Source organism: Azospirillum sp. TSH100 (assembly GCF_004923295.1).
In the GTDB taxonomy this organism is placed as follows: domain Bacteria; phylum Pseudomonadota; class Alphaproteobacteria; order Azospirillales; family Azospirillaceae; genus Azospirillum.
In genome coordinates this window covers 785,687-843,357 of the sequence record NZ_CP039636.1, presented here as the reverse complement: position 1 = coordinate 843,357, position 57,671 = coordinate 785,687, and the positions used below count along the sequence as shown (strand labels likewise).

The window sequence follows — 57,671 nt, the reverse complement described above, 5'->3', positions numbered from 1 at the left end:
GCCACCCGGTGCGCGGCATGGTCAGTCCGGCGGAGTTCATCCCGCTGGCCGAGGAGACCGGCCTGATCTGGGAAATCGGCGCCTGGACGCTGATCGAATCCTGCCGCCGGCTGGCCGACTGGATCCAGCGTGGCCTGCCGATCCCATCGGTGTCGGTGAACCTGTCGCCGCGCCAGTTCCAGGATGCCCGTCTCGTCGGTTTCGTCCGCAGCGTGGTGGAATCCGCCGGAATTCCGGCCAACCGGCTGGAGTTGGAGCTGACCGAAGGGGCGATGATCGGCGACATCGAAAAGGCGGTGACGATCCTCAACGGGCTGAAGGACATCGGCGTCCGGTTGTCCATCGATGATTTCGGCACCGGCTATTCCTCGCTGGCGTATCTGAAGCGCTTCCCGATCGACACGCTGAAGATTGACCGCAGCTTCGTCCGCGACATCGTCAAATCCACCACCGACCCGGCAATCGTCGGCACCATCGTGAACCTTGCCGAAAGCCTGGGCTTCGACACCATCGCCGAGGGCGTGGAAACGCAGGAGCAGGCCGACATGCTGCGCCAGCAGCGCTGCACCCGCATCCAGGGCTATCTGATCAGTCGGCCGCTGCCGATCGACCAGTTTGAAGCCTTCCTCAGCAACAGTGTCGTGCCGGCCTGAGGGCATAAAAGATCAGAGCGATGCCCGTTGTTGCCTAAGCCCTCGATCGCGCCTGACCTGAGCCGGCTTTGATCCAGGAATGACCGACGGGTCTGATGGCCTGCCGCTCTTCCAATCGGGATTGGCCGCGGCATGGGCAGCGATGCTGTCGGCTTCAGTCCAATGGCCAGCGGAACGGCCCGTCGTCCCTGAGGCGACTTTTTGAAATGGAAGCGATGCAGACCTGCTGAGGTTCACCGCGTTTGGGAGACTGGTTGCCGCCCAGGAGCAGGAAGTGCTCTGCATCGGCCGGACCGACATAGAAACCGACATGTCCGCTGGCGTCTTCTGTGGGCTTCAGCACTACGATCGCACCAAGCTGCGGAGCGGCTAGCGCCTTTCCCCACAAGCGCCAATTCTCCGCCCGTTCCGGCACGTTGTGCGTCGCCTGCCGAAGCGTCTTCAGGCTCTCGGCACCGGATTTGATGAGGCAGTAGGAAACAAAGCTTGCGCACCATGCCTCCTCGTCGCCCGCGTCGATGCCTATGGACTTGAAATACTCAGTGACGGCCGGGTCTGTCGGAATTCCGGGCCTCTCCACCACACCGCGTGCCAGCTCGCGCTCCGCCACGACAAGCCATGGTGGAGAGCCATCCTGGGGCGGCGCGACTTGGGCCACCGCGTTTTGCGTGATCGCGGTCACCTTGCCGATGCGGTCGGCAACCGCAGCCGCCGCGGCGCGCATTTCGGCTGCCACCCGGGTCTCAACCGTCCTCCGCGTCGCCGGCCGGTCATCCTCCGCCAGCAGGCGCCGATTGTTTGCGATGGCCTTTGCGGACACTGCCGGCTTGCCGCCGAGCGATTTGTCGATGAGGTCGTCGAGAGCGAGTTGGAGGAACCGGCCGACGCCCGCGACACCCAGCAGATGACCGATCCGCAATTCCACGCCGGACGGGGCCTTGCCGGTGGTGGCGTACAGCGCGGTTTGGATCTTGTGAGTCTGACAGGCGGCGGCGATACACTGCTCATCAACTTTGGTCCGGTCGTCCTCCGTCATGCCTTCCAGGATACCGGCGTAGCTCTGGTCGTTCAGCAGATCCCGCCATGTTTCGGCGGTGAACTGGAACGGCCCCGTCGCGCTGGTCGCTGGTCGCCCGTCAGGGCCTGTTACCTCGGTCTGGACATTTCGCCAGCCGCTTTCCAGCCAGGCCAGGATCAGCAAATATTCCGCCGACACACCGTGCGGATCGATCCCGAACGCAACATTCACCGTATCGGCGGCGGCTTGAACCGTCTCCACGAAGTCCACCGTGTCCAGAACCTCTCCCATCGCCGTCGCCTCCTCGGGTTTGTTGAGAATTTCCGGCCGCATGACGAAAGGGTATCACTGCGTGCCGGACGGGTTCATGACCAAGGTCCAGAGTTGCGAGTCGATCCCTTCCCCGGGGGGCAGGCCGAGTGCCAGCCGCTTCGTCCGGATCGCCTCGCGATGACTTGCCGTCAGGAAGCCGTTGGCCAGCGTCACGTTCGGGTCACCGGTGATCTCGCGCAGGAAATCCTCCTCCTGGGTCCGGCCGTCACCCGGACGGCCGAAGCGGCCCTGCTCGAACGGAGTCAGGTGTCCGGCAGCAAGACAGGATTTCTGCCGGCTCAGCGCTCTGCCTTCGGAGAAGGTCAGAGGCTTCTTCAGATCATCGGCCTGGGGCGGCACCATCGCGCGCCCGAGCCGGTATTCGGCGATGGCGGCCCGCAGGGGCGCGTCGAAACCGTCCGCTGCCGGCAGGCACAGACCGGTCCTGATCTTCGTCATGTCCTGTAGCGTGATTGCCCGTTCGATATCATTGCGCGCTCCCCCAATGCGGGCGCGGGAGGCGTGACAGGCGGCGGTTTGGTGACATCCTGGCTGCGCAGGCGAGATTCAAGTATGCTCAGCCTGTTCTGCAACTCTGGAGTGATCGACCCGGTGCCAATGGTGGAACCGGAAGGGCCGATCAGCGGGATGGCCGACTTCTTTTCGCTGCTTGTCGGTGTTTCCGCGAAGCTCTGCGTCGACAGCGTCTTGGTAATCTGCTTCTCGATCCCGGCAGGAAGACAGAGCGCGAGATAATTGCGGATGGTTGCGGTCGCCGCCGGCTTGCGGCGTAGCTTGGGAGGGCGGTCATCCTGGGTCAAGGCGGCGCGATAGGCGTTGCGGCTGCCTTCGACGACGCTGCGGACGGATGCCGGATCCATTTTATAGAGCAGCGCCGAACTGGTGTTGGCGACCGTGGTGGTCGCCAGTCCGAAGGATGCCGCCAGCACGCCAAGGCCGACGGTCGACCCGCCGGACAGGCTCAGAATCGTCCCCGTGGTGCTGCCCAGGATCGACAGATCCTTGACGGTCGCGTCGGACGCACGGTTATACCAAAAAATTGCATCTATATATTTTTCGCACTGCTCATCCACATAATCCATGCCGGCAAGAATAACGTCATCCCATTCCGGAGAATTGGCCACCGGCTCCTTCGCTACGCCCGCACGTTTATAGAGATTCTTAAGGACATTTTCCTGGTTATTTGTCGATGCGTCGAGTTCGGTCGACTGAACCACCGGCCCAATACCGTCCAGTATCGGATATTTGTCGGAGAGCGATGTGCATGATGGGAGAGTGGCGAGGGCGACACACGCAATAATGCGATTCATTGCCGAATACCTCCCGTAAAATAAGAAAATCACATCAAGGCAATATCAATGAGTCAATATCTTTATGGATTACAACCCTATTGTGAGCATCGAAATTGGGGATGCTCCTGAAAGGTTGGCCTTTGCACGAATGCGGTTGTATGGAAACACTCAACCGATACCAAAGGACATTGCCGGGAAAGACGATCAGCATTGATGGGACAGGCGCCGTACGCCGCCATGACGGCGCCCGTCCGTTTTCGGGTAAGGCTTCAGGGCGCCGTTCGCTCCAGGAAATATTCCATCTCCTGAATGATGCCGCTCTGGGCAGCCCACAGGGCGGCCTGGGTGCGGTTGCGGACGTTGATGGTCTGCATGATGTGGCGGACATGCAGCTTGACCAGATCCTCGGTCATCGTCATCTCGCGGGCGATCTCCTTGTTGCTGCATCCATCCATGATCAGCTTCAGGATGCGCGCGTGGCGCGGGTAAAGACCGGGATAGCCGAGCAGTTCGGTTTCATGGTGGGGCATTGCCCCGTCCTCGCCACCCCGGCGTAGCGCCGTGGGGGAGAAATAGTCGAAGCACTCCTCCGGCACCACCGGCTCGCCGGCATGGATCAGGCGCAGGGCCAGGACGAAGGCAGGCGGCGCCATCCGGTTCAGCAGATAGCCGCGCACGCCGAACCGCAGCGCCATCCGCATGTGATGGGCGGAAAACTCGTCGGCGATCATTGCCAACCTGGCCTGCTCGCCGTACCAGCTGCGGAAGTTCCAGGCGTCGGTTTTCAGCGAGGCAAGGTCAAACAGCACGATGTCGGCCGTTCGGTCGGCAAAACCGTTTCCGGGCGGAGCGTCCAGCGTGACCACGGCCCCGCCGGCCGAGATGCCGGTGGCATAGTGGTCGGTTCCGCCATTCGCCCGGCCGTTCCAGATCGTCTTGGGAGAAAGACCGGTGGCGAGCCGGCTTTGCGGGTCGATGACCTCGAAGCAATCGTCCAGAATGTTCAGGATGGATTCACGCAACAATCGGCTTTGATTGTGAACAATCACACGTATGCGATCTGACATGTCCGTCTCCCCCAGTATGGACGAAATGGTGGACGGCGTTGCGCGGCCGGAAGGCAGGCTTTTCCCCCCTGGACGCTGTGTTTGGACGTCGGCGGTACCGGTGCATGGCAATGCAGGTCTGCCGGATTCTTTCGTCCGGCGGTCGATCTTCGGCCCCCCGTTCGGACCGTCGCCTCTGCAATCTCCGATAACGTCGCGCCTGGCCGCGAAATGCCGCAGTTCCGATGGACGATGCACGTTGTATCGCTGGTCTCGTGCTCGCCCGATCGAATTTAGATCAAACTATGATCCGGCACTCACGGCATTGTCTGCTGCACTTTTGGAACTGTTCCAGGCTCAGTGGGGGGGAGATTGCCCCTGTCAGGGTCGAACCCTGGTCAGATGGCCGGCAGTAATAAGCCATCCCAGCACTCGAATATGGAGGTGAGTACCCGGTAAAGACGGTGGCGGTTCCAAAGGATATGGCCGATCGTTGTGAGTCCGCAGGAAAAGAGGCCAAACGATATTGCCAAAAACGGAAGAAAAACATCAGAGATTGGCAACTAATGCTAGATTGATTGGTATGTCTTCTGTCTTCTTTGGGTGCTTTCCCGATTGATAATATAGACTCTTAAATAGTTGTTGTCAGGAGAATTTTCGTTGACCACGGAAACGAAAATGGAGACCCGGCTGAAGGGGGCTCCATTTTCGTTCCGGTAAGCTGGACCGCGGCTTAGGCCGCCATGTCGTGGGTGATGGCGTAGACGCCGGTGTCCCAGCGGGCGATGGTGGTGTCGAAGCCGCCGACACCGTTGACCACGTCGAAACCCTGCGTGGTGTTGTGCATCAAGTCCTGGACCGAGTAGTGGCCGTTGGCGAGTTGCAGATCCACATGGGTCGCCACCGCCTTGCGCGACGCGGTGTCGTTGAAATCGACCCGGTCGGAGGCGACGACGATCAGCCGGTCCTTCTGGTCGTAGAAGCCGTAACCGGTGATCTGGGCGTCGGGGTCCTTGTCGGTGAAAGTCAGCGGGTGGTGGTAGTTCAGCGCCTCGTCCCCGATCAGCACCGGGGCCTTTGCCTTCAATGCTGCGATTTCGGCGTCGCTGAACAGGTTGTGTCCCTCATAGGTCGCTTGCGGGATGATGAAGGCGCTGGGCGCGCTGGCCTTGGTCATCGACGGCAGGGCCGCATCGCTCACGTAATAGCCGAAGGGCACGCCGGCATCGTGCAGCTTGGTGATCGGCTCCAGCAATTCGCCGAGATAGGCGTTGCCGATGGAGTTGCCGGCCGGCTCCAACGCGTTCATCGCCTTTTCGGCATTGGCGCTGTAATAGAGCGCCGGGCCGAAGGGGCGGGTCGGCACGATGTCGCGCAGCATATCCAGCCATGGCTGCTTCACCTCGCCCCAATCGTGATAGCTGCGCGACCACTGCTCCGCCGCCCGGCGGACGCCGCCCTGGTCGTCGGCGATCATCGTCCAGCCGCTTTGCAGCCAGGTCTGTTCCAGCCGGCCCCAGCCCAGCTCGTCGCGCACCGTGCCGGTGACACCGGTGTAGAGGCTGTTCACCGCACCCCAGTAATCATCCTCCGACGAGGACATCATATGGCCGAAATGGGCGTCCGGCGCGCGCGCCGCATGGATGCCCAGCATTGCCTGTTCGTAGGAAGCCGGTGCCTGCTTGTGCTGCATCTCGAAGCGTTCGAGGGTCTGCACGTTGAACAGGATGTCCTTCTCGTTCATTTTGTCGGCGATCACGCGGGCGTCGACGCCGGCGAATTCGCGCATCGCCGCCGGAGTGAAGGACACCTGGGTGGTCAGCCAGGCCGCCTTCCCGGTGTTCTTGACGATGGCGTCGTCCAGCGCCTTCCAGCCATAGGCCCAGCCGTCGACGAAATAATCCAGCCACTGGGTCGGATGGTTGTCGACGATGTCCGCCGCCTGCTGGGCCAGCGTGCTGCCGGCCACCTTGATGCCGGTCTTGGCGCTGAATTCCGCGATCATGCGCGAATTGAAGAAGTCCATCACCCCGGAATGCGGGCTGCCGTCGAAGAAGTCGGCAAGCTCATAGCCGCGGGTGCCGGTCAGGGCGGACAGGCGGCCCAGCTTGTCCGCCATCCAGTCGGCGTAATGGGCGGTGCCGCCGGTCCAACCGGCCGGCGCGTCCTTGGCGTCCAGCGGCATCAGCGGACTGACATAGCCCCAGCCATACGGATTGCTGCTGTCGGAATTCAGGACATTGCCGTCGCCGTCGCGCCCGAGATATTGCGGATGGGCCTTCACCCACGACACCCATGCCTTGTGGCCGCCCAGATTGGCGAACTCGCCGCCGTTCTGCGAGGATTCGAAGGTGTCTTCCCACAGCTGCATGCCGATGAGCGGCATCACCCCGTCGGCCAGATGGCCGGCGGCGACGTCGCGCGTCTCCTTCAAATGGGCGGTGTTGGAGTAGTCGGGCACTGACTCCCAGAACAGGTGCTGAGGCGCCAGCCCGCGGTCGGCACCCCAGGAAATGGTCGAAACGTCCGACATCAGCGGCGGCCGGTCGCTGCTCACCCCTGCGCTGGCGCTGTGGTCGTTCTTCGGAAGCGTGGCGGCCGGTGTTGTCGGAGTGGTAGGGGCCGTCATGGTCGTGCCGGCCAGCATGTCCCTGGTGACGGGAATGTTCAGCGTGCCGTTCCACCAGAGCCCCTGCTGGCCGGCGACGACATCCTTGCCGTCCAGCGCGCCGCGGTCATAGGTGACGCCGGCGGCGGTCGAGGCGACGCTGTGCCCGTTCACCACGACCGAGCCGACATAGAGGCTGCGGTCCTGGCCGTTGACGACGGCGTCGTTGTCGTACTGGACCTGGATCTTGTGCGCCATGCTGGGATCGAGGTCGACCGTAAACTTGTAGGCGGTCTGGCTGCTGGCGGCCACCTTGGCGTCCCCCACCGCCTTGCCGTCGACCAGCAGCTTGAAATGCGGCGGCACACCGCCGGCGCTGGCGCCCCAGGCATTGACGACCACGCTGAAGGACTGGGTCGCCGCAGGCGTCGCCACCGGTGCTGAAACAATCGCCTCGGCTGCGGCGGTCGCAGGAGCCGCCGGAAACAGGGAGGCCGGCAGCGGCATGTTCAGCGCGCCGCCCCAGTAAAGGCCCTCCTGCCCCTTCACCACGTCATGACCGTCGACGGCACCCTTGTCATAGGTGACCGACGGGTCGGTGACCGCGATTGACGTGCCGTTTACCGACACGGCACGGACAAAAAGATTGCGGTCCTCTCCGCCGGAAATGCCGTCGTTGTCGTAGACGAGCTGGAGATTATGGGCGTTGTCGGCGGCGACCTTGGCGGAGATGGCGTAACGCCCCGGCATGCTGCTGTTTACTGCCGCCTGACCGATGGTCGTGCCATCGATTTTGAGCGCCAGATGCGGCCAGACGCCCCCCGCAGCCTGTCCCCAGGCATCTATCGCAAAGGTGACATCGATGAGATTGGACCCGGTGGACGACATCGGCACGACTCCTGTTAATCTGATATTAAGATCTTCCTAAACGGGATTACCCGTATCGGTGGGATTACCCTTCTCGTTGGGAGTGGTCGCACGAAAGTTTATGTATTTGAGAGAGTCATTGTTAAGACATGACTTTGACTCATCTTTGACTCTTCCTAAAAAATCGATTTTGAATCCGCGATTGATTTAGACACTGAAAGACTGAATCCGCCATCGGCAGTCTTAAGCCTGTTGTGTGCGGATCGTATCTTTCGTTTGTTTGGTGTCGGCTCCGGCTCCGTGGTCCACTTCGGCACGAAACGTTGCGGATACCGCGGATCAGGCAGGGCAGGAGATCGTTCAATGCGCACCCAATCCCTGCGCATCGCCGTCGTCACGCAGAAGATCGTCCGCCATGACGGGCAGGGGCGTGTGAACGCGGTCGTGGTCGACGAACTGTTGCGCCGCGGGCATGAGGTCGTCGCCATTGCCGCCGAACTGGCGGACGAACTGGCGCGCCATCCGCGGCTGCGCTGGGTTCGGATCGACGGGGGAGGTGTACCGATACAACTGGCGAAGGACCAGTTGTTCGCATGGCGGGCCAGCCGGACTCTGGAGCAGGAAAAACGGGCGGGGATCGACCGCGTGCTGGTGAACGGCTTTGTCAGCTGGGCGCGGTCGGACGTGAATGCAGTGCATTTCGTCCATTCCGCCTGGATGCGGTCTCCCACCCACCCGATCCGCAAGGGCATCTCGCCGCTGTCGCTCTACAGGGCGCTCTACACGCTGCTGAATGTCGGGTTCGAGCGCTGGAGCTTTCGCCGCGCCGGCCGGCTGGTGGCGGTGTCGCGCACCGTTGCCGACGAGCTTTCCCGGGATGGCATCAAACCGGCGCGGCTGAGCGTGATCGACAATGGCGTTGATGTCGGGGAGTTCCGTCCCGGCGCCCCGGACCCGTTGCTGTTCGGCCTGTCACCCGGCCGGCCGGTGGCGCTGTTCGTCGGCGATGCCCGCAGCGACCGTAAGAATCTCGATGGGGTGTTGCGCGCCCTGTCTGACGTTCCCGATCTCGTGCTGGCGGTGGTAGGCGACGAGCGCGGCGGACCATTTCCGGCGATGGCGCAGGCGCTGGGGGTGGAGGAGCGGGTCCGCTTCCTCGGCCACCGGCGCGACGTGGCCGCGTTGATGCGGGCGGCCGACCTGTTCGTCTTCCCGACCCGCTACGAGCCTTTCGGCCTCGTCCTGCTGGAAGCGGCGGCGAGCGGCCTGCCGGTCATCACCACGCGGCTGGCGGGTGCCGGCCGGCTGCTGGAGGAGGGGGCGGCCATTCTGCTGGACCACCCGGACGCCCATGCCGACCTGGTGCGCGCCATGCGCAGCCTTGCCGCCGACCCGGCCCTTCGCCGGCGCATGGGCGACGCCGGCCGCCGCATTGCCGAAGGCCAGGATTGGTCGGTGACAGCTGGGCGCTATGCCGACTTACTGGAGGAGCTGGGGCCTTCGGGACATGTGGTCGAGGAGCGGCGGCAGTTGGTCGGATCGTTTCCCTGACCAGCCGTCAGCGCGACGTCAGCCGCAAGTCCATCAGGACGCTGTCGCTTCCCGCCGGAGCGTCCGTCACGGCGACACCGACCGGTGTCGTCGGCCCGGCGGTGGAATCGACCCGCTGGGAAACACCGCTGGCGGGGCGCAGGAGGCTGCCCATGCGGATTGCGGCGCGGGTCTTGCCGACCGGTGCGGTGCCGCTGGTGGCGACGGGCACGATGCCGCCAGCGGGGGCGGAGGTCAGCGCAACCCCGTCGGCCGGATGATCCGGCTCCAGCCGGCGCACCCGGTCGTAGTCGCGCTGTACCAGATTGCCGACATCGACGCCGCCGGAGCCCACCCTGCGGAACTCGCCGGCGCAGTCCACCGCCTCGAACCGGTTGGCGCGGCAGGCACCGGAGACGCTGAGTGCGGGGGCCAAGCCGTCGCGGCCAAGGCGGATCAGCCGCTCGGCATCCTCGAACCGGTTGCCGATGGCGGACGATGCGACCATGGCCGCGATCTCGATGTCGGCGGCGCGGTCGTTGGTGCCGTCGCCGAAACTGGCGCTGCCGCCGGTGAAGTGATTACGCTCCAGCGACCGCACCACGATCAGGCCGGCGACAGGCCGCTTGGGCAGGCGATAGGCCGGCAGCAGCGAGCCGCTGCAGCCGATCAGCACATTGCCGTACATCTCCGCCATCGGCCCCTGGATCCAGCCGTTGCCACAGGCCTCGAAGGCGCAGTCCAGGAACTTGTTGTTGGACAGGAAGGTCCGCCTCGGCGCCCCGTCCTCCGCCAGGATGGCGTAGGGGGAGAAACCGAAATGGCAGGAGAGGAAGCTGGAATGGTCGATGCCGTTCTCCGGCGCCACGGCGATCGAGGCCAGCGTGTTGCCGGCGAGATCGGTGTCGAGGAACAGGTGATCGCCGAAACTGTCCGTCCCCGCCGACCAGTAGGCGCCGATGTGGTTCTTGGTCAACTGGCAGGAGATCAGCGAGGAATGGTCGCGCCAGACATCCACTCCGGCCCGGAAGCCGAACACCCCGATGCGCTCCAGCAGGAAGCGGGAGGTCATGGCGATCCCGCTCATCCCAGGCGGCGCATCGCCGGGCCGGTTGCCGGGCTTCGGCCCACGCAGGCTGAGATGCGCTATGCGGCTGCGTTGATAGCCCCTGTCGTCGTCAGGGGCACCCTGCCGGCTGCCGGCGCGGATGGCGAAGCGGCCTGGGCCGAGATCTTCCGGCCAGGACAACAGCGAGGCCCGCATGCCGGCGCCGACGATCTCCACCTCGTTGAAGGCGTCGTCATAGCGGTCGAGGTTGGGCAGGACGACTTCGCCATCCAGCCGGTACTGGCCGGGGGGGACCAGCACCGTCCCGCCCCGGCCCCCACGTGAAAGCTCCAGCACAGCGCCTTGCAGAGCCGCCCAGTCGCATTCCTGGTCCAGCGACCGGACGTGGGGATGGATTCGCCGCGCCGCCTCCAGGCTTTTGTAGCGTTCCGACAGGGGATGGCTGCGCCCGTCGCCGATGGCGCCGCGGTCGCGGATCGACAGGGCCGGGCCGGCTCTGGGCGGCGGATCGGGAGGAGGACGCAGGGACTTGTCCTGAGCGGCTTGTGCGGCGGCCGGCAGGGCGAAGGCCACCGCCAGCAGCGCGCGCCTGCCAAGGCTGCCGCCGGCGGCCCCGCTCATGGCGCGCGCACCTGCGCCGGTTGGCTTAGCCCGCTGCTGAGGGCAGTGCGATAGACCTCTTCCACCCGGTCGAGGTGGCGGTCCAGGGTGAAGGGGGCTTGCCAATAGCGATCGTAGGCGCTGCGTCCCATGCGCTCCACCTCCGCATCGTTGGAGAGCAGTTTGAGGCAGCGGGTCAGGTCGGCGGCATCGCCGCTGCGGAACAGAAAGCCATTCTCGCCAGTCTCCACCGTCTCTGCCGCCGCGCAATTGTCGCTGACGACCACGGGGACGCCAGTCGCCAGCGCTTCGTAGGCGGCCAGACCAAAGGTTTCGTACCACAGTGACGGCACCACCAATGCCCGCGCCCTCCGGACTTCCTCGAGGACCGCATCGGGTGGAAGCCAGCCGGCAAGCTGCGCGTCCGGGTTCAGGTGGCGGACTACATCGGCTTCCTCCCCGTCGCCGATGAAGCGTACCGGGCAGCCGGCCTGTGCCGTTGCGTCGGCCAAAAGGGCAGCGCCCTTCTCGCGGGACAGGCGGCCGACGAACAGGACCGGCCGGTTGCCGGCGACCGGAGCGGGGCCGCGGTCTTCCACTTCCACCGGGTTTGGGATCGGCACCGTTACGGTGCCGGGCGCCAGATGAGGGGCGATCACCGCGCGCTGCCGGTCGCTGAGCGTCACCAGCACCATGCCTGCGGTCAGGCCGCCGGACAGGGCTGCCGCCGCATGGCGGGCCGCCCGCCACCATTTATGGTGCCGGGCGCGGGCATCGCAATCGGTGGCGAGGCAGCCGGCGGACAGCGCCCGGTGCGGGCAGTTGGCGCCTTCGGGAAAGATGAAGAAGGCGCCGTTGGGACAGAGCGGGAAATAATCGTGCAGGGTCATCAACACCGGCAGGCCCGACTTGCGGCAGACGGGGAAGACGCTGGGTGACAGCGCCTTGGCCCAGCCATGGATATGGACCACGGTGTCGTTGGCCGGACAGCTGCCGAGCAGACTTTCCAGCGCGCGGGCAGCCTCGCGGTTCCAGATGCCGCGCACGGCAGCCTGGACGCGGTCGGCGTTGCCCTTCAGGTCGGGCTGCTCCAGGCAATGGACGGTGATGCCGTCGGTCAGCAGGGCCGGGTCGATGGGCGGAACGGCGGTGAAGACATGGACCCGGTGGCCGCGGCGTGCCAGCCCGGCCGCCCCGGTGATGGCGACTTTCGCCAGCCCGCCGCTGGGGTGGGCATGGTCGCACAGGATGACGATCGTGCTCATCGGGGGATGCTCATTGCAGGGCGCCCCGGTAAATGGCGGCGGTGCGGGCGGCGATCACCGGCCAGTCGAAGCGGCTGCGGACCAGCGCCCGGCAGACGTCGGCGGTGGGCAGGCGACGGACGCCCGTCAACGCCTCGGCAAGGCCGATGCCGATCGCCTCTGCCTCGGTTCCGGCCAGCACGAGGTCGCCGTCCAAGCCCTCCACGACCTCCGGCAGACCGCCGACCGGGGTGACCATCACCGGCGTGCCGGCAGCCAGCGATTCCAACGCGGTCAGGCCGAATCCCTCCAGTGTCTGCGATGGCATCACGCACAGGTCGGCGCCGCGGTAGGCCAACGGCAGATGGGCGTCGGGAACAAAGCCAAGCAGCCGGACATGCTCGTCCAGCCCCAGCGCATCGATGCGGTCCTGCAGGGCTGCCGCTTCCGGTCCACGGCCGGCGACGACCAGCAGGACGTCGGGTGTCCGGCGGCGCAGGTCCACCATCGCATCGACCAGCGCGGTCAGTCCCATGCGCTTCACCAGCCGGCGCACCGTCAGAACCGTGGGCCGCCCCTGCGGCCAGCCGAGACGGGCACGCGCCTGCTGCCGGCTGTCGGGCAGGTCGTAGCGGTCGGCGTCGACACCGCCCGGCACCCGATGGATACGCTCCGGCGGCACGCCGTAACGCTCGGCCAGGATGGTGGCGAAGGATCGCGACAGCACGACGAAGCGGGTAGCACGGTGATAAACCAGCCGCTCCACCATGAATTTCAACCGCACCGCCAGCGGACTAGCCCCTTCCGCCGCACTTTCCAGGGCCCAGGGACCATGAAAGTGGACGATCAGCGGCCGGTTGCGCAGGGCGGGCAGGGCGCTCACCGTGTTCAGAGCGAAGTGCGAAGCGACGAGGTCGGGTGACTGTCGGCGTAAAGCCTTGGCGATGGCGCTCCGTGCCCCTGCCAGCCGGCGTGGCAGCGAGGCGGTCGGCGATGCGAAGCTGTCGATGCGGGCCCCGTTGTCCAGCGTTTCCGAGACGGTGCCCAGCACCAGCCCCGAAAAGGCGATGCCCTGTTGAGGCAGATGACGGGCGAGGTGGTAGAACATGTTCTCCGCCCCGCCATGGGTTTCCGGGAACCAGCCCAGCCCAAGCTGAAGAACGCTGGTCTCCCGCAATTCCCTTGGCAGCGAGCCGGGCAGGATCAGGCTTCCATCCATGGCTTGTCCTCTTTGAACCGGTGGGCGGGGCCTGCCGGTTGAATGGTGGTCTGCCGACTGGCCAAGCCGTGGTTCTTCGCCGCCATCGCCATGCCCAGGAAGAACCAGAAGCCGACGCCCGTCACCTTCACCAGCGTGTGTTCGAAGACCATGCAGCCCAGGATGGTCAACGCCGCCGTTTCGGCACAGCGGGCGAACGGGTAGGGCGGCGCCCCGCCCCGGCGCAACATGCCGACGGTCAGCGCGATGATGCCGGCGACATAGCCCAGCGTGCCGGGCCAGCCGAGTTCGTAGGGCACGCGCAGGATGCCGCTGTCGAAAAAGGCCATGGCGCCCAGCTGCCCGTCCTCGTTGGTCAGCTTGGTCGCGGTGTCTATGGTGCCGAGCCCGGCGCCGCGCACTTCGGTCAGCGCCTGGATCAGGAAGCGGCCGTAGAACTCCTGCCGCTCCTGATAGCTGCGGTCGTTCTCCATCGAATTCAGCGTGTCGAAGCGGGAGACGATCGCCTGACTGACCATCGGCACGCTGAGGAGCGGCAGGGAGCACAGCACCAGCCCGACACCGACCGCGACCAGCCGCAGCCGGTGCCGGCCCGGCATGGTCAGCAGCAGCCACGCGAAGGAGAACAGCCCGGCCAGCCACGCCGCCCGCACAAGGCTGAGCATCAGGGATCCCAACGCCAGGGCGCCGGCGATGGGAACGAGAATGCCGCGCGCCGCCGGCAGCACCGCCAGCCCGGTCACCAGCAGGAAGGCCAGCGGGCCGGAGGAATTCAGCGTGCTGAACACCCGCACCTGCATCGGCAGCGGCATGCCCTGGTTGGTCATGCCGACATTGATCAGCCAGCGCGCATCCCAGGCAGGCATGACGAAATACTGGATCAGGCCATAGCCACCGACCAGGGCCATCCCCAGCACGAAGGCGCGGAGCACCGCGTCACGCATCTGCGGGTAGAGCGGCCAGTGCAGCGCCACGTAAAGCCCCAGCGTCACCGGCACCAGCCAGTTCAGCAGCGCGAAGGTCGCCGCCGCCATGCCGGCCTGGGTGATGCCGTTGAAATATGCGTAGAAGATGCCGAGCATCACCGGCACGAAGCCGAAATAGGCGCGGTAGCGCAGCATCGGCAGATACTGTCCGATGACCAACCAAGTCATCGCGCCGACGGCGAAGGGCGTCACCATGACCGGGCTGATGACGCTCCATCCCGCCTGATAGTCGACCAGCCGCCGGACCTCCGGCGTCAGGAACCACAACCACCAGCTGAAGGCGGCGAAGCGGGCCGGATCACGCGTCACCAGCAGCGCGCCGACGATCAGCGCGGCGACCGGAAAGATGATCTCCAGAAGTCCGGCCTTGCCGACCAGCACCGGCATCGCCACCAGAAACCAGAAGATCGGTGCCGCCAGCTTGCCAACGGATGGCAGGCCGGCCGTGGCATGATGAGTGTGGTCCGCGCCAGCGGTGGCGACGGTCATGCCGGTGTCTCCCGCCAGTCGCGCATTCCCGCCAACCGGCCGCGCAGCGTGGCGCGCAGCTTCGCCCCGGCATGGCGGTCGCCGCGCAGCCGCAACCGTGCCCATTGCGCCAGTCCGGGAAACTCGCAGGTTCCCACCAGCGTGGCCCACAATGCGAAGACGACGCGGTTGGCCGGGCCGAAATGAGCCATCAGGGCGAGCGTGTCGTTGAAGGTCGCGTTTTCCTGGGCCAGGGGGTGGAAATGATCGGTGCCGCGCTGGTCGATATCAAAACGCACGGCAGGGAAGTGATCGACCGCCACCAGAGGGTCGTAGACCAGCCGCCAACCCCGGCGGGACAGGCGCAGGCAGAAATCCACCTCGTTGCGGACCTGGGCGCCGCTGCCGCGCAGGCGGGTGTTCAGCCGCTGGCCGGCGATGGCCGCGCGGCGGAAGCTCCAGTTGGCGCCTTTCAGCACATCCACGTCCTGGGCCGGGCCGACGCCAAGATGGTGGTTGCCGATCACCCGGCCGAACCATTGCAGCCTGCCGACCACCTCCGCCTCGCCGGATTCCGGCACGTCACCGTGATAGACATGGTCGCGGCCGCCCACGCCGCCGATGCGGGGATCGGTGCGATACCAGGTTTCGATCCGCTCCACCCAGTCGGGATGGGGAACGGCATCGTCGTCGGTGATGGCGACGATGTCGCCGCGGGCATGGTCCATTCCGCGGTTGATGGCGGCGACTTGCCCCGGCACATCGATGCCGACGACCTGAACCGGCAGGGCGGATGCATAGCGCCGGGCGACCTCTGCTGATCCGGGGTCGGTGTCGCGCACGGTGACGACGACCTGGACCGGCGCCAGCGTCTGACGGACCAGCCCATCCAGGCAGCTGGCGAGCTGGTCCGGCCGGCGATAGGTCGGGACGATGACGGTGACGCCCAGCCGTTCGATGGTGTCGGGATCGACCGGGACCAGCGACACCGGGCGGGCCGCGGTCGGCTGGCTCCGGGTTGACGGAGTCATGCTGTCGCTCATGCCGTGGCCAGCTCCCGCCCGCGGCTGCTGGCTGAATCGAACCGTTCCGGCGCCAGGAAGGCTTCCTCGCCGTTAACCCAGCTGTCGATGGTCTCGCGCAGGCGCATCTTGAACACGTCGCGGTCGAAGCGGGCGGCATGGGCGCGGATGGCGACGGGGTTGAAGCGATGCTCCTGCGCCTCGAACCGCTGAACCGCCTCGATCAGCCCCTCGGGCGTCTGTTGGTCGAAGAACAGGCCGGAGAGGCCGTCGCGCACCGTTTCGGTTGCCCCGCCGCGGTTCAGCGCGATCACCGGCCGGCCGGCGGCCATCGCCTCCACCGGGACGATGCCGAAATCCTCGTTGGCAGTGAAGATCAGCGCCCGGCAGGCGGCATAGTGGCGATCGAGTTCGGCCGGGGAGCAGTGGCCGACCAGTTCCACGGTCGGTCCGGCCATCTGCTTCAGCCGCTTGAACTCCTCCCCTTCGCCGACCACGACCAGCTTGCGCCCCATGCGGTTGAAGGCCTCGATGGCGATGTCGGCCCGTTTGTAGGGGACCAGCTGGCTGACGAACAGGTAATGGTCGCTCCGGTCGCCGCCGTCGGTGGCGGTGACGGTGGCGAAGCGCTGGGTTTCCACCGGCGGGTGGATGACGGTGGCGTCGCGGCGATAGACCCGCCAGATGCGCTGGGCCACCGTGTGCGAATTGGCGATGAAGCGGTCGACCCGCGCCGCCGTCGCCAGATCCCATTGGCGCAGCCGGTGGATGGCATAGGGCATCAGCGGGCGCACCATCGGCCCGGCCGAATGCAGGTAATCGTGATAACCGCTCCACACATAGCGCATCGGCGTGTGGCAGTAGCAGACATGCAGTGCGTCGGGCCGCGTCAGCACGCCCTTTGCCGGGCCGGACTCGCTGCTGATGACGAGGTCGTAGGCGCTGAGGTCCAGCTGTTCCAGCGCCAGCGGCATCAGCGGCAGGTATTTCTGGTACATCCGGTGGGCCATCGGCAGCCGGTCGATGAAGGTCGTGGTGACCCGGTGGCTGCGGATGATCGGCGACATGCGCTCCGGCCGATAGACATGGGTGAAGATGTCCGCCTCCGGATACAGCTCGCACAGGGCTTCGATGACCTTCTCGCCCCCGCGCATCCCGACGAGCCAGTAATGGACGATCGCGACTTTCATGGTGGGTTCTCCCGAAAGGGACCGGCGCTCACGTGAGCCGAGGATTCACACTTACGCGATGCGGCGCAGGCGGTAGGAGCGGCCGCTGGGCGGACGGGCGCCATATTCGAGGTTCGCGTGCTCGCGGGCATTCACCATCGACAGCACCGCCCCGCCGATCCGCCCGCCGACCTGCCGCACCTGCTTGATGCCGGCGCCGGCGAGGCTGGAGGCGGTGCGCGCCCAGCGCACGACGTAGAGGACCCGGTCGGCCAGCGGCGCCAGGATCAGCGCATCCGACACCGACAGCACCGGCGGCGTGTCGAGCACCACGACGTCATAGCGTTCGGCAAGCTCGACCAGCAGCGACAGCATGGCCTTCGAGCCCAGCAGGATCTGCGGCCGGTCGACCGGCCGGCCGGCAGCGATCACCGCGACCCGACGGCGGTCGTCGATATGCACCACCTGATCCAGCGTCGCGTCGCCTTCCAGCAGGTCGGTCAACCCCTTGGGCGGGCGGACGCCGCCGAGAAGCCGGTGAACGGCGGGGCGGCGGGTGTCGCAATCGACGATGACGACGCGCCGGCCAATGTCGGCCAGGAAGGCGGACAGGGCGACCGCCAGCGTGGTCTTGCCTTCCCCCGCCACCGAGGAGGTCAGCATCACCACCTCGCCGCCCTTGATGCTGGCCGGCTCGGCCCCGGTGCGGACCAGATGCAGCCGGGCGCAGAGCCGCCAGACGGCCTCGGCGAAGTCGCCGCCGCCGGTGTCGGCATAGGGATCGCGACCGGCTTCGGCACTGGCGGATCGTTTGGTCCGGCCCAGCAGCGGCACTATGCCGACGGCGGGCAGGCCCAGCACGGCCTCCACCTGATGAGAGCTGTAGACCCCGCGCTGCTGCATGGTGCGCACCAGGGCGATGCCGGTGGCGATGGCGCCGCAGACAATGGCGGCCAGTCCCGCCAGCACCGTCTTGCCCGGCCCGACCGGCCCGCCAGGCACGGCGGCGGCCGAGACGATGCGCACGTCCGGTGTCATCTCCAGCGCTTGCAGCACCTGGGTTTCCTTCAGGCGGGTGACGGCACGGCGATAGTTGTCGTCGGACGCATCGGCCTGCCGCTGTAGGTCGCGCAGCCGTACGTCGGCCTGGAGCGTGTCGAAGGATTCGGCGCGCAGAGCCTCTAGCCGGCGGGACAGGTCCTGGATCTTGGCGACCTGCTGTTCCACCTCGCCGCGCAGGCTGCGGACCACGCGGTCGATCTCGGTGGCGAGGGTGGCGCTCAGCTCGCGCAGTTCGGCGGTCGGCCGGTTCAGCGCCGGGTGGCGGTCGCCATACTGGGCCCGAAGTTCGGCAAGCTGGGCGTTCAGCGCCGCCTGACGCTGGCGCAGGGTCGTGATCAGCGGGTCGCCGCCGATGTCGGCGCCGGTCAACGATTCCGGATTGCCGGGCCGCACCGACTGCAATTGCCGCAGCCGGGCCTGGGCGTTGGCCTGGGCGCTGCGCGCCTCCGCCAGCTGGGCGTTCAGGGCCGACATTTCCTCGTTGACCAGCGGAGCGTCACGCCCCTTCACCATGCCGGTTTCCGAGCGCATCGCCTCGACTGCCGCGCGTCCGGTGGTGGTCATGTCCTGGCGCAGCTCGTCCAGCCGGCTTTGCAGCCATTCGCTGGCATTCTGGGTGGCGTTGCGCTTCGCCTCCACCTGGATGGCGATGTAGGCGTCGGCGACGGCGTTGGCGGCACGGGCGGCCAGCTGCGGATCCTTGGCTTCCACCGTGATGCGGATGGCGCGCGACTGCACGCCGGGGCTGATGCGCAGGTTCTTCTGAAAGGCGTCGGTAAGGCGGGCGCTCTCCCGCTCCTGTGCGTTGCCGGTCGACGGGGCCGGACGCGGCGGCGGAGTCACGAGGGTGGCCAACTGCTCAGGCAGCATCGCCGCCACGTCGGTCAGCAGGGCGCGGCCGTCCTCCATCAGCGGGGCGAACAGGCCCGGCTTGTCGGCGGTCGCGGCATATTCCGGTTCCTGCCCCAGGTTCAGCGTCTCCACCACGCGGCGGGCGAGATCGCGGGAGCGGAGGATTTCGACCTCCGTATTGACGGTGTCGAGATAGATCCCCATCGGCTCGGAGACGGAGGGGATGTTGATGACGCGGTTCGGATGTGGGTCAATCACCACGACGGCGGAAGAATTGTACAGCGGGGTCATGACGTTGACCAGCAGCAACGCCGGCAGCCACAGCACCGCGGTCAGCCCGAGGATCAGCCATTTCTGCCGCCACAGCATCTGGGCCAGCCGACCGACATCAATCTTGTCGGCGCCCGTTCCGACCGGCGGTGCGACGAAGCCGGCGGCGAACCCGGCCGTGCCTGACGGCAATCGGTGTTCCGGTGCGTCCATGGGCTTGAACTCCTTCCTCTCGGGCGACCTGTGCGCGGTGGTGCAAGACGGCTGCGGTGGATCAGGCGACCTCTGCCGGATCGCGGCGAGGCTGGCGGGTGCCGGCGGGAGCTTCGGGTGGCAGGTGGGGGAGCGCCCCTTGAGACGCTGAAACGCCCTGTCCGGCCTTCACCTCCGCCAGGATGCGGGCGTAGCGGGCGACGGTGTTGGGAGTGACGTTGATCAGTGTCCCGGTCCCGCCGCCATTGGCGACAAGCTGGGCGACCTGGAACAGAGCGCGTCCCTTTTCCAGAACCTCGCCCGGCAGCATCCACAGGATGGAATCGATGTTGGACGCCAGCCATCCCGGCTGGCCGCTGCGCGTCAGGCGGCGTTCGGCCGTCCGGACCTGGGCGGTGTTGCGGATGGTGTAGAAGGGCGACCAGCCATCCCAATCCCCGGCCGTGAAAGGCAGGGCTACAAAGCCACCGTCGGTCACCGCCGGCTCGGCATCGCCGAAGCCGGCCTTGGTCCACATATAGTCGAACCCGGCGGAACGGACGGCGGCGGCGATCTCCGGCCGCAAAGGGCCGGGCCGGGAGCTGTCATAGGGCCGCCACGCCTCGTAGAAGCGATCAAGCCGGTAGCGGCGCAGCGCATTGCCGATCATGCGCCGGGCGTCAATCGCCGGCCCGCCCGCCTGCGATGCTGTCTCGACGCTGGCCGCAGGGGTCTCGGACGGGCGCGGCCGGGGGGCGATGCGCAGGACCGGGCGTCCCTCCTCCCAATGCAGGCGCGGGGTGTGGCCGGGCACCAGAGGGGAGTCGACCAGCGGCCACCAGCCGCGGGGCATCAGTCCCGGCGGCAACAGGGTGGCGACCTCCGCCCGGGCGTCGGCCAGCAGGCGGGCGAGTTCGCCATCCGGCATCTCCCCCTCGGCGCAGACGCCGCGCCCGGTGCTTCCCAGCAGAAGCTCCACCCGGCCCAGCACGCCGCCGCGGTCCTCCGGGATCGACAGCAGGGCGAGGTCGGCGGGGCTGGACTGGGTCAGGCTGTCGACGGTGACCACCAGACCGCAACGCAGCCCGGTCGCCGCCACCAGATCGAGGATGCGGGGAATGCAGTGCAGCTCGCGGATCATGCCCGACCACAGCACCAGCGTGGTCAGCACCCGTCCTTCCGACGCCCAGCGGAGCAAAGTGGCGTCGTCCGGCTCATAATCGGTGAAGGAACGCGGCGGATCCGGGAGATGCAACGGTACCGCAGCGGCGCTGGCGAAGGGCGGGTCGGGATCGACGATCTGCAAACCGCGGCCCAGCCGGCCCAGTGCGAAAAAGTCATGGTCGTCGAACTGCCGGCCATAGACCGGATCGGCACCGGCCTGGATCAGGTCGGCGGCACGCTCGATCACGTCAGTCTGCGGCCGGCCGTAGAGCGGCAGCAAACGCTTGGTCGCCGCCAGCGGCAACTGCGCCGCGATCAGGTCGGGATCGCCCAGCAGGGTGCCACGGCCCCAGCCGGCGTGCCGGCGTGCCAGCGCGGCGCTGAAGCTGGCATAGCTTTCCCCCGCCACCTTGCCTTCGGCGGCGTCGAGGCCGCCGGGAAAGTCGCGGGCGCGCACCGGGTCGACGCAATGACCGGTGAAACGCCGGGCGCCTAGGTCTTCCAGCCGCTCCCGCAGCCCGGCATCGGCGCTGATGTCGATGCCGAGGCAGGGCTCCGCCATCAGTTGCGGGTAGAGGAAGGGTGCGGCGACGATGCCGAGCGGGGTCTGCGGCGCCATGTCCAGCACCGCGACCTCCTCCGGGATCGGCTGGCCCAACAGATTGAAGGCGGCCTCATAGAGGGCGGCGGGATCGCGGCTGCGCAGGGCGCAGTCGCCCCCCGCTTCAACCACCGGCCAAAGCGGGGAGGCCGGGTCGCCCAGCGCCACGACCCGGTGGCAGGTGGTCAGCCACAGCGCATGGTCCAGATGCCGGCCGCCGGCCATCAGGCTGCCGGTGCCGGTCGCCTCGGTGCGATTGCCGTCCTCCCAGCCGCCGAAATGGCGGCCGCTGCGGCGCCCGTCATAATACAGGTCGAAGACCCAGCCAGCGCGTTCCGCCGCGGCGGCCAAAACCGGTGCCATGGCGACACGGTGCGGGTCGCCGCCATGGGCAAGGAAGAGGAGAAGAGGCGGCTTGGAGGGCGGTTGGGTCACGATGCTTGCCCCTCCGTACCGTTGCCACCGCGTCGGCACCACCACAGGTGCCATTTCGCCACCCCGGGCGGGCCGAAATGATCGGTCTTCTGCAACGTCAGGCCGGTCGCGGCGATGGCCTTGCGCATTTCCGGCGCCCAATGGTGGCGGACAAGCGCCTTCCACTCCGGCAGCACGCCGTGGCAGCGCATGGTCGCCAGCAGCCGGTCGGGCCGCCAGCGGTAATAGCGGGGATAGGCGATCACCCACAGCGGATTCGCGTTGGTGGTGTCGCAGACGATCCGTCCGCCGGGCTTGACCACCCGTTGCAGCTCGCGCACGCCGGCCTCCAGGTCCGGCAGGTGGCAGAGCAAGTCCATGGCGATAACGAGGTCGAAGCTGTCGTCGGCGAAGGGCAGCTTGCGGGCGTCGGCCTGCTGGACGGTCAGGGCGGGGAAGCGTTCCTTCGCCTCGGCCAGCATCTCGTGCGAGATGTCGACCAGCGTCACGTCATGGCGGCCGGCGAAGGGGCCGGTGATGCGGCCGTAGCCGCCGCCGACATCGAGGATGCGCATCCGCGACAGCCGTTCCAGCTCCGCCGCCACCGCGCGCCGCTTCTCGTCATAGATGCGGTAAAAGGGAGTGGTCGGGTGATCGGGACGGAAATGGCGGCGGTAGCCGTTGTTGTAGATGCCGGAGCCGGCGGCCTGCGTGCGTTCCGTCCTGGCGGTCTCCAGCAGGGCGGCGACCTGGGCGGCGACAGTGTCGACATCGAAGCTCTTCACATGTTCCAGACCGGCGGCGGCGACGGCCTTCAGTCCCTCGGGGGCGGCCAGCCGGGCGATCAGCATGTCGCGCAGCGGTTCGGCCTGTCCCGGTGGAACCAGCCATCCGGTGCGGCCATGCTCGATGATCTCCGGGAAGCCGCCGCAATCGCTGGCGACCACCGGCACGCCGAGCGCCATAGCCTCCACCACCACGAAGCCGAAGCTCTCCCACAGGGAGGGGACGACCGCCAGTTCCGCTCGCGCCACCACGGCCAGCGCGTCGTTGCGCGGCAGGGCGCCGGTGAAATGGACGCGGTCGGCGACCGGAGCCACGTTACGGCGAAACTGGTCGATGATGGCGGCGCTCGCCGGGTCCTCGCCACCGATCATCATCAGATGCAGATCGGGGTTGGCGGCCAGGACGCCGGGGATGGCGCGGCCCAACATGGCGATGCCCTTGCGCCCCTCCAGCCGGCCGAAGAAGGCGATGAAGCGCTTCGGCAGCCCGATCGGCGGTTCGGCGCCGCGGGCTGCCGCCACCGAGGCAACATCGATGCTGTTGGGGATGATTTGGACCAGTTCCGGCGGGATGCGCCAGTAGTCTGCCACCCGGCGGGCGATGGCGCGGGTGGAGGCGTAGATCGCGGCGCTGCGACGGGTCTGGTCCCGCTCCAGCGCGTTCAGCAGATGGGTATGCGGCACCCAGGGCTGGGTGTTGGTGTCCATGACCAGCCCTGTTGGTGTCGCCAGCCGCGTGACCACCGGGATGGTGGTGAAACGGGTCAACCACCAGGCGTCGGCATCGAACTCCGCCGCATGCACAACGTCGGGACGGAAGGCGCGAACGGCATCGGCCAGCCGGCGGTTGGTCCGGAAGCGGTCCAACACCGCATGCACGTGCGGTCCGGGATCGACGCGCTGCACCGTCACGCCGTCCTCGATGGTGGTGCCGGCGGGCAGGGCGCCGGCCTTCCAGGGGGTAACCACCTGAACGGTATGGCCGAGCCGTGCCAGCGCGCGGGCCATCGTGTGGGTGTGCGTGGCGATACCGCCGAGCTTTTCGCCGGGTGGGTATTCGGGCGTCAAGAGCGACAATCGCATTGCGGTTTCCTCAATTCCTTTGAAGTCGGTCACTTGCCCACCGGGCCGGCCAAAGTGGAGGCCGGAGTGGCGGCCACCGGTGAGGGCTTGTCGAACAGGCGCCGCGGCAAGGCTGCGAGCATTGCCGGGTCGGGAATAAAGACGCGCCAGGGCAGTCCGGTCGCCCGGCGGTAGAGTGTCGCCGCGGTGGCGAACACCAGTGTGTAGGCGACGGTGGAGACGATGGCCGCCGCCAGGATTCCGCCGCTGCGCAGGAACAGCAGCAGCCCGCCAAGCGTGACCCCCATGCCCAGCAGGTTGGCCAGGGTGGCGGTGAAGGGCCGGTTTTCGGCATAGAGCCCGTTCAGCAGGATCGACGCGGCGGCATAGAGAACCGCACCCGGCAGCAGCAGCCGCAACGGAAGGGCGCTGTCGGCGAAGGGCGGGCCATAGACCAGCCTGATGGCGATGTCGGCGAAGACGAACAGGCCGCCGCCCAGCAGGCCGCCGATGGCGAAGGTCGCCTGAAGGCTGTTCAGCACGAGTTCGCGCCCCGACCGGCCCCGCCGGGCGGCGGCGGGCATGACCACGGTGGCGAGCGCGCCGGACAGGCTGACGATCAGCCAGGACAGGCTGGTCGCCAGGGCATAGAGTCCGACTTGCGCTGCCGGCAGGACGGCCGGGATGATCAGCAGGTCCAGCCGCTGGGTGATGACGCCGCCCACCACGTCGCCGTGGGTGCGCAGCGCATACCAGGCGGTCTGCCGCCCGAGCACGAGGTCCGGCCGGCCGATGCCGTGGCGGCGGACCAGCAGAGTGGCCGCCACCGCCAGCACCAGGGTGCTCATCGTCGCCTGGACGATGACGGCGCTCTCCACCGTGAAACGGCCTGCCGCCCAAAGCAGAGCGTAGAGGATGGCGACACCGGCCGGCTGGATGAAGGTAAGCGCGTTGAAGCTGCGGAAATCCTGGTCGCCCAGGATCAGTCCGAGCATCAGTTCCGACAACAGCGCCATCGCGATCATCGGCAGGTAGAGCCGTGCCAGCGCCAGCGTCTCCGTCGGCTGGGCCGCCAGCAGCGTCGGCAGCAGCAGATAGCCGATGCCGATCGCCAGCACCGCGACCGGAAGCAGGATCAGCGTCCAGGTGCCGAGCAACCGTCCGCCGGCGGCATGATCCCGCGACAGTGCGTAGGTGACCGCCTTGCCGCAGCCCATGCCGAACAGCCAGCCCAGCAACTGCACGGTGGTCAGCACCGCGGCCAGTGCTCCCCGGCCGTCCGGGCCAATGGTGCGGGCGACCAGAATCCCGGTCAGCAACCCCAGCCCCATCGTTGCGGCGGTGACGAGCACCGTCGCAATGCCATCCCGGGCGAAGCCGGTCCGCCATGTCGCCGCTTTTCGGCCGATCAAACCCTTCAGCATCGTGCCGTTACCCCCCCGTTGATGCCTCAGACGTCTGCGCACTGCGCATTCCCCCGATTTGCTGCTTCTTGTTTTGGTTGAAGTCCCGATCCCGATTTGTGACGACCACCTCGGTGCACTTTTTCGGGCTATAGAATGCTTGCTTCACCAACATTTTCCGATAGTTCGGAAAGTTATCGGGAAGAGGAACAACGATAAAAATTCGCCGTTATTGGTATCGGCGGGCATTATTTGTTGTGCGTTGCAAACAGGACGGTAGTGGGGTGTTGGGTTGGGGTCAACGCCGCTTTTGGAACTGTTCTTCCCACACACCAGGGGAGTATTTTTCTTTGAACATCCGTTGCCGAAAACCGGCTGCCCTAGCGTATCTTTCGGGCATGGGTTATCGGCGACGCCCATCGTCCGGCATCGGGAGTAGCCCGTTGCCGGGCGGATCGCACACGGTTGGGGAGGGGGAGACGCGGCGGCAACCAGCCGCTGTCGTCGTCGTCTCCGTCAGTCGGCGTCGGCCATCCGCGCGGCGGTGGAGCCACGCACGACGCAGGTGCCGCCCAGGACAAGGCGGCGGCTGGGGCGGTCCGGCGCTTCCAGCCGCTCGAACAGCAGGGCCATGGCGGACTGACCGATGTCCTGCACCGGCTGTTCGATGACGGTCAGGCCGGGGCCGACCAGTTCTGTCCAGGGTTCGTTGTCGAAGCCGGCGACCGCGATCCCGTCGGGGATCGGCAGCTTCAGCCGGCGGGCGGCTTTGACCACCCCCATCAGGAACAGGCTATTGCTGACGATGAAGGCCTCCGGGCGGTCATCTTCCGACATCCACTCCACCACCGCCGCCTCCGCCGCCTCGGCATGTGGGGCAAGAAAGCGGGCCGCCGGGCTCAGGCCATGGGCCATCATGGCGGCCCGATAGCCTTCGTGACGCTCCTGGCCGGTCGTACTGGTATTGCCGAACAGGCCGGCGATGCGTCGATAACCCTGGGCGTGCAGATGCTCCACCAGCATCGCCGCTGCGCGCGGGTTGTCGAGGACGACTGCGTCATGGCCGCCCGTCGGCGCGTTGCGGTCAATCAACACCACCGGGAAATCGAGGTCCAGCCGGTCGAGACGGTCAAGCGTCGCGCGGGTGGGGGCGAAGATCAGCCCGGTGATCCGCTCCTCCTGCATCAGGCGCAGATAAAGCTCCTCCCGTTCGGGATTCTCGTCGCTGTTGCACAGGATGACGCGCATCCCGGCGCGATAGGCCGCATCCTCCACCGCTCGGCTGACGGCGGTGAAGAAGGGGTTGCGGATGTCGGACACCACCAGCCCGATGGTCTGCGAATGCTGGGATCGCAGCCGCCGCGCCGAAAGGTTGGGGCGGTAGCCGGTGTCGCGCACCGCGTCCTCCACCCGCTTGCGCAAGGCATCGCTGACAGGACCGTTGCTCAGCACGCGCGACACGGTGGCGACCGATACGCCGGCTGCCAGGGCCACGTCCTTGATGCTGGCGGTTTTTCCCGAGGCGCTCATGTCCAGACCGATCGTGTGGAAGGGTGTCCCGATTGGGGCGGCGACCTCAAGCCATGCGGGCCGAGGAAGACCAGGGCGGCGCAGTATATGAAAACGTTTCCAATCGATCTCTTGGAGCATCCCTGATTTCGAGGCGCCTGACAAGACAGTCCTCGGAAAAACCTATATGTTGCAACGCAACAAGCGTTGACAGCGGAACTGTAATCGTTTTCACTGACATCAACAGGACAGACAAGAACCCGCGGAGGAGACGGTCGCCATGGCCACCGACACGCATCCCTTGAGCCTTCCCCCCGACCTGATCCGCCTGGGCGCCGCCCCGGCCGGGAAGGAGGCGGCAATCCGCGAGGCGGCACAGCTTCTGATCGCCGCGGGCTGCATCGATCCCGCTTATGCCGACAGCATGATCCGCCGCGAAACTGTGGCGAACACCTTCCTCGGCCATGGGGTCGCCATTCCGCATGGCATGGTGGACGACCGCAATCTGGTCCGTCGCAACGGCATCGCGATTCTCCAGGTGCCGGACGGCGTGGTCTGGAACGACGGGCAGACCGCCCGCCTAGTGGTCGCCATTGCGGCGCAGTCCGACGCCCATATCGCCATCCTTCGCCGCCTGACCCGCCTGATGCAGGACGAGGCGCGGCTGAACGCCCTGTTCACCACCGGCGATCCCGCCGACCTCGCCTCCGCCCTGTCGGACGAGACCTCGGTGCCGGCCGCGCCCGCCTCGGAGACCGGCGACCTCGCCGAAAGCTTCGAGTGGGTGGTCGATTACCCGACGGGCTTGCATGCCCGCCCTGCCGCCGCGTGGGTGGAGGCCGCCCGCGCCGCACCCGGCCGGATCCGCGTGCGCCATGGCGAGGAAACCGCGGACGGCAAGACGCTGGTCGCTCTGCTGCAATTGGGCCTGCGTCCCGGCGACCGCATCACCGTGTCGGCCGACGGGCCCGACGCCCGTGCGGTGCTGAACCGGCTGCGCGCCACCATCACCGGGCTGAGTGCGCGGGAGAAGGCCGATGCCGCCGCCGCGGCGCGCAAGGCGAAGTCGGTGGTGCAGGGCTGGACACCGCCGCCCTCTGCTGACCGCGAGATGCCCATGGTTGCCGGCATTGGCGCCAGCCCCGGCCTCGCCATCGGTCCGGTCCATGTGATGCCGAAGGCCGACCTGACGGTTCCCGACCGTCCGGCCCCGCTGCTGGACGGCGGCAACCGCCTGCACGAAGCGCTGAACCTGACCCGCCAGCAGCTGAAGGCGCTGGCGGACGACACCGCCCGCCGCCTTGGCCCGGCGGAGGCCGGCATCTTCGCGGCACAGGCGGAGCTTCTGAACGACACCGATGTCATAACGCTTGCCTGCCAGCTGATGGTGGAGGGGCATGGCCCCGGCTGGTCGTGGAACGAGGCGGTGGAGCGCAGCGCCACCCGGCTTGCCGCCAACCCCAACTCGGTGCTCGCCGGCCGCGCCGCCGACCTGCGCGACGTCGGCCGCCGGGTGCTGACCCGCATCGACCCGGATCTGCGCGGCGGCTCGATCCGCGATCTGCCCGACACCCCCTGCATCCTCGTCGCCGACGACTTGTCGCCGTCCGACACCGCCGCTCTCGACATGAGCCGCGTCATCGGTCTGGCGACGGCGCAGGGCGGCCCGACTTCCCATACCGCGATCCTGGCGCGCACGCTGGGGCTGCCGGCGATGGTGGCAGGTGGCGGTGCGCTGACCGAACTTGCCAACGGCACCACCGCGATTCTCGACGGCCAGTCCGGCCGCCTCTACCTCGATCCCACCGATGCCGACCTCGCCGCCGCCCGTGGCTGGATCGAGGAGCAGCGAGCCAGGAAGGCCCAGCAGGAGGAGCGGCGCAGCCTGCCCGCCCGCACCCGCGACGGCCACGTGGTGGAGATCGGCGCCAACGTCAACCGCCCCGATCAGGTGGCGATGGCTCTGTCGCAGGGCGGTGAGGGCGTCGGTCTGATGCGCACCGAATTCCTGTTCCTGGAGCGCGGCGACGCCCCCAGCGAGGAGGAGCAGTATCAGACCTACCGCGCCATGCTGGAGGCGCTGGATGGCCGGCCGCTGATCGTCCGCGCGCTGGACATTGGCGGCGACAAGCAGGTGCCGCATCTGCAATTGCCGCATGAGGAAAACCCGTTCCTCGGCGTGCGCGGAGCCCGTCTGCTGCTGCGCCATCCCGAACTGCTGGAACCGCAGCTGCGCGCCCTCTACCGCGCCGCCAAGGGAGCCAAGCCGGGGGCACTGCTGATCATGTTCCCGATGATCACCACGTTGCGCGAGATCGAAGCGTTGCGCGCCGTCTGCGACTGCATCCGGACGGAACTGGACGCCCCGGCGGTACCGCTGGGCATCATGGTGGAGGTGCCGGCAGCCGCCATCCAGGCCGACGTGCTGGCCCGCCATGTCGATTTCTTCTCCATCGGTACCAACGACCTGACGCAGTACGCACTGGCGATCGACCGCCAGCACCCTGAACTGGCGGCGGAGGCGGACAGCCTGCACCCGTCGGTCCTGCGCCTGATCCGGCTGACGGTGGAAGGGGCGGAAAGGCACGGCCGCTGGGTCGGCGTCTGCGGGGGCATCGCCGGCGATCCGTTCGGCGCCGCCCTGCTGACCGGTCTTGGTGTGCGTGAGTTGTCGATGACCCCGCGCGACATCCCCGGCGTCAAGGACAAACTGCGCGACAGCGACCTGGCCGGCCTGCGGGCTTTGGCCCAGCGGGCGCTGGACTGCGAATCCTCCGACGAGGTGCGGGCGCTGGAGGGGGAAGCGTCATGACGAATCCCGCCATAAGGTCGGTCGTCACCGTCACGCTGAACCCGGCCATCGACCAGACCATCACGGTCGAGGCCCTGAAGCCCGGCAGCGTCCACCGCGCCAAGGCGGTGCGCCACAATGCCGGCGGCAAGGGCGTCAACGTCGCCAGTTGCCTCGCCGACTGGGGCACGCCGGTGGTCGCCACAGGGCTGCTCGGCGCCGGTAACGCGGCGCCGTTCGAGGCGCTGTTCCAGGCGAAGAGCATAGCCGACGCCTTCCTGCGGCTGCCGGGGGAGACCCGCGTCAACATCAAGATCGCCGACCTCGCGGCCAACGACACCACGGACATCAACCTGCCGGGCCTGACCGCCGACGAAGACGCGCTTAACCGGGTGCGGGAGACGGTCCGTCGGCTGGTGGAGCCGGGGTCGCCGGTCCTGCTGGCCGGCAGCCTGCCGGAAGGCGTGCCAGTGCATGGCTATGCCACGCTGACCGCCGATCTGACCGGCGCCGGCGCCCGTGTCGTGCTGGACAGCAGTGGGGCACCGCTGGCGGCGGCGCTCGCCTCCACCGGTGCGCTCCCCCACTGCATCAAGCCCAACCGTCACGAACTGGAGGATTGGGTCGGCCGGCCGCTGCCGACCGACGACGATTTGCTGGACGCCGCACGCGGCCTCAACCGTCGCGGGGTGTCGGTGGTGGTGGTGTCGCTGGGGGCGGACGGTGCTCTGTTCGTCGATGGCACCCGCGCCCTGCACGGCCGGCTGCCGCCGGTCCAGGCGCTCAGCACCGTCGGAGCCGGAGACGCCATGGTGGCCGGGCTGATCGCCGCCTTCCAGCAGGACGGCGGGCTGGAGGACGTCGCCCGGCTGTCGGTGGCCTTCGCTGCCGCCAAGCTCGGCTGCTTCGGTCCCAACCTGCCGGATCCGGCGATGGTGCGGTCGCTCGCATCGCAAGTGGTGCTGACCCGACTTGACTGAATTTTCCGATGGGATCGGACTGGACTCAACACAGTGACAGGCGCGGGCGCGAACCCGCCAGGAGGAAACAATGGCGAACCTGTTGGCCGTGATCGCGGCGGGCGATCTCACCACCCAGGCCGTTCTGGCGGCGGAGGCATTGCGCAAGGCGGCGGCAAAGGCTGGCCATCGCATCCAGGTTGAGATCCGCACCAGCCTTGGGATCCAGGCTCCACTCGACGCCGGCGAACTGTCGGCGGCCGATGGCGTGATCCTGGTCGGCAGCGACGACCATGATGACGGACGGTTCGCCGCGATGAAGCGCAGCAGCGCGTCGCTGGACGATGTGCTGGCCAATGCCGATGCCGTGCTGGGGAAGGCGCTGTCCTCCACCGCCGCCGCCACGGCGTCTGCGCAGCGCCGGATCGTCGCCATCACTTCCTGCCCGACGGGCATCGCCCACACCTTCATGGCGGCCGAAGGCATCCAGCAGGCGGCGACCGCGCTGGGCCACAAGGTTCGGGTTGAGACGCAGGGCTCCGTCGGCGCCCGCGACACGCTGACCGAAGACGAGATCCGCGAGGCGGATGTCGTGCTGATCGCAGCCGACACCCAGATCGACCTGTCCCGCTTCGCCGGCAAGCGCGTGTTCATGAGCGGCACCAAGCCGGCCATCAACGACGGCAAGGCCCTGGTCAACCGTGCCTTGGCCGAAGCGAAGATGCATGGCGCCCCCGGCGGCGCCTCGGGCGGCACGGTTCCGCTGGCCGAAGCGGTCGCCGCCGGCAAGGCCGAGCGGTCGGCCCAGCGCACCGGCCCCTACAAGCATCTGATGACCGGCGTGTCCTTCATGCTGCCCTTCGTGGTGACTGGCGGCCTGCTGATCGCGCTGGCCTTCGCGCTGGGCGGTATCTACGTCTATGAGGAATCCAACGCCGGCACGCTGGGCTATGCCCTGTTCCAGATCGGCGCCAAGGGCGCCTTCGCCCTGATGGTTCCGGCGCTGGGTGGCTACATCGCCTATTCGATCGCCGACCGTCCCGGCATCGCTCCCGGCATGGTGGGCGGCATGCTGGCCGGCAGCATCGGCGCCGGCTTCCTGGGCGGCATCGTCGCCGGCTTCATCGCCGGTTATGGCACCGCCTTCCTCAACCGCCACATCAAGCTGCACCGCAACCTCGAAGGGCTGAAGCCGGTGCTGATCCTGCCTCTGCTGGGCTCGCTGCTGACCGGCCTGCTGATGATCTATGTCGTCGGTACCCCCGTCGCCGAGGCCCTGGCCTGGATGAGCGCCTGGCTGAAGGGCATGCAGGGCAGCAGTGCCATCCTGCTCGGCCTGCTGCTGGGCGCCATGATGGCCTTCGACATGGGCGGTCCGGTCAACAAGGCGGCCTATGCCTTCTCCACCGGCCTGATTGCCTCGCAGGTCTACACCCCGATGGCCGCCGCCATGGCCGCCGGCATGGTACCGCCGCTGGGTCTGGCGCTCGCAACCAAGCTGTTCGCCGACCGCTTCACCCATGAGGAACGCGAGGCCGGCAACGCCGCCGCGGTCCTGGGCATCGCCTTCATCACCGAGGGTGCCATTCCCTTCGCCGCCCGCGACCCGCTGCGCGTCATCCCGGCGCTGATGATCGGTGGCGCTCTGACCGGCGCGATGTCGATGGCGGTGGGTGCGGAGTTGAAGGTGCCCCATGGCGGCGTCTTTGTCCTGCCGATCCCCAACGCGGTGACGCATCTGCTGGGCTATATCATCGCGCTGGTCGTCGGCACCGTGGTGACCGCGGTGGCCCTGCGCATCCTGAAGAAGCCGATTGCCGCCGCGTCAGCGGCGAAGCCTGCGGTCCAGGGGGCCGGGGCGCACGCCTGACCCTTCCCGTTTCCATCCCTTTCCTCTCGGGCGTCCTCCCGACCCTGGCCCTTCCCCGCTTCCGCGGGGAGGGGCCTTCTTTTTTACCGAAGATCCGGTTTCCGAATGATTCCGCGCCAGCTTTCGCCGCACCGCCCGTGTGATCCGTCAAGACACCGCCCCGGAGTGACCGATCCATGCTCGACGAAAAACCCGACGTGATGCTGGGCAACATGCTGCTGCATGTGAACCTGCTGGCTCTTGGCACGCTGATGACCAAGATGATGGCGGAGATGTTCCGCAAGGACGAGAACCCGGCCGGCAAGGCCGACGAATGGTTGCGTCTGTTCGAGGCGACTGCGGCCCAGATGACCTTCGCCGGCGAAACACCGGAATGGAGCGACCTGACCGCGCAGGAATTCCGCGACGTCCTGATGCAGCACATCCACCGCGCCCGGGCCATGGCGCTGGGGGAGGAATGCGACCCGCGCGCCTATCTGCGCCATCATGGCTGAGAGGGAAACCGTTCCGGCCGGCGGCCGTCATCGGTATTCCGGCCGCCGTGCCAGCCCGTCCTTCAGGTGCCGGATCGCCGCGTGCACCTTGGCCGGCACATGGCGCTTCTGCGGATAGACCGCCCACACTGCCGTGTTTGGGGGACGGTGACGGTCGAGCAGGGATAACAATCGGCCCTCGGCCACCGGCACACGCACGTAATAATCCGGAAGCTGGCACAACCCGAAGCCACGCAGCGCCGCATCCAGCACTGAGAAGCCGCTGTTGCAGCGCCAGCGGCCGCGCGGGCGGAACAGCCAGTCCTGGCCATTGTCGTCGAACAGCCAATGGTCCGATGTGCCGATCAGGCATTGGTGGGTACTGAGGCTGGACAGGCTGTCGGGCGTGCCGTGCCGTTCCAGATAGGAGGGGGCGGCGCACAGATGCATCGCGCGCGGGGCGATGCGCGTCGCCACCAGGCTCGACTCACTGAGCCGGCCGAGCCGGATCGCCAGATCATACCCCTCCTGCACGAGATCGAGTTGCCGGTTGGTCAGTTCCACCTCGATGTTCAGTTGAGTGTGGAGTTCCATCAGGTCGTTGATCAACGGCATGACGAACTGCTCGCCATAGGCGGTGGCGCAGGTCATGCGCAGCAGCCCCTTCACCTCGCTGTCGCTGCCACCCTGCAAGGCGCCGACCGCCAGGAAGGCGTCGTCGCGCTGTTCCGCCAACCGCTGGCAACGGGCGAGGAAGGCGCGGCCGCTCTCGGTCAGGCTGACCTTGCGGGTGGTGCGGTAGAACAGACGGGCCTGAAGCCGATCCTCCAGCCGCGCCACGCTGCGGCTGACATGGGAGGAGGAGACGCGCAACCGCTCCGCCGCGCGGGAGAAGCTGCCGGTTTCCGCCACCGCCATGAATTCGTCGATGCCGTCCCAGCCGCTCATGATCCTTCTCCCAGGGCTTTCTCCCAGGGCCATCCCGCGATTATCCCTGTGAAGCAAAAATCTATTCCCGAAATCGCCATTCTGGCAATGGCCAGTCGCGGTCTACACTGCGGGAATCAAATGCCAATTCGCATTGGCGAAACCGATTTGGGGAAGGAAACCCGCATGGTTCTATCGCGCGCCGCTGTCGCCTGGGAAGCCAACCGTCCGCTGGAGATCGAAGAGGTCGAGGTCGCGGCGCCCAAGGCCGGCGAGGTGATGGTCCGCATCGTCGCCACCGGCGTTTGCCACACCGACGCCTACACGCTGTCCGGCAAGGATTCCGAAGGCGTGTTCCCCTGCATCCTCGGCCATGAGGGCGGCGGCGTGGTGGTGGAGGTCGGCCCCGGCGTCACCTCCGTGGCGGTTGGCGACCACGTCATCCCGCTCTACACGCCGGAATGCGGCAAGTGCAAATTCTGCCTGTCCGGCAAGACCAACCTGTGCCAGGCGATCCGCGCCACCCAGGGCAAGGGCCTGATGCCGGACGGCACCAGCCGTTTCTCGCTGAAGGGCAAGGAGATCGCCCACTATATGGGCACCTCGACCTTCTCCGAATACACGGTGCTGCCGGAGATCGCGCTCGCCAAGATCAACAAGGCGGCGCCGCTGGAGAAGGTCTGCCTGCTGGGCTGCGGCGTCACCACCGGCATGGGTGCCGTGATGAACACCGCCAAGGTGGAGCCGGGATCGACCGTCGCCATCTTCGGCCTGGGCGGCATCGGCCTGTCTGCCATCATCGGCGCCACCATGGCGAAAGCCAGCCGCATCATCGGCGTCGACATCAACCCGTCGAAGTTCGAGATCGCCAAGCAGCTGGGCGCCACCGACGTCATCAACCCGATGGACTATGACCGTCCGATTCAGGAAGTGCTGGTCGAGCTGACCGACGGCGGCGTCGATTACAGCTTCGAGTGCATCGGCAATGTGAAGGTGATGCGCGCCGCCCTGGAATGCTGCCATAAGGGCTGGGGCGAGTCGGTCATCATCGGCGTCGCCGGCGCCGGTGAGGAGATCTCCACCCGTCCGTTCCAGCTGGTCACCGGCCGCGTCTGGCGCGGCTCCGCCTTCGGCGGCGTCAAGGGCCGCTCGGAACTGCCGGAATATGTGGAGCGCTACCTGCGTGGCGAGTTCGAGTTGGACACCTTCATCACCCACACCATGGGGCTGGAGGACATCAACCATGCCTTCGACCTGATGCATGAGGGCAAAAGCATCCGCTCGGTCATCCTCTACAACCAGTGAGATCATGGGCGCTCCCTCCTCCGGCCAGGGGGAGGGAGTCTTCCTGCGATCGTTATTCAAAAGGCCTTTCCATGACCGATCCCCTGACCACCCTGTTGGAAACCCGCGTCTTCGGCGGGCGGCTGATGCGGGTGCGGCACCAGTCCGCGGCGGTGGATTGCGAGATGACCTTTGCGGTCTTCCTGCCGCCGCAGGTGGACTCCGGCGCCAAGGTTCCGGTTTTCTACTGGCTGTCTGGCCTGACCTGTACCGACGAGAACTTCACTCAGAAGGCTGGTGCCTTCCGTGTGGCGGCCGAACTCGGCCTCGCCATCGTCGCCCCCGACACCAGCCCTCGTGGCGACGGCATTCCGGGCGATCCCGATGACGCCTGGGACTTTGGCTTAGGCGCCGGCTTCTATGTGGATGCGACAGAGCAGCCGTGGGCGCGCAACTATCGCATGCATGACTATGTGACGCGGGAATTGCCGTCATTGGTCGAGGCGAATTTCCCGGTGACCGACAAGCGATCCATCGCCGGCCATTCGATGGGCGGGCATGGCGCGCTGGTCTGCGCGCTGAAGCATCCGGGCTTCTACAAGGCGGTGTCTGCCTTCGCCCCGATCGTCAACCCGGCGGCGGTTCCCTGGGGCGAGAAGGCTTTCAGCCGCTATTTGGGGTCGGACCACGACCGCTGGCTGGAATGGGACGCCTGCGCGCTGATCCGGAATGCTCCCGAGCGGCTGCCGATCCTGATCGACCAGGGCGACCGCGACGGCTTCCTGGAGGCGCAGTTGAAGCCGCAGGCGCTGGTCGCCGCGGCGGAAGCGGTCGGGCATCCGGTGACGCTGCGGATGCAACCGGGCTACGACCACAGCTATTTCTTTATCAGCACCTTCATCGAGGATCATCTGCGCCACCATGCAGCGGCGCTGGCGGGGTAAAAGCCCGATAGGGCAGGGGGGCGGCTAGAGGCTGTCTGGTGCTTATTGAAGCACCAGACAGCCTCTAGGCTTCTAATGTTCCGTGCGATTCACGCTCCCGATGATTCCGTCTGAAGCGATCGCACTCTAGCCCCCTGTCTCGCGACGCCCCGCCTTACGCCACCCGCCGCGTCAGGTGGTTGTCCCAGCGGAAGGCCGGCGCCTTGCGTTCCGGCCCCGCTTCCGCGTTGATCGTCACCGGCTCGATCACGCCGAGCCCGCTGGTCGCCAGATAGCCGTCCCCGTTCGGCGCCAGACCGCAGCCGTCGGCCAGCGCGGTGGAACCCAGCCATGCCCCGTCCGCCGCATTCCACAGCCCGATGATCCCGCCAATCGGCGAACTGGCTGCCACCGTCTTCCCATCGGACGCCACGCTGCCGATATAGCCCTGCATGCGCGACAGCACATCCTCAGGCGTGTCGAACAGGCGGATGGCACCGCTGCCGGGGCGGTGGGCGCCAGTCAGGGGCTGGATCATGCCCATGGGCCGCTCGTCCTGAACACCGAAGGCGATGCCGCCGTCGTCAAGCAGGGCGATGTGGCGCATGCCGAGATTCGTGTGCTCCTCCGGCAACCGTACCTTGTCGAGCAGCTTGCCGGTGGCCGCCTCGACATAGGTCAGCGAGCTGTCCATGCTGTCGAGGTTCAGCTTGGCCCGACCGGTGTCGGGGTGGGTGATGACACCGCCGTTGGCGACCGCCAGCGTCGTGCCGTCGTGCATCAGGATCAGCTCGTGCGGGCCCAGCCCATGGGTGGGAATGATACCGACCCGGCGGTAATTGTCGGTGGCGTCATAGATCCCGATGGCGCCCTCCTCGCGGAGCACATCGTCCTCGGCGACATAGAGGATCCGGCCATCGGCGGAATAATCGCCATGGCCGGTGAAGCGGCGGTCGTCGGGCGCCCGCACCACCGGACCGGGGGTGCCGTCGGTCAGCGACAGGGTCTGGAACCAGCGGCCGGGGCGGCGGGCGAAGACGGCGGCCTCCGCGATACCCGGCCGAGGCACGATGCCATGGGCGCGGCCGGGTGTGGCGGTGGTGAACAGCAGCTTGCCGGACCGGTCCAGGGCAGCCACGCCGTAGCTTGGCTCGGCCCCGGCGGTGGCATAGGCGTTGAGGTAGAGCGTGCCGGCGTCCGCCGCATGGGCCTTGCCGGTCAGAGCAGCCAGCAGGCCGCCGATCATGCGGCCGCCCAACAGCCGTCCGCAGAAGCTACGCCCGGCCAGCAGGCCCAGAAGGTTCCTGCGATCAACTGCCATAGTCAGTCGCCATCCAGTTCATTGAAACCCAGCGTGATGTCCAGAAGCGGGGCCAGCGTGCCCAGCATCTCCACCCGTGCCGCCTTGACCAGCCGCAGAGCACTCTCGGTCTTCTTGCGGGCGGCCGGGTCGGTGACCGCCTTGTTCAACGGACCGGGGATCGCCTCCACCGCACTGATCGCGGCGGCGAAGCTCTCGTCGATCGCCTGCTTGGCGGTAGCGCCATCGTCGTTGGCCGGCAGCAGCGAGACGAAGCCCGGCCCGCCATGCTCGCCCATCAACAGGGCGCGCAGCCCCTCCAGATTCAGCGCGACGTTGCGCAGTGACCGGCCGCTGCGCAACGCCTCCACCACCATCGGCTTGGCATCCTCGATGCTGCCGCCGAGCGGCGCCATCAGCTTCTGATCGATCACCACCTGCATGGCGGTGATGGCGGAGGAATAGAGCGTGTTCACCGCTTCCGAAGCGGTCGGGCCGAGGACGGTCGCCTGCCCGGCGGCGAGCGGCGCCTCCAACTCCTTCCAGCCGTCGCGCGCCTCGGTGGCGATGGCCAGGATGTTGCGGGCGGCAGCGGCCGCGAGCTTGGCACGGTATTGTTTGGCGTCGCTGCCGGTAAAGCCGTCGGCGGTGACGCCCTCGTCGAACAGAAGCCGCTCCAGCACGGTCAGCCCCTGCACCGCAGCGCTCTGGCGGGCCAGCGCTCCCGGCTCCAGCAGTTTGGGGTCGTGGTCGCGCAGGATCTGGCCGATCTGGCGCTGGACCACGCCGGGCCGTTCCGGCCAGAAGGACATGCGGTCGGCCCGCAGATTCATGGTCAGCGGGCCGGGGCGCAGATGCTGAACGGCGGCCCAGGCGTCGGTGGTCTTGAAATGGGCGGCGCGCGCCTCCTCCAATCCGGCGGCAGTGGGGCCGGCGGCGAAGTGGTCGAGCGTCTCCACATAGGCGGTGGCGGCGCTCACCAGCGCATCGAAGCGCGGCATGGCGTGGCTGCGGACCATGCCGCCGAGGAAGGCGGCGTCCTTGTCCGACTGGCGGGCGGCGAAGGCCGGCGTCCGCGGCAGCAGCGCCGCCACGGCGGCGGCGGCCGACATCAGTCCCAGCACTATGCGGCGTCGCATACGATCAAATCCCTTCTGCCGTTGGCGTGGATCGAAGCCCCCACCCTTCCTTTACAAACCCAGCACGTAGCGCACCAGCCGTTTCCGCTCCTCACCCGGCAGCACCATGAAGCGATCTTTCGCCGCTTGGGCCTCGCCACCATGCCACAGGATCGCTTCGGTGACGCTGCGGGCGCGGCCGTCATGCAGCAGGGACAGTTGGCCATCCTTGGCCGCCAGCCGGTTCAGGCCCCAAAGCGGGGTCGTGCGCCAGTCCGACCCGTTCGCCTCGCCCATCGGCAGCCGGTCGCCCAGTGCCGGACCGAGGTCATGGAGAAGCATGTCGCTGTGCGGGAAGATGTCGCGATTGGAAAGGGCGGGATGGTCGGCATCCTCCCCGGTGCGCCAGGATGGGCGGTGGCAGGCGGCGCAGCCGGTGTCGGCGAACAGGGCGGTGCCGGCCTTGTCCTTCGGAGCCTCCAGGCTGCCGTCCGGCGGCAGGTCGCGCAGGTAACCGTCGATCAGGCCGATGATTGTGCTGGGGATCTCCAGCCCCTCGAACTGCTTGGAATCGCCGTGCGGCGCATTGCGGCAGGCGGTCTGTGCCGGAGTGCAGTCGCCCCAGGGTTCGGGATAGGCCGGGGTCGACATGCCGATGTCGAGGCTGAAGGCTTCGGAATTCTGGTGGTCAAGCGTTGGGTGCATCGCCTTCCAGCCGAAGCGGCCGACCTGTCGCTTGCCGTCCACCGTCACATGGTTGGCCCGGCCGACGACGGGGCCGCCGGAAGCCGCCTGTCTGGCGGCTTCGGCCTCGATCGCCTCCGCCGGGATGCGATCGAGCAGGCCCATGCCGTGGACACGCGGCGGCACGCGGGCCGACATCACCGTCGCCTCGGCCAACGGACCATAACCAAGATCCTCGACCACCGGCGTCGGGTGGCGCAGGCGGACGGTCTCGCCGTCGGGGAAGCGGACCGTCTCTTCGCGGTAGGTGACGCGGGGCCGCCCCTCGATCACCTGACCAAGGATGGCGTTGGATTGGATCTGCCGGCCATAGACAGGGTCGCTGTTCAGCTTGATCGCATAGCCGACGCCCTGGTCCTCCTTCACTGCCGGATCCGGCGGGCGGCCGCCGGAAGCGCGTGGATGGCAGGTGGCGCAGGAGCGCGCGTTGTAGAGCGGACCGAGGCCATCGGCCGCCTGCGTCGCTGTGGGGGCGGCGACCCACATGCGGCGGAACAGAGCCTCGCCGATGCGGTTGTCGAGGCTGTCGGCGGCATGGGCGGCAGGAGCGGCGAGGAGAAGCGCAGTGGCGAATCCGATGCGGAATTTGGCAAGATCAAGCAACGCGGATGTATCCCATCATGCCGGTGTCCTGATGTTCGATGATGTGGCAGTGGAACATCCAGTCGCCGGGATTGTCGGCCTTGATGGCGACGCGCAGCCGTTCCTTCGGCTCCAGCAGCACGGTGTCGGCGTGGTGGGGAACCACCTTGCGGCTGTCGGAGGACAACACCTTGAAGGTGTAGCCGTGAATGTGGATAGGGTGCAGGTGCGGCGTCAGGTTGGTCAATTCGAAGATGTAGCTGCGGCCCTTCTCCAGCGTGGCCATCGGCGGCGGCAGACGCTCGTGCCCGCCCTCCGGCCAGCTCTGCTGGTTGATCGCCCAGAAGGTCTTCGTCGATAGGCACAGCGCGTCGGCATAAGGCAGGCCGGTCAGCATCGCCGCATCGAAGCTCTGTGCCACCGCGGTGGCGGAAAAGGCCATCGGGATGATCGGCGCGTCCTTCAGATCCGGCTCGGGAATGGCGGAGACGGGCAGGGCGCGCGGCTTGAAGCGCTTGTTGGGCAGGCGGGGGCCGACGGACCGGAAGCTGGCAAGCGGCCGGGGCTCCGCCGCATAGACGTTGGTCAGCCGCAGGGTCTGCCCGGCCTTGGCAGGGGCGCGGAACAGCACGTCGATGCGCATCGCCGGCCCCATCGGCCAGCCGTCCAGCGGACGTGGCGGCAGCGGGTTGCCATCGACCGCGATGATCCAGGCCTCGGCTCCCTCAACCCGCAGATCGACCACGCGGGTGCTGTCGATGTTGTAGAGCCGGACGCGGATGTCGCCGTTGGCGGGAACCTCGAACACCGGTTCGATCGCGCCGTTGACGGTCGACACGTTGCCGAAGGTGCCGGCGCGTGAGGCGCCGCGATCGGTGGTGAAGGCACCGAACTTGCCGGTCTTGTCCAGTTGCCAGTCCTTGACCAGGCAGACGAGTTCCGCGTCGAACTTCGGCGCGTCCGGTTCTTCGACGATCAGCACGCCGGCAAGGCCGCGGCCCAGAAGCTCCACCGTGTTGCAGTGGGGATGAAAGAAGAAGGACCCCGCGTCCGGCGGAGTGAATTCATAGACATGGCGCTCGCCCGGCTTGGTCGGCGGCTGTGTCAGGTAGGGCACACCGTCTTCCAGGTTCGGCAGGCGGATGCCGTGCCAGTGGATCGAGGTGTGTTCGTCCAGACCGTTGACCAGGGTGGCGCGCAGCCGCTGGCCCTTGCGCATGCGGATGATCGGCCCGGGGAAGCTGTCGGCATAGGTGATCAACGGCGATGGCTCGGCCGGTTCCGGCAGGATGCGTAGCATCCGTTGCTTGGCGACCAGTTCGACCTCGACCAGATCGCCGGTGGCGGTGATCGGTGTCGGTCCAGCCATGGCAGGTTTAAGCGCCCCCGCATCAGGGGCCGTGAGACCGGTTCCGCCGAGTGCCGTCGCCGCGATGGCGGCGCCCCCGGCGCGCAGGAGGGTGCGGCGGGACAGGGCGAAGGCGGGACGATGCGGCATGACGATGGTCCGATACCATAAGGCAGGAAAAGGGCCGGCACCGATCCCGCCGCCATCCCCGGCCGGATCGGCCTGGAAGGGAAGCTCAGGGAGACCGGTATTGCGCGGGACAGCGCGGAACCGGTGCCGGGGGAAGCGCTTACTTGCCGACCTTCGACGGGTTATCGAGGCTGTCGGACCCCTTGACCTCGACCGAGACGCCCAGAGCGGCGACGGCGCCTTCCAACGCCTTCTTCTGAGAGACGAGCCGGTCGATGCCGTTGGAGACCAGCTTGTTGCCTTCATCGTTGTCGGCGGCGATCATCTGGTCGTAGGCCATCTTGCCGCTGTCGGCGGTGTCCTTGATCGCCTGCATCGCCTTCATGGTGTCCGCCATCGCAGCCTTCACCGCGGCGTCGGCGTCGGCGGACTTGGCGGCGACCAGCTGCGACAGCGAGGCGCCCGCCACGGTCTTGCCGTCGGTGCGCTTGTAGCTGCCGTTGTAGACGTTCACCATGCCGACTTCGTCGTAATAGTGCGAGTTGTGGGTGTTGTCGGAGAAGCAGTCATGCTCCTCTTCCGGATCATGCAGCATGAGGCCGAGCTTCATGCGTTCGCCCGCCAACTCGCCATAGCTCAGCGATCCCAGGCCGGTCAGCATGCGGGCGACGCCCTCGCTCTCCGGCGCCTTGGCGATGGAGACGCGGGCCTTGCCCTTGGTGGCCCAGTCGGCGGTCATCTCGGCCAGATCATCCACCAGCATCTGGGTGGCGACCTTCAGATACTGGGCACGGCGGTCGCAATGATCGTTTGTGCAGGACTTGCCCTTGGCATAGTCGGTGGCCTTGCGTTCGCCGGCACCCGGACCGGTGCCGTGCAGATCCTGGCCCCACAGCAGGAACTCGATGGCGTGGTAGCCGGTGGCGACGTTCGCTTCCACCTTGCCGGCCTCGTGCAGCTTCTCGGCTAGCAGTTCCTTGGTGATCTTGCGGGCGTCGATCGTCTTGCCGCCGGCCGTGATCTTCGGGTTGGCGATGACGTTCGCCTTGGCGTAGGGGTTGCTCTCGCCGCCGGCATAGCCCTCGTCGACATAGTCGATCAGGCCTTCGTCCAGCGGCCAGGCATTCACCTTGCCTTCCCATTCGTCGACGATCGGGTTGCCGAAACGGAAGGCTTCCGTCTGCATGTAGGGAACGCGGGCGGCCTTCCAGGCGTCGCGCGCCTTCGCCAGGTTTTCCTCGGTCGGGTTGGCGACCAGGGCGTCCACCGCCTTCTTCAGCGCCTTGGCGCCGTTGGTGGCGTCCTCATAGGCGGCATGGGCGATGTCGGCGTAGTTCTTCGCCACGTCCTTATAGGCCGGAGCCGCCGCCTGGGCGGCGAACGGCAGCAGGGCAACGACGGCTACGGCGGCAAAGCCGGCAGCGCGCTTCGACATGGAGGTCTCCTCGAACGTCGGTGGTCGGTAATGACAGCAAGTGCGACTTATTCTCAGCGAATAACGTCGCGAATCATTCTCACTGTCAAGCCCTATCCGCGTTGGGGGTACTCGGAAACGCGCGTTCCAGCGGTGCCGCGTCGAAATGTCCCGCCACCCGCTGTCGCGGACGGCGGAATCTCGGCGGTTCCTCAGCGTTGGTGGAACGCCTTGACCAGTGCCTCGGCCAGATCGTCATAGAGGTCGTCGGGCGACTCCAGCCCGACCGACAGGCGCAGCAGATCGCCCGGCACCGGGGAGCTCGGCCCCTCGATGCTGGCGCGATGCTCGATCAGGCTTTCCACCCCGCCCAGCGAAGTGGCGCGGCGCCAGATGCCGACGCGGCCGGCGGTGTCGATGGCTGCCTGGGTGCCGCCCTTGACCCGGATGGACAGCATGCCGCCATAACCGCCGCTCATCTGCCGCGAGGCGATTCCGTGACCAGGGAAGCTGGGCAGGCCGGGGTAGAGCACCTCCGCCACCTGCGGATGGGCGGACAGACGCTCCGCCAGGGCCATGGCGGCGGAGCTTTGCCAGCGGACGCGGGCGAACAGCGTACGCAGGCCGCGTTGCAGCAGCCATGCCTCGAAGCTGCCGAGAATGCCGCCCTGCTGGGTCTGCACCGCTTTGATGCGGCCCCAGAACTCGTCCTTGCGGGCGGCGGTCAGTGTGCCGGCCACAACGTCGGAATGGCCGTTCAGGTATTTGGTCGCCGAATGCATGACGATGTCGGCGCCCAGTTCCAGCGGCCGGGTCAGCACCGGGGTGGCGACGGTGCTGTCAACCGCCAGCCACGCCCCGGCTTCATGGGCCAGTTCGGCAACGGCGGCGATGTCGGTGACGGTCCACAGCGGGTTGGCCGGGGTTTCCACCCAGACCAGCCGCGTCTGGCCGGGGCGGAGTGCCGCGCGCACCGCGTCGGTGTCGCTGGTGTCCACCCCTTCGACCTTCAGGCCCCAGCGGGTGGCCGGCCCATGCACCCAGTTGCGGAAGGCCCAGTACATCACGTCCGGCACCAGCACATGGTCGCCCGGATCCAGAGCCTGGAACACGGCGGTCGCCGCCGCCATGCCTGAGGCGAACAGCAGCGTGTCGGCCCCTTTCTCCAACTCGGTGATGGTCCGGGCCGGGATGTCGAAGGTCGGATTGTCGGCGCGGGCATAGACCCGGCCTCGACCATAACCGTTGTCGGGATCCCGGACATAGGTGGTGGAGGGATGGATCGGCGGGATCACCGCACCGCTGGCCGCGTCCTCAAAGCCCAGGGCGCCGGCGGCGATGGTTTCGGGACGGTGGGGACGGTCGGTCATTGCCGGGGCACTCCGGGATGGGACATCAGGGGCATTGACAATACGCCCCGGTTCCAGGCTGGTGCAACGTTCCGTCCCGGTACCTCCCAGTCGTCGCAAAAAACTTCAGGCATAGCGCGCGATCAGCCGGGCCAGCGGCGGCCCCGACAGCACAACCACGAACAGCCGCAGCGTTTGCAGGGCAAGCACCAACGGCAGGTCCACGCCGCTGCCCAGCGCGATCACAACAACGGAATCGAGCCCGCCCGGGCTGGTGGCAAGAAAGGCGGTCAGTGGATCGGTCGGCAGAAGCGTGACCAGCACCCAGGCAGACAGGCTGCACAACGCGATCATGAGCCCGGTGGACAACAGCATCTGCGGCACCGCGCGCAGCGCGTGGCTCAGCACCTCGCGCGTGAAGCGCAGGCCGATGCTCCAGCCGATGAGGGTATAGGTGACGGTCAGCAGCGCATGCGGCAGTTGCAGCGTCACGCCGGCGCCGGCCTGGATCAGCGCGCCCAGCACCATCGGCAGCAGAAGGGCACCCGACGGAATGCGGAAGCGGTGGCCGATCCAGCCGCCCACTGCGGCGACCAGCAATGTCGCCGCCAGCCCGCGCAGGTCCAGCGCCTCGACCGGTGCCACTGGGATGCCGGTGCCCTCCGATCCGGCAGTGAGCGCATGCGTCACGAAGGAGGCGCTGAGCACCACCAGGACAACGCGCAGATATTGCATCACCGCGACCAGCCGCACGTCCGCTCCATAATCCCCGGCCATGGCGACCATGGCGGAGGCTGCCCCCGGCGAAACGCCCCAGGCGGCGGTGGTGCCGGGCAGGCTGCCGTAGCGGACGAACAGCCAGCCGACGATGCCGCTGACCACCACCGTCAGACCGACGGTTCCCAGCATCAGCGGCCAGTTGCGGGCGATGGACAGCAGGATCGACGAGGTCACGGCATGGGCTACGAGGCAGCCGATGATCGCCTGTGCCAAGGTGAAGCCGGAAGGTGGAACCCGGATGGACGCTCCGCCGACGCCAAGCGCGATGGCTCCGATCATCGGGCCGATCAGCCACGCCGCCGGCAGCCCGGTCGCATCCAGCCCCAGCGTCACCACGGCCGACAGGACGAGCAGGCCCATCCATTGCCCGACCTTTCTCAGACGGAACCGGCCCGGTCCGCCGTCATCACCGCCACATTTCCCGCCAAAGCCCTTTGCACCCAGCACGACCCCATACCTGCACGAATGAATTGCGACCGACTCATGCTGCCTGCCGTCGCCCTGGTCCGTCCAGCAGGCGACGCGGCGCGGCAGCCATGCAAGGCCGTTCGGCAGCTCAGCGGGCCGTGCGGATGCGGTTCAGGAAATCGCCGACGCCCCGGTTCAACTCGTCAGCCTGCCGGTGCAGCAGACCGGCGGCGGCCAGCACCTCCTGTGCGATGCCGCCGGTCTCCGAGGAGGATTGCGTCACCTCGCCGATGGAGTCGGTGACCCGGCGGGAACCGACGGCAACCTCTTGCACGTTGCGGGTTATCTCCTGCGTCGCAGCCGTCTGCTCCTCCACAGTGGCGGCGACGGTGGTGACGATCTCGTTGATGTGGGTGATGGTGCGGCCCACCGCATGGATCGCCTCGGCTGCCTCGGCGGCGGCGTTCTGCATGCCGGCGATCTGGCTGGAGATGTCCTCCGTCGCCTTGGCGGTCTGGTTGGCGAGGCTCTTCACCTCGCTGGCGACCACGGCGAAGCCCTTGCCTGCTTCTCCGGCCCGCGCCGCCTCGATGGTGGCGTTCAATGCCAGCAGATTGGTCTGGCTGGCGATGTTGTTGATCAGGTTGACCACATCACCGATGCGCTGGGCCGCGTCCACCAGCCCGCTGACGGTGCCCTTGGTCCTCTCCGCCTCGTCGACGGCAGAGGAGGAGATGCGGGAGGATTCATTGACGTGCCGGCTGATGTCGGAGATGGAGCTGGCCAGCTGTTCAGTCGCCGCGGCCACCGTCTGCATGCTGGACGACGCGACCTCCGTCTCCGACGCGACTTCGGACGAGCGGCGGCTGGTGGTGGTGGCGATCGCCGACATGCGCTGGGCGTTGGCCTGCATCTGGTTGGAAGCGGCGACAGTGCCCTCGACGATGCTCTTCACGCTGTGTTCGAAACTGCCGGCGAGCCGGTCGAGCGTTGCGCGCTTGCTCTCCTCCTCCGCAGCCTGATAGGTCTCCAGCAGCAGTTCCATGTCGAACCATGTGATCTTGTTCAGCGTTTCCAGCTGGGCCGCCCGGTTGCGGCGGGCATTGGCACCGAACAGGCTGGCTGCCAGCCCCTCGTCGCCGCCGGTCAGCCCCAGTTCGCGGGCGATGTTGGAACTGACGACATGATGACAAATGGCCACGGCATAGCCGGGAACCCCATTCCGATAGAACTGGGTCGCGAGGCGCTTCGCGGACTCCGCGAAACCGCCATCGATCCGTCCCGAGGCTGCGCGCATCCAATGGTCCAGACGGGCGGCATGCACCTCGGGACGCTTCAGCGCAGCCTGGATCTCCGGCCACGCGTCGAAATAGCGGTGCCAGTCTTCCAAAAGCGCGGGAAGCCGACGTTCCACGAACTCACGGTTACCCCGCAAGCGGGCCAGATCCTCATCGGTGATGGAGAAGGTGGCAAGTCGCTTTGCCTGCGCGTCAGTCGGCTCGACGGTCATGTTTCGGACGATCCTCGGTTCCGGTAACTCTCTGGGAGTATTTTACGCAACGAAGGATCATCCGGATTTGCCACAGGCTGCCTTGAACGCACAGAATTTATTCGTACCCTGATATGCGTAGGAAGTAGATCAGCGTTTGGTCATAGAATAGAATTTATCTCCGATATGCCTAATTCTCCCACATTCGGCAACCAACTTTCAGTGGTGCAAAGACCGGAATGCGATGCATCTTCGCTCATATAGGTTGAAGTTCATCAAGGAATAGCCTCACGCCATTCCAATGATCAGCACCGCCGCCGCCAGCGCCACCGCGTCTTCGATCACAGCAGCGGGACGATCACGGCCGAAGGCGGCGGTCATGCGCATGCGGGCGGCATAGCCGACCAGCGTGCCTGCGACGGCGCCGATGCCGCCGGCGACCAGTCCGCCGATCCAGAATCCGGTATTCGCACTGATCGCCGCGCCGGCAATAGCGCCCCCGGCGATGCGACTGGCGAAGGCGAAGGGCAGCTTGCGGCTGGGGGTGGTCGGCAGCTTGTCGACGATCAGTTCCACCACTGCCATGGCCGTGAAGACCCAGGGCGAAACCGGCTGCCCCAGGAAGAAGAGCCAGCTTCCCGAGACATCGAGCCATCCGCCACAGGCGCCCCAACTGACGGCCGCCGGTGCGATCAGGGTGCGAGAACCGGCAACGACACCGATCAAGCCGGCAAGGAGCAAGGCAAGCATCCGCTCATCCCTTGCGATGTTTCTCGTCAGGCACGGATCGTCCACGCACGGCCTGCACCAACCGCCTCAACGCCGCGATGCGGGTTCCACGACCGCCATGAAGCAGGCGCAGCGCCGCCAGCATCAGCGCCTCGTCACCCTGGCGCGGCGGGGCGAAATGGGGACGTGACCGCCCCTTGCGGATCGCGACGGTTTTCACCTGCGTCATCTCCAGCAATCCTTCCGCTCCGCGCGTCACACCCCAGCCGCTGGCATGGCGCCCGCCGAAGGGCAGGCGCGGGTCGGCTGTCGGCACGATCAGGTCGTTGATCGTCACCGTCCCGGCATCGATCCGCCCGGCCAGCGTCCGTGCCTCGTCCTGCGGACCGAAGACCGAGGCTCCCAGCGCATAGGGGCAGGCGGCAGCGGCATCGAGCGCCTGCTCCATGTCCATCACCGGGACCAGAGACAGGACAGGGGCGAAGATCTCTTCGCACAGCATCGCCATCGTCGGTGCCGCATCGGCAAGGATCAGCGGCGCCATCGCCTGGCTGTCCTCCCGCGGCAGATCCGTCAGTGCGCGCGCCCCCTCCGCCACCGCCTGCTGCGCCAGGATGGCGAGACGGCGTCTGGTCGGCAGAGAAACCGGCACCGGCGGGAGGCTGCCGACATGGCTGAGGAGCGCCGCCTCCAAATCCGCCGCCATTCCGCTCGGAATGAAGACACGCCGCGGGGCGATGCAGGTGGCGGACCCATTGAGACGCAGACCAAAGGCCAGCGCGCGGGCGATCAGTTCCACCTCCGCGCCGGGCAGAACGAAGACGGCGTCGTTCCCGGACAGCTCCATCGTCGACGGCACGAGATGCCGGGCGAGCCGTTCGGCCACGGCGCGCCCGGTGTCCGCCGATCCGGTCAGCACCAGCTTGTCGATGCCGTCCGCAATGGCGTCCTCCGCTGCATCGATGGATTCGTCGAGCACTCGGAACACTCCCGGGGGGAGCCCGGCCTCCTCCAGCCGACGTCCGAGCAGGACCATCGGCGCACCGCATCCCGGCGCCGGCTTGACCAGCACCCGGTTTCCGGCCGTCAATGCCTGGACCGCTTGAATGCCCGGCAGCAGAAGCGGGTAGTTGGACGGCCCGACGATCAGGATCGTGCCGACTGGTTCCCGCCGCACCTCCGCCTCCACGCCGAACAGCCAGACCGGACGCCCGCGCCGACCAAGCAGTTTCGGTGCCAGCAGTCCAGCCGCTTCACGTTCCAGAAACCGGCAAGCCTCCGCAAGCGGCAGTATTTCGGCGCTGATGCTCTCCGCAGCCTGTCGAGCAGGGCGTGATTTCAGTGATGCAACCAGATCAAAGGCATTTTCGGCAATCCGGTGGCGGAGTCCGCGAATAACCGAAAGTCGCGCCAAAATATCTTGTTCGGACCATGCCGCAAATCCTGCCTCATGCCGATGGATTACCGCTCTTCTCCATGGAGTTACGACATCAGAGGAGGGGGTGTTGTTGCGATCCATTTTTGATCCAGCTTCGTAACATTCACGACTGAGTTCGGCTGCGCAGGAGCGTTTGGCAAGCGGATGGAACGACAAGTCGTGATCATCGGCGCGGGACCGGGCGGATTGGCATCCGCGATGCTCCTGGCGCTCACCGGGGCGAAGGTGACGGTGTTGGAGCGGCAGGACCGCATCGGCGGCCGGTCGGCGGGCTTCTCGCTTGATGGCTACCGCTTCGACAGCGGCCCGACCTTCTTCCTCTATCCCCGCATCCTGGAGGAAATCTTCGCAGCCTGTGGCCGGCGCCTGTCGGACGAGGTCGATCTGGTCCGCCTCGACCCGCTTTACCGGCTGGTGTTCGAAGGTGGCGGCGAACTGCGCGTTCATGCTCAGGTGAAAGCACTGATGGCGGAAATCGCCAGGCTCAACCCGCAAGACTCCGACGGGCTGCCGCGCTTCCTCGCCGACAACCGCGCGAAGATGGAGCGTTTCCGTCCGGTTCTGGAATCGGACTTTTCCAGCCCATGGTCGCTGGCCTCGCTGCCCATGTTGAAGGCCTTGGGCCGACTGGCGCCCCACCGGTCGGTGGATGCGGATTTATCCCGCTATTTCCGGGATCCGCGCATCCGCCTCGCTTTCTCGTTCCAGAGCAAATATCTGGGCATGTCGCCCTTCCGCTGTCCCAGCCTGTTCACCATCCTGTCCTTTCTGGAGCATGAACATGGTGTCTTCCATCCACGCGGCGGGACGGAAGCGGTGATGGAGGCGATGCGCCGAACGGCGGAAAGCCTGGGCGTCGCCATCCGGCTGAACGAAACGGTGCGGCACATCAGCTTCCAAGGCCGCCGCGCCGTCGGCGTGCGGACGAAGGCCGGCGATTATCCGGCGGACGCGCTGGTCATCAATGCCGACTTCGCCCGCGCCATGACGACGCTGGTTCCCGACGATCTGCGACGGCGCTGGAGCGACGCCCGCCTCGCCACCAAGAAATTCTCCTGCTCCACCTTCATGCTGTATCTCGGCATTGAGGGCAAACTGGACGGGCTGGATCACCACACCGTCTTTCTGGCGGAGGATTACGCCCGCAATCTCGCGGAGATCGAGGAATGCAGGGAATTGCCGCGTCGGCCGTCGATCTATGTGCAGAACGCCTGCGTCACCGATCCGCAACTGGCGCCGCCCGGCGGCAGCACGCTCTACATCCTGGTCCCGGTCGGCCACCAGCGCGGCCACATCGACTGGAAGACCGAGGCGCCGCACTACCGCCGGCTCATCCTCGATCGATTAGCCGGCTTCGGGCTGACGGATCTGGAACGCCGCATCCGGGTGGAGCGGGTCGTGACGCCGGCCGACTGGGAAAGCCAGTTCGCCGTGCACCGCGGTGCCACCTTCAATCTGGCGCACAGCCTCGACCAGATGTTGCACCGCCGCCCACGCAACCGGTTCGAGGATCTGGACGGCGTCTATCTGGTGGGGGGCGGCACCCATCCTGGCAGCGGGTTGCCGGTCATCTTTGAGGGCGCACGCATCACGGCGCGGCTGCTGGCCCAGGAACTGGGCCTGCCGACGCCCTGGCGCACCAAGACCATCGGCGTGTCCGGCATGCTGAGGCAGGCCATTGCAGGGGGGATCGCATGACGGATCGGATCGCGGTGATCGGCGGCGGCCTGGGCGGGCTGGCAGCGGCGGTGGTGCTGGCGGCGCGCGGGCACAAGGTGATGTTGCTGGAAAAGAACGGCTGGGTCGGCGGCAAGGCGGCGGTACTGGAGGAAGGCGGCTTCCGCTTCGACATGGGGCCGACCATCCTGACGGTGCCGCGGGTCCTGCGCCGCATCCTGGAAGAGGCCGGCTGCGATCTGGACCACGAACTGGAGTTGGTTCGGCTGGAACCGCAATGGCGCTGCTTCTTCGACGACGGCACGGTGCTGGATCTGTCGGAGACTGTCGGGACCATGGCGGCCGAACTGGATCGGCTGGCGCCCGGCCGGGGGGCGGGGGAGGGCTACTGTCGCTTCCAGGCGCTGTCGGAGCGGTTGCACGGCATCTCCGAGCGCTTCTTCTTCTGGAAGTCGGTGGAGGATCTGGGTGACACGCTGAACTTCCGGAACAGCTTCAACGCCAGCACGCTGTCCGACGTGCTGGCTCTGCGCATGGGCAGCACGGTGGCCGGCACCATCCGCAGCCATGTGCCGGACGCGCGGGCGGCGCAGATGCTGGACCACTTCACCCAATATGTCGGCTCATCTCCCTACGGCTCGCCGGCGGTGCTGTGCGCCATCGCGCATATGCAGACCAATGACGGCGTCTGGTATCCGATCGGCGGCACCCGTGCCGTGCCGATGGCGCTGGAGCGGGTGGCACGGCGGCTGGGCGTGGACATCCGCACCAACACGGGCGTCCGTCGTTTGCAGGTGGAGCATGGCCGCGTGGTGGCGGTCGAGACCGACGGTGGAGAACGCATCCCGGTTTCGGCGGCGGTATCGAACATGGATTCGGTCCGCACCTACCAGGAACTGGTCGGTGGACAGCCGGCCAAGCGCTTTGCCAAACGCCGCAGCTACGAGCCCGCCTGTTCCGGGGTGGTGTTCTATCTGGGGCTGGACCGCGCTTATGACCATCTGCTGCACCATGACTTCGTCTTTTCCCGCGACCCGGAGGAGGAGTTCGACTGGATCTATCGCCAGGGGGAACCGGCTCCCGATCCGACCTGCTACATCGCCGCTCCCGCCCGTACCGATCCGGCCGTGGCGCCAAAGGGGGGCGAAGCCCTGTATGTACTGGTCCACACCCCCTATCTGCGGTCGCGCCATGACTGGAACCGCATGCTGCCGGCTTATCGCCGCGTCGTGTTCGACAAGCTGAGGCGCACCGCAGGGCTGACCGATCTGGAGGACCGCATCCGGGTCGAACATGTCCTGACCCCGCAGGACATCCACGACCGCTACACTGTGCTGAACGGTGCCATATACGGCTTGGCGAGCCACGGCCGTTTCATGGGCGCCTTCAAGCCCGGCAACCGCTCGCGCGACGTGAAGGGGCTCTATCTGGCCGGCGGAGCCGCCCATCCGGGGCCGGGCATGCCGATGGTGCTGATGTCCGGCTGGATCGCCGCCGACAGTCTGGATCAGGACATGCGTGACGGCGCGCGGGATGCTGCCCGTGACGCCACCCGCGCCGTGGCCTGACGGAAGGCGGCGGGAGCATGACGGACGATCCGGTTGCGTTACGGTCCCGGTTGCTTTGCTGGTTCTTCGGCGGCGTCATGGCACGGCGACTGCGCCGTGGCTTCCACGCGGTCCGGTTGGCGCGGCCGGGCTGGCCGATCCTGCCGCCGGGCCGGCCAGTCATCGTCTATCTGAACCACCCGTCCTGGTGGGATCCGGCGCTGCTGATCGTGATGGGGACCATCCATTTCCACAGCCGGCCCGGCTATGGGCCGATCGACGCGGAGATGCTGCGCCGCTACCGCTTCATGCGTCGCATAGGCCTGTTCGGGCTGGAGCCCGGCCGTGCCGGAGCCGTCTCCTTCCTGCGCAACGCCGAACACATTCTGGCCGACCCGCGTGCCATGCTGTGGGTCACCGCGGAGGGTGCCTTCACCGATCCGCGCCGCCGCCCGGTGACCCTGCGGCCGGGCATCGCCCATCTGGTCCGCCGCATGCCCGCCGCCCTGGTGGTGCCGCTGGCGGTGGAATATCCCTTCTGGGATGAACGCACGCCGGAGGCCCTGATGCGCTTCGGCACAACCATGGAGGCAGCATCCCTCGCCGGGCTGGCCGTACCGGACATCGCGGCGAAGTTGGAGGGACGGCTGGAGACGGTTATGGACCAGCTGGCACTGGATGCAGGGAGCCGCGACCCGTCGCGCTTCCTGACGCTGATCGAGGGCACGGTCGGGATCGGCGGCGTTTACGACCTGTGGCGCCGGGTCCGCGCCTGGGCCGGCGGACAGAGCTTCTCGGCGGCGCATGGGCAGGTGCAGAGAAAGGTTGGGCAGCGGGAGGTGAAGCGGCCATGATCCTCATTGACGTGATCGCTGCGCTTTGCCTGATCCTGGCGCTGCTGCCGCTGGGGCAGGGCATCATGAACCTGACCCTCTACCGCCGTCCGACCGCCGAACCGCCGCCGGACACCGCTGTCAGCATCCTGATCCCCGCCCGCAACGAGGAGCCCGGCATCGCCGCTGCCGTCGAGGCCGCGCTGCTCAGCCGCGGCGTCGAAGTGGAGGTCGTGGTGCTGGACGATCACTCCACCGACCGCACGGCGGAAATCGTCCGCGCCATCGCCGCCCGCGACCTACGGGTTCGGCTGGAGCCGGCACCGCCGCTGCCACCGGGCTGGTCGGGCAAGCAGCATGCCTGTCAGGTGCTGGCGGGGCTGGCGCGTCATCCGGTTCTGCTGTTCCAGGATGCCGACGTCCAGCTGTCCCCGGCCGCCGCGCGCCTGACCAGCGGCACCCTGCTGTCGGGACAGAACGGCCTCGTCAGCGGCTTCCCGCGGGAAGAGACCGGAACGCTGGCCGAGGCTTTGGTGATCCCGCTGATCCACTTTCTGCTGCTGGGATACCTGCCGATGGCCGGGATGCGGCGTTCAACCGATCCACGCTTCGGCGCCGCCTGCGGCCAACTGATCGCAGTGCGGCAGGAGGCATATTTGAAGGCCGGCGGCCACGCAGCGATCGCCGCGTCGCTGCATGACGGGGTAACGCTGCCGCGCGCCTTCCGCCGGGCTGGGCAGGGCACCGACCTGTTCGACGCCACCGGCCTTGCCCACTGCCGGATGTATCGAGGCTGGCGGGAGGTTTGGTCCGGATTTTCCAAGAATGCGACGGAAGGGATAGCGACCCCGGCCGCCCTGCCGGTCTGGACCCTGCTGCTGTTCGGTGGTCATGTGCTGCCCTGGATTCTGTTGGGTTGGGCGGTCTTGCTCCCGCTGCCGTCGACTGCGGTCGTCCTGGCCGGTCTGGCGGCAGCGGCGGGGCTGGCTTTCCGCCTGACGTTGGCCGTCCGGTTCCGCCAGAGCGTCGGCGGAGCGCTGCTGCATCCGGTCGGCGTGCTCATCATGCTGGCGATCCAATGGGCGGCCCTCCTGCGCGCCCGCCATGGCACGCCGTCGGAGTGGCGGGGCCGCGCCTATCCGGCCGGGCCGGGAGCGGATGGCTCATGACTCCCTGGCTACGCCGCAACGGTCATCGAATTTTCCACCCTTTGGCCGGCGCAGACGCCGCAACACTGGCAAGCGTGCTGCGCCGTGGCGGCGGTGTCGGGCCGCTGCATCTGCACCGCGTCGCGACAGCCGCCGGTGCCGCCGCTGTCCGCGCTCCCCTCGACCTGCTGGAGCGGCGGCGGGTCGAGCGGCTGGCGGGGCAGGGCAGGGCCGAAGGGCCACCGCCGCTGTTCATCCTGGGCCATTGGCGCAGCGGCACCACCCATCTGCTGAACCTGCTGGCGCAAGACCCGCGGTTTGCCGCTCCCGATCCGCTGACGGTCGGCCTGCCTTGGGGTTTCCTCGGCCTGAGTTCCTTCTGGCGATCACGGCTTGAGGAATGGCTGCCGCCCGACCGCATCATCGACGCCATGCCGGTCGACCCGACTTCCCCGCAAGAGGACGAACTGGCCCTGGCCCTGATGCAGCCGCTGTCCTACTACCACGGCATTTTCTTCCCGAAACACCTGCACCGGGCCTTCCGCCGGGGCGTGCTGTTCGAGGGCTGCGGACCGGAGGCTGTCCAGCTTTGGCGCCGCCGGATCGAGCATTACCTGACCAAGATGCAGATTTGCTGCGGCGGCCGGCGCCTGCTGATCAAGAATCCGGCCCACACGCCGAAACTGGCGGAACTGCTGGCCCTGCGCCCCGACGCGGTTTTCGTCCACATCCACCGGAACCCCTACGAGGTGTTCAGTTCCACCTGCCGCATGATGCTGACCCTGCTGCGGGAGTTGTCGCTGCAATCCTATGATCCGCGGGCGGTGGATGGGCTGGTTCTGGATCTCTATCCGGCAATGATGGCGCGGTTCGACCGCGACCGGGCGCTGCTGCCTCCCGGCCGGCTGGTCGAGATCCGTTACGACCGCTTCGTCGCCAACCCGCTGAAGACGCTGGCCGAGGTCTATAAAGAACTCAAACTTGGCCCCTTCGCGCCGGTGCAGTCGAATATGGAGCGGTATCTGACGGAGGTGCGCGGCTATCGCCGTGCCCGGCACGATCTGGAGGATCCGGCCCGCCGGACGGTGCGCCGCCAGTGGGCCTTCGCCTTCGACCGCTGGGGATATTGAGCCGTCAGGCTTCGCCGCGTTCCTCGCGCTTGGCCTGCTGCCAAAGCGCTTCCATCTCGTCCAGTGTCGCGTCCTGTGGCTTGCGCCCACCGCTGGCGAGCAGCGCCTCGATCCGGTGAAAGCGGCGCTCGAACTTGGCGTTGGTGCCGCGCAGGGCGGCTTCCGGCTCGACCTTCAGCCGGCGGGCGAGGTTGACCAGGGCGAACAGCAGGTCCCCCAACTCGTCGGCTACGCGTTCCTGTGCCGAACCGGCATCCATCTCGGCCCGCAGTTCGCGAACCTCCTCCTCGATCTTGTCGAGGATGTCGCGGGCATCGGTCCAATCGAAGCCGACCCGCGCCGCACGGTTCTGCAGCTTCAGCGCCCGGGTCAGCGCCGGCAGCCCGGCGATCACCCCTTCAAGCGCCGATGGCGCCCGACCTTCCTCTGCGGCCTTCGCCGCCCGCTCCGCCGCCTTGTGGTCTTCCCAGCGCGAGGTCTGCTGGTCCGACGACGTCACCTCTTCCGGTCCGAAGACATGGGGATGGCGCCGGATCATCTTGTCGGTGATGACGCCAGCCACTTCGTCGAAGTCGAACAGGCCTTCTTCGCGTGCCATCTGGGTGTAATAGACGACCTGGAACAGCAGATCGCCCACCTCTTCGCGCAGGGCGACCTTGTCGTCCTTCTCGATGGCGTCGGCGACCTCATAGGCCTCTTCGATCGTGTGCGGCGCGATGGAGCGGTAGGTCTGCTCCAGATCCCACGGGCAGCCGCCGTCGGGATTCCGCAGCCGCGCCATCACGTCGATCAGCCGGTCGATGTTGCGGTTCATGTCGTGCCGTCTCCGATTGCGGGGAGGGGAAAGTCCGCGACGATAACCGAGCAGGGCGGACGGTGGAAGTGGACTGGGCAGCCTATGCGGAACCGCCGTCGGCCGCGACCGGCCGCCCGTGCAGACCGACTTGCCCGCGTCCGTTGTGCTTGGCTGCATACAAGGCCTGATCGGCATAACGCAGGACCGTGTCGAAATCCGTGTCGTCGACCGGCCACAGCGCCATCCCGATGCTGCACCCGATTCCGATCTCCACCCCTTGCAGCCTTATTGGAGATGACAGCGAGGCGATGATCCGGGCGGCGACGTCCTGCGGCGTCAGCCAGTCGGCTTGCGGCAGGGCAAGGCAGACCAGGAACTCGTCGCCGCCCAGCCGGATGACCTCGTCGCCGTCACGCACGCAGTGCAGAAGCCGTCGACCAACCTCAGCCAGCACGGCGTCGCCAACGTGGTGACCATGGCGGTCGTTCACCGGCTTGAAGTCATCCAGGTCGATGCAGAGGGCCGCCACCGTCATGCGTCTGCCGGGCGGCAGGTCGGCCAACTCCCGGATCTTGGCCTCCAGATAACGGCGATTCCCCAGGGCGGTGAGTTGATCCTTGTAGGCGAAGCCGTGCAGAGTGGCGCCCATGTCGTGGATCGCCTGCGCGGCGCTGTCGATCTCCCGTGTCCGGAATCCGTTCGCGGCGCTCTTTGCGGCGGAATCGATCCTCCCCGCCGACAGGTCGGTGACGGACTGCTGGAGATCACGCAGCCCGCGCAGGACGAGGATGTCGAGCAGAAACCAGACGCCGACGACGATGGTCGCGACGACGCCCGCCAGAATCGCGATGCCCCACATCATCTTGCGGTTCACCTTGTCGAGCACGAGATCGCGCGGAACCCCGACGGCGATCCGCCCGCCGGTATCCTCCAGCGTTGCAAAGCCGATGATCCGTGGGTGACCTTCGAAGCCTGCACTTTCGACAATGCCGTGGTCGGCCTGGAAGATCGCAAGTGTGACCGCATGGCCGGCCATGGCCTTGCCGATCAGGGGGCTCGGCCCCGGCTCGCGCGCCAGGATCGTTCCTTGTGCGTCGAACAGCGTGACCGTGGTTCCGGGAGCCTCCGCAGCCGCGCTCGACAGGTCGCCGAGCCATTTGAGGTCCAGCCCAGCCAGCAGAACCGCCTCGACCTCTCCATCGTCGTCCAGAATGGGCAGGGCGGCGGCCAGAAGAGGTTTGCCGGAGCCGCGCCCGACACGAAAATTGCTGGTGCTGAACGTCTTCGTGGCAACCGCCCGCCTGAAATAGTCCTGATCGGCCACCGTCGTCACCGGACTTCCGCCGAGTAATGTTCGGCAAAGGATGCGGCCGTCGGGCGCGGCCACGGCAAATCCGGTGCTCCAGAGGTGAATGGACAAGACTCTCCGCAGGGGCGGGCCACAATCCTCGGACCTGTGCCGCTGGACCGCTGGGATCAAGATCAAGGTCTGCAACGTCTCGCGCACCCGCGCTATGGCATCGGCCTGCTGGGAAGCGCCCTGCTCGGCAAGCATCAGAACGCGCTGGCGGGCATGCTCAATATCGGCATTCCATTGCTGTAGGTACAGCGACAGGACAAGGCCGACCAATGGCAAGAAGGCGGTTATGATGAAAATTTCAAGGCGGATGCGCAGTCCCATACCGCCCCACATATTCACTATGGCTTTTCTTGGGGACCCAATGAACATGTCATTCCAAAACGGACGGAACAGTCGGAGATTCCAGGATCGCAAAGCCACAGCTATTCATTCTGCCGAAATGAGTGGATTTGCAATTGCGCCATAATGCCCAGCGTTGGTATTGGCGCACCGAAATCCTTCACATAGCCAATCGAAGGGATCCTATGCCTGCGGCACTCCGAAAATTCCAGTTTTTCCTGTAAAATCTATGTCCACCTTATGCAACCCGGCCATGTCATCGAAATTCTGCCCGACCGTTGACATCTCTTCGTTGCGTTCATGGAAGTTTGACTTCTCGTATGCGAAAAATACGCATAACTATCATTA

The 57,671-nt window shown here is 67.0% G+C and carries 42 protein-coding genes (1 of these 42 cut by a window edge); 13 read left to right on the top strand and 29 right to left on the bottom strand.

What is annotated here, in order from left to right; genetic code table 11:
• A protein-coding gene (locus tag E6C72_RS21265; protein ID WP_109084700.1) for an EAL domain-containing protein crosses the window boundary here: on the top strand, positions 1–653 show its 3' end. 1,405 nt of this gene lie to the left of the window's left edge; the window shows 653 of its 2,058 coding nt (coding positions 1,406–2,058); its start codon lies off the left edge, out of view; it ends in the stop codon at positions 651–653.
• A 154-nt stretch (positions 654–807) separates the two neighbouring features.
• Here E6C72_RS21265 and E6C72_RS21260 read toward each other — a convergent pair whose 3' ends face one another.
• From E6C72_RS21260 to E6C72_RS21240, 5 genes are all read right to left on the bottom strand, one after another.
• Positions 808–2,004 (bottom strand): CHAP domain-containing protein, encoded by a 1,197-nt coding sequence (locus E6C72_RS21260; protein WP_136700824.1) that lies wholly within the window; start codon positions 2,002–2,004, stop codon positions 808–810.
• Positions 2,005–2,016: 12 nt separating this feature from the next.
• Positions 2,017–2,442: a hypothetical protein gene (locus E6C72_RS21255; protein WP_136700823.1), complete on the bottom strand. Its 426-nt coding sequence runs from the start codon at positions 2,440–2,442 to the stop codon at positions 2,017–2,019.
• Positions 2,439–3,314, bottom strand: a complete 876-nt coding sequence (locus E6C72_RS21250) for a hypothetical protein (protein ID WP_136700822.1) — start codon at positions 3,312–3,314, stop codon at positions 2,439–2,441. Before E6C72_RS21250 ends, E6C72_RS21255 begins: the two co-directional genes overlap by 4 nt.
• 251 nt (positions 3,315–3,565) lie before the next feature.
• Positions 3,566–4,318: a response regulator transcription factor gene (locus tag E6C72_RS21245; RefSeq protein ID WP_247875534.1), complete on the bottom strand. Its 753-nt coding sequence runs from the start codon at positions 4,316–4,318 to the stop codon at positions 3,566–3,568.
• A 757-nt stretch (positions 4,319–5,075) separates the two neighbouring features.
• Positions 5,076–7,838: a carbohydrate-binding domain-containing protein gene (locus tag E6C72_RS21240; protein ID WP_247875535.1), complete on the bottom strand. Its 2,763-nt coding sequence runs from the start codon at positions 7,836–7,838 to the stop codon at positions 5,076–5,078.
• A 342-nt stretch (positions 7,839–8,180) separates the two neighbouring features.
• Between E6C72_RS21240 and E6C72_RS21235 the strand changes: the two genes are divergently transcribed.
• Entirely contained in the window at positions 8,181–9,368 is a 1,188-nt protein-coding gene (locus E6C72_RS21235; RefSeq protein ID WP_109084705.1) for a glycosyltransferase family 4 protein, read from the top strand.
• Between the two features lie 7 nt (positions 9,369–9,375).
• Here the strand turns inward: E6C72_RS21235 and E6C72_RS21230 are convergent, their stop codons facing one another.
• The 11 genes from E6C72_RS21230 to E6C72_RS21180 form a co-directional block, all read right to left on the bottom strand.
• The gene (locus tag E6C72_RS21230; RefSeq protein ID WP_109084706.1) at positions 9,376–11,037 is read right to left on the bottom strand and encodes a DUF2190 family protein; all 1,662 of its coding nucleotides are present in this window, start codon (positions 11,035–11,037) and stop codon (positions 9,376–9,378) included.
• On the bottom strand, positions 11,034–12,281 hold the full coding sequence (locus tag E6C72_RS21225) for a glycosyltransferase family 4 protein (RefSeq protein ID WP_109084707.1): 1,248 nt from the start codon (positions 12,279–12,281) through the stop codon (positions 11,034–11,036). The genes E6C72_RS21230 and E6C72_RS21225 overlap by 4 nt, the downstream gene beginning before the upstream one ends.
• 10 nt (positions 12,282–12,291) lie before the next feature.
• Entirely contained in the window at positions 12,292–13,479 is a 1,188-nt protein-coding gene (locus tag E6C72_RS21220; protein ID WP_169055255.1) for a glycosyltransferase family 4 protein, read from the bottom strand.
• A complete protein-coding gene (locus tag E6C72_RS21215; RefSeq protein WP_247875536.1) occupies positions 13,464–14,954 on the bottom strand; it encodes an O-antigen ligase in 1,491 nt (496 codons plus the stop codon). The genes E6C72_RS21220 and E6C72_RS21215 overlap by 16 nt, the downstream gene beginning before the upstream one ends.
• Complete coding sequence (locus E6C72_RS21210; RefSeq protein ID WP_109084708.1) at positions 14,951–15,976, bottom strand: glycosyltransferase family 2 protein; 1,026 nt, start codon at positions 15,974–15,976, stop codon at positions 14,951–14,953. Before E6C72_RS21210 ends, E6C72_RS21215 begins: the two co-directional genes overlap by 4 nt.
• Positions 15,973–17,145, bottom strand: coding sequence for a glycosyltransferase (locus tag E6C72_RS21205; protein ID WP_109084709.1), 1,173 nt, complete (start codon positions 17,143–17,145; stop codon positions 15,973–15,975). The genes E6C72_RS21210 and E6C72_RS21205 overlap by 4 nt, the downstream gene beginning before the upstream one ends.
• Before the next feature lie 51 nt (positions 17,146–17,196).
• Complete coding sequence (locus tag E6C72_RS21200; RefSeq protein ID WP_109084710.1) at positions 17,197–19,521, bottom strand: Wzz/FepE/Etk N-terminal domain-containing protein; 2,325 nt, start codon at positions 19,519–19,521, stop codon at positions 17,197–17,199.
• A gap of 61 nt (positions 19,522–19,582) precedes the next feature.
• Positions 19,583–21,700 (bottom strand): hypothetical protein, encoded by a 2,118-nt coding sequence (locus E6C72_RS21195; protein WP_199228705.1) that lies wholly within the window; start codon positions 21,698–21,700, stop codon positions 19,583–19,585.
• Entirely contained in the window at positions 21,697–23,547 is a 1,851-nt protein-coding gene (locus tag E6C72_RS21190; RefSeq protein WP_109084711.1) for a glycosyltransferase, read from the bottom strand. Before E6C72_RS21190 ends, E6C72_RS21195 begins: the two co-directional genes overlap by 4 nt.
• Before the next feature lie 29 nt (positions 23,548–23,576).
• Positions 23,577–24,950 carry an oligosaccharide flippase family protein gene (locus E6C72_RS21185; RefSeq protein ID WP_109084712.1) on the bottom strand — a complete coding sequence of 458 codons (1,374 nt, stop codon included), beginning with the start codon at positions 24,948–24,950 and terminating at the stop codon, positions 23,577–23,579.
• A gap of 495 nt (positions 24,951–25,445) precedes the next feature.
• A complete protein-coding gene (locus E6C72_RS21180; protein ID WP_109084713.1) occupies positions 25,446–26,459 on the bottom strand; it encodes a LacI family DNA-binding transcriptional regulator in 1,014 nt (337 codons plus the stop codon).
• A gap of 259 nt (positions 26,460–26,718) precedes the next feature.
• On the opposite strand from E6C72_RS21180, the gene ptsP reads away from it, so the two are divergent.
• The 4 genes from ptsP (at position 26,719) to E6C72_RS21160 (ending at position 32,552) form a co-directional block, all read left to right on the top strand.
• Positions 26,719–29,250 (top strand): phosphoenolpyruvate--protein phosphotransferase, encoded by a 2,532-nt coding sequence (ptsP, locus tag E6C72_RS21175; RefSeq protein WP_109084714.1) that lies wholly within the window; start codon positions 26,719–26,721, stop codon positions 29,248–29,250.
• On the top strand, positions 29,247–30,209 hold the full coding sequence (pfkB, locus tag E6C72_RS21170; protein ID WP_109084715.1) for a 1-phosphofructokinase: 963 nt from the start codon (positions 29,247–29,249) through the stop codon (positions 30,207–30,209). Before ptsP ends, pfkB begins: the two co-directional genes overlap by 4 nt.
• A gap of 70 nt (positions 30,210–30,279) precedes the next feature.
• Positions 30,280–32,058 (top strand): fructose-specific PTS transporter subunit EIIC, encoded by a 1,779-nt coding sequence (locus tag E6C72_RS21165; protein WP_109084716.1) that lies wholly within the window; start codon positions 30,280–30,282, stop codon positions 32,056–32,058.
• A gap of 176 nt (positions 32,059–32,234) precedes the next feature.
• Positions 32,235–32,552, top strand: coding sequence for a hypothetical protein (locus tag E6C72_RS21160; RefSeq protein WP_109084717.1), 318 nt, complete (start codon positions 32,235–32,237; stop codon positions 32,550–32,552).
• 27 nt (positions 32,553–32,579) lie between these two features.
• Here E6C72_RS21160 and E6C72_RS21155 read toward each other — a convergent pair whose 3' ends face one another.
• On the bottom strand, positions 32,580–33,479 hold the full coding sequence (locus tag E6C72_RS21155) for a LysR family transcriptional regulator (RefSeq protein ID WP_109084718.1): 900 nt from the start codon (positions 33,477–33,479) through the stop codon (positions 32,580–32,582).
• A 165-nt stretch (positions 33,480–33,644) separates the two neighbouring features.
• Here E6C72_RS21155 and E6C72_RS21150 point away from each other — a divergent pair, with 165 nt between their 5' ends.
• Positions 33,645–34,763: an S-(hydroxymethyl)glutathione dehydrogenase/class III alcohol dehydrogenase gene (locus E6C72_RS21150; RefSeq protein ID WP_014249435.1), complete on the top strand. Its 1,119-nt coding sequence runs from the start codon at positions 33,645–33,647 to the stop codon at positions 34,761–34,763.
• Between the two features lie 71 nt (positions 34,764–34,834).
• Complete coding sequence (fghA, locus tag E6C72_RS21145) at positions 34,835–35,686, top strand: S-formylglutathione hydrolase (protein ID WP_109084719.1); 852 nt, start codon at positions 34,835–34,837, stop codon at positions 35,684–35,686.
• 154 nt (positions 35,687–35,840) lie between these two features.
• On the opposite strand, the gene E6C72_RS21140 is transcribed toward fghA, so the two are convergent.
• The 10 genes from E6C72_RS21140 to E6C72_RS21095 form a co-directional block, all read right to left on the bottom strand.
• Complete coding sequence (locus E6C72_RS21140) at positions 35,841–36,986, bottom strand: DUF1513 domain-containing protein (RefSeq protein WP_109084720.1); 1,146 nt, start codon at positions 36,984–36,986, stop codon at positions 35,841–35,843.
• 2 nt (positions 36,987–36,988) lie between these two features.
• Entirely contained in the window at positions 36,989–38,104 is a 1,116-nt protein-coding gene (locus E6C72_RS21135) for an imelysin family protein (protein ID WP_109084721.1), read from the bottom strand.
• Between the two features lie 51 nt (positions 38,105–38,155).
• Positions 38,156–39,430, bottom strand: coding sequence for a di-heme oxidoredictase family protein (locus E6C72_RS21130; RefSeq protein WP_247875537.1), 1,275 nt, complete (start codon positions 39,428–39,430; stop codon positions 38,156–38,158).
• Positions 39,423–40,907 (bottom strand): multicopper oxidase family protein, encoded by a 1,485-nt coding sequence (locus tag E6C72_RS21125; protein WP_109084722.1) that lies wholly within the window; start codon positions 40,905–40,907, stop codon positions 39,423–39,425. The genes E6C72_RS21130 and E6C72_RS21125 overlap by 8 nt, the downstream gene beginning before the upstream one ends.
• A 139-nt stretch (positions 40,908–41,046) precedes the next feature.
• Positions 41,047–42,321, bottom strand: coding sequence for an imelysin family protein (locus tag E6C72_RS21120; RefSeq protein WP_109084723.1), 1,275 nt, complete (start codon positions 42,319–42,321; stop codon positions 41,047–41,049).
• Between the two features lie 191 nt (positions 42,322–42,512).
• A complete protein-coding gene (locus tag E6C72_RS21115) occupies positions 42,513–43,670 on the bottom strand; it encodes a PLP-dependent aspartate aminotransferase family protein (RefSeq protein ID WP_109084724.1) in 1,158 nt (385 codons plus the stop codon).
• Positions 43,671–43,775: 105 nt separating this feature from the next.
• Positions 43,776–44,789, bottom strand: a complete 1,014-nt coding sequence (locus E6C72_RS21110; protein ID WP_109084725.1) for an AbrB family transcriptional regulator — start codon at positions 44,787–44,789, stop codon at positions 43,776–43,778.
• Between the two features lie 196 nt (positions 44,790–44,985).
• Positions 44,986–46,347 (bottom strand): globin-coupled sensor protein, encoded by a 1,362-nt coding sequence (locus E6C72_RS21105; RefSeq protein WP_109084726.1) that lies wholly within the window; start codon positions 46,345–46,347, stop codon positions 44,986–44,988.
• Positions 46,348–46,614: 267 nt separating this feature from the next.
• Positions 46,615–47,076: a DUF4126 domain-containing protein gene (locus tag E6C72_RS21100; protein WP_109084727.1), complete on the bottom strand. Its 462-nt coding sequence runs from the start codon at positions 47,074–47,076 to the stop codon at positions 46,615–46,617.
• A 4-nt stretch (positions 47,077–47,080) separates the two neighbouring features.
• Positions 47,081–48,574 (bottom strand): aldehyde dehydrogenase family protein, encoded by a 1,494-nt coding sequence (locus E6C72_RS21095; RefSeq protein WP_109084728.1) that lies wholly within the window; start codon positions 48,572–48,574, stop codon positions 47,081–47,083.
• A gap of 117 nt (positions 48,575–48,691) precedes the next feature.
• Here E6C72_RS21095 and crtI point away from each other — a divergent pair, with 117 nt between their 5' ends.
• From crtI to E6C72_RS21070, 5 genes are all read left to right on the top strand, one after another.
• On the top strand, positions 48,692–50,191 hold the full coding sequence (gene crtI, locus E6C72_RS21090; RefSeq protein ID WP_247875538.1) for a phytoene desaturase family protein: 1,500 nt from the start codon (positions 48,692–48,694) through the stop codon (positions 50,189–50,191).
• Positions 50,188–51,738 carry an NAD(P)/FAD-dependent oxidoreductase gene (locus E6C72_RS21085; protein ID WP_109084730.1) on the top strand — a complete coding sequence of 517 codons (1,551 nt, stop codon included), beginning with the start codon at positions 50,188–50,190 and terminating at the stop codon, positions 51,736–51,738. Before crtI ends, E6C72_RS21085 begins: the two co-directional genes overlap by 4 nt.
• Positions 51,739–51,815: 77 nt before the next feature.
• Entirely contained in the window at positions 51,816–52,571 is a 756-nt protein-coding gene (locus tag E6C72_RS21080) for a lysophospholipid acyltransferase family protein (protein WP_247882157.1), read from the top strand.
• Positions 52,568–53,719, top strand: a complete 1,152-nt coding sequence (locus E6C72_RS21075) for a glycosyltransferase family 2 protein (protein WP_109084732.1) — start codon at positions 52,568–52,570, stop codon at positions 53,717–53,719. The genes E6C72_RS21080 and E6C72_RS21075 overlap by 4 nt, the downstream gene beginning before the upstream one ends.
• A 41-nt stretch (positions 53,720–53,760) precedes the next feature.
• The gene (locus tag E6C72_RS21070; protein ID WP_247882156.1) at positions 53,761–54,828 is read left to right on the top strand and encodes a sulfotransferase; all 1,068 of its coding nucleotides are present in this window, start codon (positions 53,761–53,763) and stop codon (positions 54,826–54,828) included.
• A gap of 4 nt (positions 54,829–54,832) precedes the next feature.
• On the opposite strand, the gene mazG is transcribed toward E6C72_RS21070, so the two are convergent.
• Both mazG and E6C72_RS21060 read right to left on the bottom strand, forming a co-directional pair.
• Positions 54,833–55,642, bottom strand: coding sequence for a nucleoside triphosphate pyrophosphohydrolase (mazG, locus tag E6C72_RS21065; RefSeq protein WP_109084734.1), 810 nt, complete (start codon positions 55,640–55,642; stop codon positions 54,833–54,835).
• An 82-nt stretch (positions 55,643–55,724) separates the two neighbouring features.
• Positions 55,725–57,305: a diguanylate cyclase domain-containing protein gene (locus tag E6C72_RS21060; RefSeq protein WP_247875539.1), complete on the bottom strand. Its 1,581-nt coding sequence runs from the start codon at positions 57,303–57,305 to the stop codon at positions 55,725–55,727.
• Between the last annotated feature and the right edge of the window lie 366 nt (positions 57,306–57,671).

Bases quoted from the DNA above. Each gene is read 5' to 3' on its own strand.
- E6C72_RS21260 (WP_136700824.1), bottom strand. From the start codon at position 2,004: ATGCGGCCGGAAATTCTCAACAAACCCGAGGAGGCGACGGCGATGGGA.
- E6C72_RS21255 (WP_136700823.1), bottom strand. From the start codon at position 2,442: ATGACGAAGATCAGGACCGGTCTGTGCCTGCCGGCAGCGGACGGTTTC.
- E6C72_RS21250 (WP_136700822.1), bottom strand. From the start codon at position 3,314: ATGAATCGCATTATTGCGTGTGTCGCCCTCGCCACTCTCCCATCATGC.
- E6C72_RS21240 (WP_247875535.1), bottom strand. From the start codon at position 7,838: ATGTCGTCCACCGGGTCCAATCTCATCGATGTCACCTTTGCGATAGAT.
- E6C72_RS21235 (WP_109084705.1), top strand. From the start codon at position 8,181: ATGCGCACCCAATCCCTGCGCATCGCCGTCGTCACGCAGAAGATCGTC.
- E6C72_RS21230 (WP_109084706.1), bottom strand. From the start codon at position 11,037: ATGAGCGGGGCCGCCGGCGGCAGCCTTGGCAGGCGCGCGCTGCTGGCG.
- E6C72_RS21225 (WP_109084707.1), bottom strand. From the start codon at position 12,281: ATGAGCACGATCGTCATCCTGTGCGACCATGCCCACCCCAGCGGCGGG.
- E6C72_RS21220 (WP_169055255.1), bottom strand. From the start codon at position 13,479: ATGGATGGAAGCCTGATCCTGCCCGGCTCGCTGCCAAGGGAATTGCGG.
- E6C72_RS21215 (WP_247875536.1), bottom strand. From the start codon at position 14,954: ATGACCGTCGCCACCGCTGGCGCGGACCACACTCATCATGCCACGGCC.
- E6C72_RS21210 (WP_109084708.1), bottom strand. From the start codon at position 15,976: ATGAGCGACAGCATGACTCCGTCAACCCGGAGCCAGCCGACCGCGGCC.
- E6C72_RS21205 (WP_109084709.1), bottom strand. From the start codon at position 17,145: ATGAAAGTCGCGATCGTCCATTACTGGCTCGTCGGGATGCGCGGGGGC.
- E6C72_RS21200 (WP_109084710.1), bottom strand. From the start codon at position 19,521: ATGGACGCACCGGAACACCGATTGCCGTCAGGCACGGCCGGGTTCGCC.
- E6C72_RS21190 (WP_109084711.1), bottom strand. From the start codon at position 23,547: ATGCGATTGTCGCTCTTGACGCCCGAATACCCACCCGGCGAAAAGCTC.
- E6C72_RS21185 (WP_109084712.1), bottom strand. From the start codon at position 24,950: ATGCTGAAGGGTTTGATCGGCCGAAAAGCGGCGACATGGCGGACCGGC.
- E6C72_RS21180 (WP_109084713.1), bottom strand. From the start codon at position 26,459: ATGAGCGCCTCGGGAAAAACCGCCAGCATCAAGGACGTGGCCCTGGCA.
- ptsP (WP_109084714.1), top strand. From the start codon at position 26,719: ATGGCCACCGACACGCATCCCTTGAGCCTTCCCCCCGACCTGATCCGC.
- pfkB (WP_109084715.1), top strand. From the start codon at position 29,247: ATGACGAATCCCGCCATAAGGTCGGTCGTCACCGTCACGCTGAACCCG.
- E6C72_RS21165 (WP_109084716.1), top strand. From the start codon at position 30,280: ATGGCGAACCTGTTGGCCGTGATCGCGGCGGGCGATCTCACCACCCAG.
- E6C72_RS21160 (WP_109084717.1), top strand. From the start codon at position 32,235: ATGCTCGACGAAAAACCCGACGTGATGCTGGGCAACATGCTGCTGCAT.
- E6C72_RS21155 (WP_109084718.1), bottom strand. From the start codon at position 33,479: ATGAGCGGCTGGGACGGCATCGACGAATTCATGGCGGTGGCGGAAACC.
- E6C72_RS21150 (WP_014249435.1), top strand. From the start codon at position 33,645: ATGGTTCTATCGCGCGCCGCTGTCGCCTGGGAAGCCAACCGTCCGCTG.
- fghA (WP_109084719.1), top strand. From the start codon at position 34,835: ATGACCGATCCCCTGACCACCCTGTTGGAAACCCGCGTCTTCGGCGGG.
- E6C72_RS21140 (WP_109084720.1), bottom strand. From the start codon at position 36,986: ATGGCAGTTGATCGCAGGAACCTTCTGGGCCTGCTGGCCGGGCGTAGC.
- E6C72_RS21135 (WP_109084721.1), bottom strand. From the start codon at position 38,104: ATGCGACGCCGCATAGTGCTGGGACTGATGTCGGCCGCCGCCGCCGTG.
- E6C72_RS21125 (WP_109084722.1), bottom strand. From the start codon at position 40,907: ATGCCGCATCGTCCCGCCTTCGCCCTGTCCCGCCGCACCCTCCTGCGC.
- E6C72_RS21120 (WP_109084723.1), bottom strand. From the start codon at position 42,321: ATGTCGAAGCGCGCTGCCGGCTTTGCCGCCGTAGCCGTCGTTGCCCTG.
- E6C72_RS21115 (WP_109084724.1), bottom strand. From the start codon at position 43,670: ATGACCGACCGTCCCCACCGTCCCGAAACCATCGCCGCCGGCGCCCTG.
- E6C72_RS21110 (WP_109084725.1), bottom strand. From the start codon at position 44,789: ATGGGCCTGCTCGTCCTGTCGGCCGTGGTGACGCTGGGGCTGGATGCG.
- E6C72_RS21105 (WP_109084726.1), bottom strand. From the start codon at position 46,347: ATGACCGTCGAGCCGACTGACGCGCAGGCAAAGCGACTTGCCACCTTC.
- E6C72_RS21100 (WP_109084727.1), bottom strand. From the start codon at position 47,076: ATGCTTGCCTTGCTCCTTGCCGGCTTGATCGGTGTCGTTGCCGGTTCT.
- E6C72_RS21095 (WP_109084728.1), bottom strand. From the start codon at position 48,574: ATGGATCGCAACAACACCCCCTCCTCTGATGTCGTAACTCCATGGAGA.
- crtI (WP_247875538.1), top strand. From the start codon at position 48,692: ATGCTCCTGGCGCTCACCGGGGCGAAGGTGACGGTGTTGGAGCGGCAG.
- E6C72_RS21085 (WP_109084730.1), top strand. From the start codon at position 50,188: ATGACGGATCGGATCGCGGTGATCGGCGGCGGCCTGGGCGGGCTGGCA.
- E6C72_RS21080 (WP_247882157.1), top strand. From the start codon at position 51,816: ATGGCACGGCGACTGCGCCGTGGCTTCCACGCGGTCCGGTTGGCGCGG.
- E6C72_RS21075 (WP_109084732.1), top strand. From the start codon at position 52,568: ATGATCCTCATTGACGTGATCGCTGCGCTTTGCCTGATCCTGGCGCTG.
- mazG (WP_109084734.1), bottom strand. From the start codon at position 55,642: ATGAACCGCAACATCGACCGGCTGATCGACGTGATGGCGCGGCTGCGG.
- E6C72_RS21060 (WP_247875539.1), bottom strand. From the start codon at position 57,305: ATGGGACTGCGCATCCGCCTTGAAATTTTCATCATAACCGCCTTCTTG.